Below are 49938 nucleotides of genomic sequence, written 5' to 3' on the forward strand. Positions count from 1 at the left end.
TAATACCCGCAAACAATTTATATAAACCCGCCCCCACACAACCGATAATCTAGATTAACCTTTACTGCGATCGAAATAAGGCTACAATCAGCTAGAAATTAGCTGGTTCGGGGGATAATTCTGATTCCCCAAAATCCGTTGATTTCGAGTCAGCGGGCAACTCAGTATCTGCGACAGTAATTTCTAGTTTAAATCCTAATGCTTCGAGCAATTCTACCAAACAGTAAATTTCCAAACCGCCGCTTTCAGTCAGGATATTATCGAGTTTTTCGTGATGTTCTTTTGCTGAATCAGAAAGAGCATTCATCCTGATTTTAGCCTCAATTACCTTTCTGATGGCATTTCTCAGGAGTGCGGGTTCAGGGTCTTTTTCTTCTAAGATAGCCCCGATAAAACCACCAGCGTGTTCGGCATCTTTGAGAGATTCAATTAGGGACTCGCGGTAGCTATCGCTGGTAGGCATTTTCATTGAATTTCGCTGGTTGTACTTCCATAATTTTATCGCAGTCGATCGGCAATTTCTCTCGTAAGCGCGATCGACAGTCCATTCTACAAGCAAATCATACTTAAGACAGAGGTATTCGATCGACAAAATAGTAAACCTTGTTTGAGGAAACAAACTTTAAATCAAACAGGGCATTGTGAATGAATTTTAAATCGATCGCAAAAACCAATCTACTATTCGGCAGCCTGATAATTAGCCTCGGATTGCAAGCACTTCCAGCAGCAGCGCAATCAGTCACCGACGCGCAAGTTTCCGCCCTCGTAGAAGCGCTGCGACAAGCCGCCCCGCCACAAGCCGCAAATGACGGAATGTACAGTCAGTGGCAAGTTTTACCGAACAATATTTCCCGCTGGGCAAAATTCTGTACCAAACAAGATTTAACACCGCAACAATTTGAGGCTGACGCGACAAAAGCCAAATCAATTGTTACCTGTATCGTGGGCGATTTGCTGCGCGACGAATACAAAGCTAGCAGCAACAATGAAACAGCCGCTGTACGCCGCGCCGCTTGCTGGTGGATGACTGGCGAATCCGCAGCTTGCAAAAGTGGCGCCACTGCTACTTATGCCGATAAAGTTGTCAGCGTTTACCAGCAGCAGCGGGCTAAAAAGTAAAGTTTGTGCTGGCGGAATTTAGATTTTTTTACCGCAGATGGACGCAGATGGTTTTGTGCTGATGGACAGATAAGAGCGATTTGATATCAAATTCAATTATCCTATAAGCGCCAAAGATTCTTGAGAACATTAATCAGCTCTTTCTGCCGTCGAGCGATTACTTCTGGCGTCCATTCCTGTTCCCGCAGCACTTGGGTAGTAAGCACACAGGGTGAAACGCCCGTTTTAGTAGTGAAATACTTCTGCTTTTTCACATCAAAATCATAATTTTTTGCCTGAGTGTTTTTCGCACCAGATAGTAAAACTAAGTTGCCAAGACGATGTACATATTGATCGCGCTCTTCCTGACTAGGAAACCAATTCATCCACTCACTATTAGCCCCTGGATTTTGGGGAAGTACGTGCTCGACAGTAATTTTGGAGAAGTTGTAAGATGCTTCACCTTCTGACAGGGCAGCATCTAAGCGCAGCAAAACATAAAGACGAATTTTTTGGATTAGGTAAAGGTCACTATCGAGGACTCTAAGGATATTGTTTGACTCTTCAGGAGTAAACTGGAGCGGTGAATTGGAATTGAATAAATCTTCCTCTTGTTCAATAGCAGTAAGCAATCTGCTGTAACGTTCAATCCGTTTATTAATATTGGCGCGGACAATCATTAAACCTGCCGCAAGGCGGTCTAAATCTGTAAAAAAACGCACCAAATTATCGGGGTTATTACGGTTACGCGATAGGTAGAAAATGGCAGGCGGTATCCAGTCAACATTCTCAATTTTGTTTAACCATTTAAATAGTTGATTAATTTCCTCGGCACGCCGCTCGCTTTCATAGGTTGAGTTGTGAATTTCCGAAAAAGCCTTAGCATAAGGAGCTAAAATTTCATCAATGAATTGCTGAGACCCTGCCGCAGGATTGATGTTTTCCTGAAACTCTTTAAGGATACTCTTGCTAAGTTTTTTCTTTTCTTTAATCATCCGAATATGAGAAAACAAGTCTTTGAATAACTCGCGTCCCAGCTCCTCCTCGGTATCTTCCCACTTTTTAGTATATTTTTCTTGTTGGCTTTCGGGTATTTTTCCAATAATGTCCGCTTTCAAGATATCAGTTATGGAGAGATCCAATCCCCTGTTGTTCAACACAGAAAATATCCGATAAGCAGAGTCAAAGTCAGGCGTAGAAACCACTACCAAGAAGCACTGGGTAATGATGAACTGGGCAAGACGTATACGGTGGGATTCAGCGATAGTCTGCAAACGTTGCAAGAATAAATGTGCATTTTCTTTAATAAGCTTCTGAGTATCCATCAGCTCAGCATTGTTTAATTTTTGGAGCTTGTTAATACCACCTTCATTTTGAATATATTCCTTGAAAAATTCTGCATCTCGCTCGCGCAAAGTCAGACGGTAACGATTATCTATACCCGCGATTAAGCTGCCTCTTTGGTATAGATAAGTGGTCAAGTCATTGGCGTGTTGTGTTGGCAATGATTCCCTGAGAGCAGCTAGTAGTATGGTGAGAGTTGTTAGACGTTGCTGACCATCTACAATTTCAGCCTCTGGCGGCCCAGATTTGATCAAAACAATGCTGCCTAGAAAGTACGGGTTGAGTTGATCAATCGTGTCGTTACCATCTCCCAATGATGTTAGCAGGTCTTCCAGCAGTTCCCCAGCTTGCTCATTTGTCCAAGCATAGGGACGCTGGTAGAGGGGAATGGTAAACATAAAGTCATCGCTAAAGATTTTCCTAATGGGGTGTTCCTCACCCTTGATGCTGACACGGTTCATGCTTGGTTCCTGTGTTAGGTGTGGTTGGTAATTGCTTCCCGAAAGTCAATTTTCCTTGCTGCTAGAATACCATGCTCAAGCTTGGAAAGGCGAACTCTCAACTTAGCTTGTGCAGGCTGGTTTCATTCGTCCCGCTGTAGGCTTCAATCTGCGGCTGAATTACCCATTTTCCCCCTGACTTCTTATCAACTTTTGCACGCTGGCTAAAGCCCGATTTAATTCATAACTTTTTCTTTCTGAATTCTGCAAAAAAGCCTGCTGTTCTTCTTCAATCATTAACACATCCTGCCGCACCAAACCATCTAATAACTTTTGAGCCGCGCCGAAGCAACTATCTTTGATAAACCTGCGAAACCAAACAGGCAATTTGTGCAGCCGCCAAAACGCATTTAATGAGGTAAAATGAATTAAATAAGCGCGAGTTGCTGTTTCGCTCACCGGACAAACCAAGCAGTAAATCTTAAAGTCGCTTCCCAAAGTTGAAACCCAGTGCGGGTAAACATAACTCACCTCTAGCGGTTCCGGGTGCAGTCGGCGCAAAGACTTAAAAAATAACTGAGAAATTGACCAAATTTTATCTATTTTGTAATAACTTTGTGCCTGATAGCGAGCAGTTACTTGATGCTCGTTTTCTTCTAAAGTATCTAACACTGGATTTGCCCAAGCTTGCCAATCATCGTGCAAGTGCCCGTGGTACATATCCATCAAGTTTTCAATTAAAAATGAATAGTGTGCCTGACAGTCGATGACTGAAACAGTGGCAATATAATTGAGATGTTCCCACTCTGGCAAATCCAGTAAATGAGTTTTTTCTGCTTGGGTTTCGTCGCCGGGAAACAGCCAGATAAAACCGTTTTTTTCCTTGACTAGATAGGAGCGAATTTTGCAGTTAGGTAGCTTTTGATTTTCTGCTAAATAATCGACTTCGGCACATTCTCCCCTTGCATTTAACCGCCATCCGTGGTAAGCGCATTCGATTAAATCGCCTTTAACTTTGCCGTGGCTGAGTTTAACTTGTCGGTGCGGACATCTATCTTCTAAAGCGTTGATTTTGCCTGCACTGTCGCGGAAAAGTACGATCGCCCGATTCCAGATTTTCGCAGCTAGCGGCTGAGTTTGCACCTCGCTGCTGCGGGCGATCGCATACCAGCGATCGAGATTAATGCCCAACTGGCGGATGTGAGTTTTTTCCCCTTTTCCAGCTACCGATTTTATCGCGTTGTTTTGCATTACAAATATTCCCAAATTACGCCCATAAAACAACCCAATTTTACAAAATAACAGCCCGGAAAGCAACGACCGTAAATTTTTCTAAATCTCCGTTCAGACAAATACCTATCGCTAGCTAAATGCTTCAACCACCCTGGCGACAATCTAAATTTTAATAGTCTTAAAGCATTGCGAAATCCGTAGGTGGAACAGTCGGGATTAAAATCTCTCGCTGCACCTAATATGTAGCCTATTGTAGCAGGTGTTTCGACTTCCGAAATATTATCTAAAAAGACGACTTTGCCGTGCGAATTTAACATTTTTTTAATGGCATTGAGGGCGGCGGGAAGGTTGGGCAGGTGGTGAAAAGTAGCAGAACTAACTATTAAATCAAATTGGCGATCGAGCGCTAATTGACTGGCATCCATTTGGATGTACTCGATGTTGGGTGCTGAGCGTTTTTGACGCGCTATATCTAGCATTTTTGCTGACAAATCGACGGCTACAACATTATCGTAATACTGGGCTAATTCAAAAGCAAGAATTCCCGAACCGCAGCCAATATCTAATACTGCACCTTTGCTGACAGATAGGTTGTTAGTAAAGAAATCGTTCTGGTTTTGCAACGAGGTCACGAAATCGTATTCTGTTGCAAAAGCATCAAACGTTACAGATTTATTGCGAACTTTGCAGTTACTATTTAGCATTTATTATTGCTTTATACTCATTCAATAATATTTTAACCGCATATCCACCCCGCTTAACGCAGATATTTTTTTGGTTCGCAAGCTCTGCCTTTTCCCCTCAGCGAAACCACCCCCGCAAACCGTAACTAATCTTAAAAAAAGAATGCAACTGTAGGAAACCTCTAAACCCTTATTGGATCAGTCATTCCCATTTCTTCAAATCTAAAATCTAAAATCTAAAATCTAAAATGGTAGGGCTGGGGGCGGGTTTCACCGAGGATACCAGCCGATGATTGACGATTTATAAAGCCCGCCCCACTGCAAACCTTAGATTTTTAACACGCCTTCGGGATTCACCGTCAAGAGCGCTCGCCTCTGCAAACCCTCCTGATATAAAATAGCATTAGCTGCCAACAAACCGCTGCTAACTGCCCTTTCCATTAAACCGCACGGAAACGGCATTTTTACCCAATCTCCCGCAAACAAAAGATTGGGAACAGCGCAGCAAGTTTCTGGTCTTTCTGCATAACTACCGGGCGGATATCCAGAGAAATTCTTTTGATTTACCAATTCCCGGTGCAGCATATTTGCCTCTTTTAATTCCGGTACAATTTCGTACAATTCTTGCTCAAAAGTCGCCAGCAAAACTTCCTGATTCGGAAATTCTTTCTCCTTGTAACAATAAGCGTGCAGTTCCACAACACTACCGCCAGTTTTCTGATTCCACTCTATGAACTGATCCTGAATTCGGTGGTAAAGCGTAATGCTGTCAGTCAGTTTGTAGCCGGAAAGCGAACTGAAATTGCTGTGTTCCCAGGGAAATTCGCGATCGAACCAAAAACGGCCCACCGCAAACGGATCGGCTATTTTCAAACTCTCGATCCGACTCTGCACCTGCGAATTCACCTCACCGCTAGCCAAACTAAACAAATGCTGCATCCCCGGAACATCGGCCGCCAAAACATAATAATCAGCCTTCAATGTTTCTCCCAAATTTTGCGTCTTGGAAGTGGTCGCGGCGGAGACCAACTGTACCTCATCGGCTTTTTCATCAACTACCTTAAATCGAGGCAAATCCCGCTGAGCAGGTCCGCTGACAACTCGCCCTTCGGCATCAAAAACTGCCCCGTGACAAGGACAGTGAAATTGACCGTCGTTTTGTTTCTGAACTGTGCAGCCTTGGTGAGTGCAGCTCAGAGAAATTGCCTCTTTTCCCGACGGTGCGGCGGCAAATACGCTGTCCCCAGCGCCGAAATATTCGGTAGAGTTGCTATCAGTTAATAGCCTGTTTCGCTTCACCCAAAAAGGTATTTTACTTTGCACGTCTCCTGACTGATAACTCAGAGAATCAATCTTGCCGTTTTCCCAGCGAATTTCACTGACTGCGACATCTGTCAATACTTTGCCGCCTTTGCTTTCAATTGCTCTGGCAATAGGCTGCACCAAACTCGTACCCATATCTTGTCGCGTACCGTTGAATGCTAAACCCTCTGGATTTCCGAAAAAGTAAAAGTGAAAAAATTGCATTAATTCTCCCGCGCTCAATTCGTCTGGAGCGTTGAGGCTGGATTTGGCAAAAGGCAGAAAATACAAGTCATAAAGTCCGCGCGGAAATTCACCTTTTACCCAGTCGGCTACTGATATATTGTCGAGGCGAGCAAAACTTTTTTGAGTTTGAAAACCGCCGATTTCTCGAAATACTTGCCAGTGAGCGGGTTTTGTAAGATTGATTCCCCACTTGAGCCGATTGGGAGAAGATATCCCCAAGTCAACTATATTCCAGGGAAAAGCTGAATGGTTGGGACGGAAAACTTCGGGTTTGTATTTGCCGTCTCTAAACAGAACGGCGTAGGATTCTAAAGATATAAAGTTATCGGTAATTTCTAGTTCTTCAACCACACTTTTGAGGTTGTAGTATTGCGGAAAAAAACCGTGGAAACCGTGTTCCATCATAAAAGTTTCGTTCCCGACTTGTATCGGCCAACTAGCAATTTTACCGCCGAGTTGGGGCGATTTGTCGAGCAATGTTACGGCGAAACCTCGCTGGGATAGCTCGTAAGCACAGGCGAGCCCTGCTAAGCCTGCGCCTACAACTGCAACGGTTTTGCGGTTATTCAGCATTCGCGGCAAGTCAAGAGAATCTTGCACAAAAACGGCGGGCTCTGGCTTGGAAAACCGAGAGTAGCCCAGCAGCCCGCCTGCGGCACCGACTCCGAGGAATTTGAGGGCGGTTCTTCGAGAAACTGGTTGGGATAGCGGTGAATTGGTTGATTGACTCATCAGCGGTACGCGGTAACGGGCTTTAAACACAAATACGCCATAAGGCATATATCATAGACCGAAATCAGGATATGTGAAGAAATACTAAGACACATCCCCCAATCGGATCGCGATCCTCTTCGAGGGCTGCGCTAACGCACTTGATCTGGTTCGATCGCACACAATCTATAACAAAAGCAAGAAGGCTTTACTTATTTAGGAGAAAAGAAGGAAAAAGCGATCGCCCGCCTAGCGTAAAATTCTCTAAATAATTAAGTGTTTTTATTTATGTTGCTCAATTCTTGGCAACCGCCGCCAATGATTCTAAAAAACTAGGAGATTTTCATGCAAAATCTTAGGCAAAAGGCAGTCTCGACGAATTGTACGAAATAACCTGGCAGATATCCGAGACCAAACAATTAACCAGTCGAGCTTTAAGTAAGTTGGGGCGAAAAATATAACTATTTTAAAATAAGTAAATACAGAGAATATATCTACTGAGGTAACTCAATATATCGGCGATCGATGCAGGGTATTCCTCACTTAATACCAAGACAAAACTCGATTCAACCTGAGAAGTGCGGATGTGTCGCAAAAATTCAAAGACGCCCGTATAGCTAATGCCGGTTAAACTCACATCTTGCACCATTCTTAAGAACGGGCTCTTCGGCCCGTTCCACAAAAGATGAATTTTTTGTGGAACAGGCCGGAAAGCCTGTTCATAAAAGGATTATTGAAAATGGTGCAACATCTCAGTTTTTTGCGTAAGTCCTGTTTATGCAAAACCCCTGCATAATTTACAAACTTTTACATAAATGGTCAATTTCTTGGCGTGCGGCCTCTGTTGCTGCTGGTATCCACACCCTACGGTAGATATTTGCGGTTGCTCTTGAATGCTATAATCGTGCGGCGATCGCCAGCACAGTCAATCGATTTTAGATTTTAGATTTTAGATTTTAGATTAAAGAATTGAATGAAGCATTCACCCCACGGATAAATTCGGGGGGGAAGTTTCTCGGATACAGGTTTTTTATTTCTGGACGGATGAATCAGGGGGCTTGTATCCTGGATGCGAGGGGGTCAAAATTCCCACCCACATCCCAACGTCTGCCAACTGCTGCCGCCAACGGCGCTATTAACCGCCCCAAAATCATGCAGTACCAATCCCAGCAGCAACGCCAAAAACACACGACTCAGAAAAAAATTAAAAAAGCTATTTTTTACTGTGTGATAGCAATATTTTTCTGCTGGAGCACCGCGAACCTCGCTACAATTGCCCAAAACACAGACCAGGGCGGGCCGGGCGGGCAAGAAATGAGAAATTTGCTCGATCGGGGAAACCTCACCGAAGCCGTAACCAGAATCGAAGAAAGCTGGGAAGAAGAGTATCAAACATACTTTGAACAAGACTTTGAAACCCGTGCGAAAACGGCCGAAGCAATATCAAAAACTCTCTCCCGTCTAGCAGTTCAAACCAAGAAAAAACCAGCTTTAATTTACGCTATCCCCCGCACCGACCAACTAGAATTAATCTTAATATTGCCCGATCGCCCGCCCATTCTCCGCAGCGTCCCCGAAGCCAAACAAGAGAAACTGCTCTCAGTAGTCCAAGAATTCGGTAGCGAAATCACCAACCCCGTAAAACTAAACACCACCACCTATCTAGAACCAGCCCAACAACTCTACAAATGGATAGTTGCACCCCTAGAAACAGATTTGCAAACAGCAAAAATTGAAACATTGCTGTTCTGCGTCGGCGCAGGTTTGCGAACCGTACCCCTAGCAGCAATGCACGACGGACAGCAATTTCTGATCCAAAAATACAGCCTCGCCCGCATCCCCGCCTTCAAACTCACAGACAGCAATTACACCGACATCAGAAACGTGCAAGTCCTAGCAATGGGAGCATCAGATTTCGCAGAAACGGCGAACAAAGAACCGCTGCCAGCAGTTCCATTAGAACTCGGCGCGATCGCCCGACAGTGGCCCGGTCAATCCTTTCTCAACCAAGACTTCACCCTAGTAAACTTGCAATCCCAGCGACTGCAACAAAAATACGGAATCATCCACCTTGCCACCCACGCAGAATTCCGCCCAGGAACCCCAAATAACTCCTACATTCAATTTTGGGACACCCAACTCGGTCTCGATCAAATGAGAGATTTAAAATGGAACAATCCGCCCCTCGAACTATTAGTATTAAGCGCCTGCAGAACCGCCTTGGGAGACAAAGAAGCAGAACTCGGATTTGCCGGTTTAGCGCTGCAATCGGGAGCAAAATCAGCCCTCGCCAGCCTGTGGTACGTCAGCGATGCGGGGACTCTCGCCCTGATGACAGAGTTTTACCAGCAGTTAAGAATCCGCAGGCCAAACGACCCTCCAATCATTAAAGCTGAAGCAATGCGGCAAGCACAAATCGCTGCGATCGAAGGCAAAGTGACGATCGAAGGCGGTCAACTGCGAAGTGCGCGAGGCGACATTCCATTGCCCCCGTCCATCCCCAAACTCGACAGCAAAGATTTATCCCATCCCTATTATTGGGCAGCATTCAGCATAATCGGCAGTCCTTGGTAAGTGGGCCTCTTGACCGACAGTGGTGATAGGCTATAAAACATAAGTAATTTAATATCTGTAGCTGTCGCTCAACAAACCACCACCAACCTGTGACGAATCAAGCGGGAGCCTTCAAGGGGAAAGAAAGATGAAAAAATTAGAATTTTTGCTACAGAAAGAGGGCGATCGCGCCTGGTTGCCCCTAGAAACCTCCGACGTGGAAATTCTAGAAGGTAAATACCGCGTGGTTGCTCGCATTCAGCACCCCAACACCGACATCGAAATTCGCGTTACCCATACCTCCTTCGACCAAGGGGCGCAGCGGAAAGTCCAAAGCCGATCGGCCCGCACCAACCCCGAAGGATTAGTCGTGATCATTCCCTACACCAGGCTCAAACCCGGACTGTGGGAACTATCCTGCTTGCCAGATCCCAAAGCAACACCACTAAAACCTTGGCAGTACGGCGTTCAGTTAGAAGTATTGCCCGCAGAATCGGAAACCTCCGAACCGCTACCGCCGATCGACCTCGAACCCCCAGCTTCCGCCGCAGACTCAGAAAACGTAGTACCGATCGATCGCGCAGCCCCACAAATCGCTTCCCCGGTCGATCGCCCCGCACCAACCCAAATCCCAGCAGCCGATTCAGCACCGCAGCAGACCAAAATCTACCAATTTCCTATTCCCCAAACCCCCGAACCAAAACCGGGCGTCCAACTCGAACTCCTCCTCGATCGAGAAACCTTCGTCACCCAACTCGGTCGCCCCTTAATCATTTCCGGCAAAATCGACATTCCCCAAAACCCGCAACACCCCCAACAAAGCAGAAAAACAGCAACTCTCATCCCCGACTCCGAAGCGCTAGAACTCAAACAACTCATCGGTTCAGCACAACTGCAAATTTACCTGCGCGACCCCCAAACCTCAAAAATTCTCGCAGAAATCCAGCAGCCAATGCCAGAACAAGTTCCCCCCTGCATCTTTGCCTGCGTCACCTACATCCCAACCGAGTGTAAAAGCCGCCTCATTTTAGGAGAAGCAATTCTCAGCAGCGGCGGCGTCACCCTAGCCACCAAACTATTCACAATTACAGCCCGTTTAGAGCACCTTCTAGAGGAAATTAAAGACAATTTCCTCGAAGAAAAGCATCAAGCCGAACCCTCCCCAACAGCCTCAAAACCGTCTGGAAGCGCCAAAAATATATCCTTCCTCAAGCTAGTAGAAAAATCCTTAGACCCTCCCTCCCCTGCTGAAGTCCCAACCACTGAAGCCCTACCCCCTCTACTGGCTTCGCGTCACACCCCAAGTGCAGGCGGTCTAGAATTGCCCGCATTCGGTAACAAACTCCCCGACAGCAGCCGATCGCAATTGCTGTCGGAAATCTCCGATTCGCCTCAAACTGCCCCAGAGTCGATCGACCCACAAACCAAACCCTCAGACATCTCAAATCCCACTCAAACAGCCGAAATCGGAGCGATCGACCAAAAACCCGAAAACAGCCCAGAATTAGAAACAACCGCCCCAGAAACCGCGCCAGCACCCACAAAACAGGCATTTCAAACCTTAAACGTCGAAAGTCGATTTTGGTCGCGACTGAGTTCCCTAGCCAGCAACGGTGAATCCCCCGACTGGCTGAAAGCAACCACCCTGTCACCAAATCCAACAGCCGCCACCAATAGCAGCGACGAAATTGCCGTTGTGGAAGAAAGCAGCCCAACCCAGCAGCAACCCGAAACCAGCGAAACAATTTCCGATCCCAAATCTACTAGCCCAGAAGCCAGAGAATTTGTCGTTTTTGACGAACCCCCGCAGCCGAAACAAGTTGCTCAAAAAACCAGAATAGTCGCCACAGAAGACACTCCTCCAACTCCCTACGTTTTGCCAGAAGACGAGTTAGTACCGATGCCGATTTTGGAATTGCCGCGGGCCGAAATCATCGCGGGCCAGGCTGTAAAAGTGCAAGTGCAACTCCCGGAATTAATGCCCCGGATTTATGTGAAAGTTTGGGTGTACGATCGCCAAACCTACCTGATTCTCGACGGGCCTCGCTGGATTACCGAATTTAAAGCTAACGGGTTGGGAAATGTGCGAGCAAGTGTCGAGTTAGAGATTCCCTACGGCTGCATGGAAGTCGAATTTGAGGCGATCGCCGTCGAAATGCAAACTCAGCGGGAAAGCCACAAAGTAAGCGTTCACCGCCAAGTTTTACCCCCAGCCGGGCCAACTTTACCCCTCGAAGGGTAAGCCCAAATCCGCGTGCATCCCCGTTCATCCGCTGACATCTGCGGTTAAAAAATCCTACTTACTTGCCCGCCAACTGCCGAAACTTCTTCTTAAACTTATTCTTATACACGTAGATCGATCGCTGTAAATCCTCAACTTGCAGCGACATCTCGGCAGCCAAACCCGTGCGGTTCCAAACATCCTCCTCACACTTGCGGCGGCAAAAATTCATCGGTTCCGAGTAAACTTTCCCAGTAGATAAAGTCGGCTTCGGCCCGCACCAGTGAATCACCGTCGCCTGAGTGCGATCGCCCCCAGGCCCGCTTGACTCAACCGGAAACTGCTTCCTCAGCAAATCTTGGTCAAAATCCGGCACCAACAACTGCATATCCACATTCTGCACCCGCAGTCGATTTTCCCCGGCCGCCCGGAAAATCATAAAGTTCAAAAACCCCATTTCTCCGTACTTAAATATCCCCGGATTTGCCGCCGTAAAATCTAAAATTTCTACGTATTCTTCCAAGCTAAAAACGCCGCGCTTAGCAAAGAAAGTACCCGTGCAGAAATAGTTCGATCGCGATTCCGACCAACGAAAATTCGGGAAATGCTTCTCAACGCCCGGAATGTCAAAGAAAAATTCCGAAATCTCCGCATCCGGGTAATCGTAACAAGGCTTGTCTACAATAAAATCAAACTCTTGAAAGTTAGCCAATTTGAGAACATCGCCCCAGACGATCGTATCGGCATCCAAAACCATAAAATTTGACCAAGGACTTTCCCAGAAAGCAATCATTTTAGTTTTGCCCCAACCAAAACTTCTTTTCCTGAGAACTTCTTCAGAAACAGTTGTGCGATCGATAACCCGCACCCCATAGGCTTTTTCCAAAGCACTCACAGAAAACGTACCGTCAATCAACAGACAAATCGGCACATCTCCCAGGAAATAGCGGATGCTAGCACAGCAACCCTTAGCAAACAGATAATCTTGGTCGCAGCAGGCAATAATAATACCAAAATCTTCCATAAAACCTCACTTTTTTACTAATACCAGTTACCCAAAATAATGCAAGTGTATGCCGATGTTTCCAACTTGTATGTCATCAGTTATTTCCAATTCTTTAATCGAAAATCGAAAATCGAAAATGGTATAACTTGCCCACCCACAGCGTTTCGGTTTTTTGTTCTGACAGCAGCTCTATTTTTGAGTTTGGCATTTTAGCCAGCTTAGCACTAAACTCCTGCGATCGTCCCTAGGCAAAAACATCGTTCAAACCGCTAGGAATATCGGGCATAGTCGATCGGTCAAGCAAGTGAGCTTTCCCTGCGCCAACAGCGGGTCAATCGATTTTAGATTTTAGATTTTAGATTGACTTGCGCGAGATAAATTCGGGGGTTCCTTTATCGGATACAGGTTTTTTATTTCTGGATCCTGAGTCTGCTTTCGGAATGAATCACGTGGCGGGTATCCTGGATGCGGGAATTGTCAAGCACCACCAGTTGCAGTCGCACTTAAATAACAAAAAAGTTGTGTTAAAGTAGCGGGAAATTAAATCCGCCGACGAGCCGTCTCAAAAATGGCGATCGTCCTGGCAAGTCCCGACGGCAGCGGGCCTCAAAAAACCAAAATTGGTCAAGCCTGAACTTTGGTTTGGATCGGGTCAATCTACCAGCCTTTAAGTCTCAGTTCCCCACTCATGGCGGGAAAATAGCCCCTGCCGGGTTGCGAGGTTTAAACTTAGGTTAAAAACCTTGACATTATAGGAGATAAAGCTGTATAAGGGATGCGACAAGCAGCCACAATCCTACCTATAACTGTCTGTTAAGTCGGGCGTAACCGAGGACTCTGGGCAGTTGTCAGTTACAGGCAGATTGTGGTTGAACCCGTCGAACCAGTTATCGATCGCCCGCAGAGCAATTCAAGCAAGTCGGGCGATCGAGAGATGAAATTAGCACGTGATGGTATAATCTACTGTAATGTAATGTGGGCTTGACCTGAATTGATGCCTGGGGGTACAAGGGCCCAGCCCCTACGTTCAAGCAGAAGTAGACACGCCTACTGTGAATCAACAGTTATGGATAGGTTCTATTTTGGCAGTTATTGTCAACAGGCAAGCAACCACAAAAATTAGCAGTTGGGAATTGCTGCTCGTCGAGTTGAATAGAGTGTGAAGGTGTGAGGAAAATGAACAGAACTTTTTGGAATTTACTGCTAGTATCCCCGGCAATTCTGGGGCTATCATCAGTCATGAGTGCCACTGCGATCGCCGCAGAAGCGACCGCAACCCCTGAAGCCAACCAACTAGCTAAAGCTCAGTCATCTGAGTCAAAAATTGCAGAAATAGTTGGAGAAATAGTTGCAGAACCAGTTGCAGCAGCCCCTGCTGCCCCAGAAAACCTGGCTTTAAACAGCAGCCTCGAAGCGGCCCCAACCCCGGTCGTTAAGGAAGCAGACGCTGAAAAAATCGCCTCAATCGAACCAGAAACCAGCGCCGCAGCACTGCAAACAGCACTGCAAACAACAGGGAGCGACATCGAGTTAGCAGCCCCAATCGCTCCGGCCAGCGCAGCAGCGACTGAACCCCTAGCAGCAGCAGGCACTGCCGAACCCTCGCCCCAAGCATCAGACTTGGCAGAGCAAATCAGCCAGACAGAAGTTGCTGGGAAAATTGAAGTGCCAGCAGTCGCCAGCACCCCAGCTACTACCCCAGCTACTAAGGTAGAAATTGCTCAGACAGTACCCGGAGGAATGGGCGGCCCCATCGTCCCTGTTGCTCCCCAAGCACTGCCGGCCCAACCGTCGGGAACCATGTCCCAGGTGACATCAGTCACTCAGCTCTCCGACGTGCGCCCGACAGATTGGGCATTCCAAGCCCTGCAATCCCTAGTCGAACGCTACAGTTGTATCGTAGGTTATCCCGACGGCACCTTCCGCGGCAACCGCGCCCTGACTCGCTACGAATTTGCAGCCGGCGTCAACGCTTGCTTAGACCAGATAACCCAACTAATTGGGTCAACAGGTAACTTAGTTACCCGAGACGACTTAGCCATCCTGCAACGCCTGCAAGAAGAATTTGCAGCCGAACTCGCTACCCTGCGCGGACGAGTAGACGGCCTAGAAGCTCGCACCGCAGAACTCGAAGCCAATCAATTCTCCACTACCACCAAACTGCTCGGAGAAGCCGTTTTTGCCGTCACCGACACCTTTGTCGGAGAGGGTATCCGCCTTGACGACGACGACGACAAAACAGTCACCGACTTCAGCTACCGGGTGCGCTTGAACTTATTGACCAGCTTCACCGGTCGAGACTTGCTCAGAACCCGCTTGCAAGCGGGTAACGTCCCTAACTACTCAGCAATTACGGGTACTAACATGACTCGCGTAGCCCAGGATGGGGCTGAGAACAACAATTTCACACTAGATGAAGTGTGGTATCGGTTCCCGCTAGGTAACGCTACATTCTTTGTCGGTCCTAGAGGACTTGACCTAAATGAAATTGGAGACGCGCCTGCTACTAGTACCTTTGGTGACGCTACGGGTAATGGCACTCTATCCAGATTTGGAGTTCGCAACCCGGCCGTACACCGCGGACCGCAGGGAGCTGGCGCAAGTATGAGTTACAACTTGGGCAACTTCCGAGCTACTGCGGGCTATCTGGCCTCCGAGGGCGATGCTCCCAACCCCGCAAATGGCAGGGGCGTTTTCGACGGTTCTTTCAGCGCTTTGGGTCAGATCGGCTTTTTTAGCAACCCGTTTAATTTGAGCCTGACTTACACCCACAAATACAATCGCGCAGGCGATGTTGGCCTCATGGGTGGCACCGGCAGTTCTTTGGCTAACCGGCCCTTCGGTCAAGCACCCACTCAAGCAGATAACTATGGCGTGCAAGTTAACTTCAAACCCAGCAGTCGCTTTCACATTGGCGGTTGGTACGGTTATACGAAGGCTGAGCAACTGCGGGGGGGCGGCAATGACGCGACGATCCAGAATGGTGCTATCACTTTGGCCCTGCGAGATTTTGGCCGGCAAGGCAACCTCCTCGGTTTTGTCTTCGGTGTACCGCCAAAAGTTACTGAAAGTGATGTCGCCAGAAACCGTAACACCTCTTATCACTTAGAGGGTTTCTATCGCTTCCAAGTCAATGACTTTGTATCAGTGACACCGGGCGTTTACGTGATTTTGAACCCCGAACACAACAACAGAAACGACGATATCTGGGTCGGACTCCTGCGTACAACCTTTAGTTTCTAAGGCTTCTAGACATCTAGTTACAGCTAAAAGCGGCAGGCGACTGCCGCTTTTATTTATTGGTCATCAGGCGATTTTAGATTTTAGATTTTAGATTTTAGATTGTTAACAGTCATCAGTCATCAGTCATCACTCATCAGTCATCAGTCAACAGTCATCACTCATCAGTCAACAGTTGACAAATTATGAATTTTGGCGGCAAATCCCGAATACGGAGGTGTAGCCGTGCAGAAATGTGCTGCCGCCGACGGGGCCGATTTCGCCGTTGCAGAAAAAGCCGCCCAGGGGGATGTTTTTGAGGTATCGGCCAAAAAGTCGGGAGTCAAAGTTCGATTCGCCGTAAAGCCCTTCACCGCGCCCCAGACAAGAGAACATCAAGGCGCCGACGCTGGATGTACCACTGTACTCGGCGGCCCGCTGATAGCGATCGAGCAGCATTTCTAGGTCTTCTGCGGAGGTGCGCGCGTCCCGCAGGTGAAATTGGATGCGCTGTCCGGGACGGACGCGATCGCCGATCGCAATTGCCCCCACTTTCGGATCTACTCCCAACAGATTGCGGATTAAAAAATCTCCCGGCTCTAATTTCAGCTTGAATTCATCGCTGACTAAGCCTACAAATAACGAGTGCTGGGCTAATTCTCGGTCTTCTTCGCTCAAAGTTTGAACTAACTCTCGCAAAGCCTCTAAGGGCGATCGCTCGATGCCCCCGCTGCCGATATCATCGGTTTGTTCTTCGAGTTTCAGCAAAATATTGCGATCTCCTTCCGTCACCCGATAAGGATGCCCGATCGGCCTGCAGCCTTGAGCGACGATCGTTTCCAAAACTATATTGCCGCTCAAAGCTACCCCAACCGTCCCTTCTCGGTGAAGCTGATAGTCGCAAAACAGCGCCGCGCCCCTGCCCGCACCGTCCCCCCCGGCTAGTCCCCCTACCTTCGCCGCGCCCGGATAGGCATAATCTAGCCCTTGGAGCAAATCGTTAATTTTTGCGGAAAAGGGGTCAGCCAAGATGATGAACTGCGGTTCTTCCTGGGCCGGCACGCCCAAGAGATCCACCCAAGTATCCGGGGGACTGTCTAAGTCGGGCAGTTCTTCTGAACCGACATGAAAAGTTCTGACATTCACTCCCGGCAAGCGCGCCAGACTGAGGCTGACTGCGGGAGATCCCTCGACTTCTTCGGTGAGGCCCCCCCGGTTCGTGCCGATGACTCCTCCCCCGCCACATCCCAGGATCGCGGGTACTGGCAGCATTTCTCGGAGTAAAGGCATCAGCCGAGAATACTCGCTGGCAAAGGCAGACGAGATAAATATCAGTGCTAAATCGGCCTGGCCTTCTAGGTCGCGATCGGCTTGTTCTATAACTTCTTTGAGGGCGGATTCCAAAGAGGGACGGGTTGATAAAGCGCTGACCCATTGCATTTGGTTTTGGGTGTACATAAGGCAAACTTCTCTATAAAACTATCTCTATACATTAGGCTAACCGGAACTGGCCGCTGGGGGGACGGTATTCTTGGGCGAGCGATTACCCATCGATTGCCGTTCTTGTGTTAACATAAGTTAACATGAGTACCCCATTAATCTGTTTAGCGTTAAATGCCGTATTCAGCTAAATCTTAAAAGATAAAGCTCAATACAGTTTGACACACCAACCTCGTGTAATGTTTTCATCAAAAGTAAGGTCAGCTTGACCTACATTGATGCCTGTGGACTCTTCCCCCGCCGACGGGGTAGAGTAAAGCAGGAAGTAGAGACGGCTACTGCGATCGCAGTTATGGATGGTTTCTCTCTCGGCTGCTGCAACAGCAGCGCATCTCAAGCTATTATTAGCTGGGGTCGCCAGACCGAAACAGCAAATCCCACCCAAACTAACATCCAAAAAGAAAACCTTTCTTACTTAATAAGGTCAACGATCCAGGTCTAAAGACACGCTCGCTTCGAGCATAAGACTTAAACCACAGTTGACCCGCCGTAGACTTTAGAAGTCTACGTTTTTTGAGTTATGACACCAAGCGGCTGCTTAGCTAGTCCCTTGCTCTGTCGTTAACGGTTAAACATCTTTATTTGGGTTAAGGACGTGCCGTTAGCCGAACAAGCTCACTAAACAAAGGCGCGTGCTAACATTACCTAGAAATAGGTCGGGGACAACCATATTCTCCTACACTTTCCTACCAACAAGTTTTATGACAACAACACCCTCCGTCAACATCCAAGAGAAAATTGAAGAAGAACTAGAAAGCGCTCGTACCGTCTGTGACACCAAGGGCGCAACTTCCGGGGAATGCGCGGCGGCGTGGGACGCAGTTGAAGAACTGCAAGCAGAAGCTTCCCACCAAAAGCAAGTCAAACCTAAGAATTCTTTTGAAAAATTTTGCGACGACAATCCTGACGCTGCTGAGTGCCGCATCTACGAGGAATAAACGAGCCATTTAGCTCTATGCCGAACCTCCCGCGCCGAAATCTAACTTTTGGCGCGGGAGAATTTTATTTTAGGGGTTGAGCCTTGAAATAATGGTGAGATTTGCCCTCTATCCCAATACGGTTCAAATCCGCCAGCTTCCCCCTCGCCCCCCAAGGGGGACAAGAATTTGCTCTTGCGTCCCCCAAAAGGGGCGAGGATGGGAAGGAGATATCTCAAGAATAAACAGTTTTAACTCAAGCGTATTGCCGTCTATCGTGTCTCAAGTACCTTTCAAAGCGCGCCAAGTACCTTAGAAAATGTAGCAGTAACTAAAACATTAAGACCGTGTTCTGGTTGCTGATTTTTTAGCATTTTTGTAGTAAAATTTGTGACAAATAAGTGAGTATATTTTCCCAAAGATGTTGAGTCTTTTATTGGCAGCCACCGGGCCTTGGTTTCAACCGCTAGTGTGGATGGATTACCGGTTGTCTGTGTTATTAACAATTTCGATCCCGCTGGTAGTGCTGATTTGGGCTGTTGTGGCAAAAGCTGAGGCGATCGTCCGTTTGTCGATTATTTATTGGCGGGTGGCGAGTTTGCTGGCAATTACACTTTACCTGATGATGGCTGCGCTGCCTGTGAGCTTTGTATCGTCGGTGATTGGGAGGGCATTAATTCCTGCTAGTCTGTGGTTTTGGGAGGATTTAAACGAAGAAATTGCCGATCGACCGCAGTCGCCCCTGAAACTGGCTTTTACAGCTTGGCGGTGGGCGATTACTGTTTACAGCGGTTTGGGCGCTCTAGCTCAACTTCCCTTCTTAAGCTGTGCTTTTAAATCGCAAATTGAGGTAATTGACGAACCTTTTTGCCGCATTTGGTTAGACCCACCTTGGCTCTACAAACAAATGTTTCACCCTAATACAACCCCTCAATTTTTGGGATTGTTGGGGATGATTGGTTTAGCTATCTATGTAATTTACTTGTCATACTTTGTGCTGATTAGACTAGGAAAACAGGGGAGGTCAGCTACCGGAAATTAAGTTGAGTTTTAGTTAGTATTTCCTTCCTAAATTGCAGCTAAATTATTCCACCAAAATCTCATAAATCCCAAATAAAAACAGCCGGGGCGCATCTAGGATAAAATCAAACTAACAGCCGGGTGGCTGACGTGACCCGCCCAAAAACGGATACAAGCCGTGGACTCCAGTCGTGGATATCTAACAATTTTAGACTAAGGTTCCAGCTTCCAGATTCATCTGTCGAGAAAATCTAAAATCTAAAATCTAAAATCGACTGACAGTAATGTTATTGGGAAAGACTGTGATGGATAGCAAACAAGCCTACTTACAGTGCTTAGACAGGCTGATTTGGGCGATCGATCGCCTGGAAGCAAAAGTCGAACCAAGTGAACTCGCTCGGATTGCCGAACTGATTGTTCAGCCGATGATGGGGCCATGGCGGTTTTTTCACACTCCCGAACATATTTTTGAGGTGGGGGGAGATGAAGATGCGATCGAGGTTTTGGCAGCTTTATTTCACGATACCGTCTACCTACAAGTCGATCGCAGCATTAACTTTAACGTCAGCTACTACATCACTCCTGTTGCAAAAGAGGTTAACCAACACCTACAAATTCGGGATAAATCTGAACTGCCTGCGGATGCTACCTTCGAGATGGTAATGCTGGTATTCAATTTTGTACCGGGCGAAGTCCTCAATCCTTTGGCTGGACAAAACGAATTTCTCAGCGCTGTCGTAGCAGCAAAAGCTCTAGAACCATTTCTCAAACGCGAGCAATTGCTTCAAATTGCCGGCTGCATTGAAGCAACAATTCCGTTTCGTGCCGCCGATGCGGGAGTAACGGTAAGCCAGCGTCTTTATGAGCGCTTGCAAGCAATAAATAGCCTGTTTAACCTCAGTTTAACGGACGAGGAAATGCGGGAAACGGTCAAAAAAGCTGTGCGAATCTCTAACCGGGATGTGATGAGTTTTGCTCACCATAGTTCAGCCCATTTTTTGGCAAATACCTGGAATTTACTGCCGGAAACCAATCACAATCTCATATGCTGGGGTTTTTACACGGTTCGCGACTACCGAGTTGCTTTGGTGAAGATGGAAGGTTTTCTGAATTATCTCAAGCCAGAAATAATTTTCCGACAGTTTGAGGGATATCCAGACGATCGCACCTATCAGCGCTGGGAAACTACTGCTAAGTACAATCTCGAAATTGCGAAGCTTTATTTGGGGTGCAAACTGGCTGCCCTAGCCCTGCTAGAAGCTCTTTCTTCGGATTTGGGGATTGAGGTTTCTCTGGCGATGATGATGGGAGGAATTCCGGCTCAAGTTCCTAACTGCGTGCGCCTGGAAAGCTTTTTTCCAGAAATAGAGAAACCTTATAAACCTAAAATTAGTTTAGAAGCGGAAGTATTGAATTTATTAGAAAATGGGCGGGCTAAAAGCACTTCTAATACCGATTTGGAGAGTTCGCCCCTGACAACGTTTGTGGTAAAAATTGTTGGCTTTGACGAAATGCGCTATCAGTGCGATCGAGCTAAGGAATTTTTTAGAGAAAATCTCAACGCCGACGAGTTTATTTCCGACTTTAACCCGATAGTTACAGAAATTGTTATTGATTCAATTCTCAAGTTGTTTGACAGCCGGAAGTCTACTATCTACCGATACTACGATATCACTTCTAAGTTAAAGTCGCAACCCCAAACCAATTTTCTCGATCGCCCTTTTCGATCCCATGGTTAACTAGCTTTAAATACAGTATTTTTGCCTCCTCTATAGAAAAGACCATTACTCAGCTTATATAAGAGTAGAGCGATTACACCGTGACAGGATTGATTGCCTCGCTTTCCCTACGTCAATCTGCCTATCCATCCCAACACCAACAGCCCTACAGGTATGGTGTGGGGCTTCCGGCAAAGATGCTAAAAGTTGATAAAAAATGGAAATTCGCTGCTGTTTACCTTTGACAATTATTTTATACAAAACGGATTTGATAGCGGGCTGTCACTCATTTGAGCTACCCCAAATAAGCGTCACTATAAAAAGCGACTGTTAAAGCACTTCCCCCCACAGCTACAACTGGGGAATAGCAAGTTCAAACAACTTGCAAACCACTAATCCCCAATCAAACCATGCAAACCACAAATTCAATTTACGCTCAATTGCCTCTTTGCTCTTCACTGCCCACACTGCAACGAAATAATAGTACCACTGCCAATCAAAACGTGCGCTATCTCCAACAATCCTTAGTTGAAAACGGATATCCCGTCGCAACTGATGGATTCTTCGGCCCAAAAACCGAAGAAGCAGTCATCAGATTTCAAAAGGAAAATCAGATTGCTGTTGATGGCATTGTTGGCCCTCAAACTTGGAGTCTATTAGGCGCTTGTTATACAGGTGAACCCGGATGTTAAATCCAAGTTAACTAATCCTAGGCGCACGGGTAGCAAGAAACTGGGTTGTTTCACTGCAATACTTCTTTTTCGCCCCCAGAAACGCTAAAAAACCTGGTGGTTGAGCGAAGCCGAAACCTCGTTTATGCCCGTTAAAAGTGCATCCAGGACTATTAACTAACATCTTTTCCCCACTTCTCTACTTTTAAACAACTTGCAAACAACCAATGGAGAATCAAACCATGCAAACCACAAACGCAATTCGTACTGAATTACCTTCCTGCCGTTATTTTCCCATACTAAAACGCAACGATGGTGTCACCCAAAATGAGGACGTTCGCTACCTTCAGCGACTCTTGAACACCAAGGGATTTTCTTTAAATACTGATGGAGGATTCGGCCCGAAAACCCAACAAGCCGTTATCAATTTTCAAAACCAACAACAAATCGTTGCTGATGGCATTGTCGGCCCTAAAACTTGGAATAAATTGGGTGTTTGTACAACTATATTTTAAAGTTTGTGCAACCATGTGTTAAACAGAGTAGGGCGTGCAGTGTGCGCCCTATTTTTCTGTCGAAGTTTCCACCCCACACCACCCCTCCGGGGCACCGTACATTCGATACTTGCGAGAGCGTTTGAAATACAGCATTGCTACCCGATCGTCTGGATTGATTTGTAAAATATTCTGAAATACTTTTTGGGCGGCAACAAATTTTTGCTCGTAGTAAAAATTGAGGGCTTCTTGAAAAACCTCCGCCGTTTGCTGCTTGAGTACAATGCTTTCCTCTGTTTCTGTATCGTAAATTTCAAACACCGACACAGCATTTGTCTTTCCTTTCACCGTTACTCGATCGACAAATCTGTACTTATATTTTTCTGGATCGTCTAGGCGATCGATAATTGCACCGCTAACTAGAATGCCCGCGCCGTAAACCTTAGTCAATCCTTCCAAACGAGACGCGAGATTCACCGCATCAGCAATCACCGTACTTTCCATCCGTTCTCGTTCGCCGATGGTACCCAACATCAAATTGCCCGCGTGCAAACCGACGCCGATCGCGATCGGAAACAAGCCATTTTTTTCTCGCTGCTGGTTATAGAGATTTACTTCTTTCTGCATATCAATTGCTGCTCGCACACCATCTTCAGGGGATGTAGGAAACAGTGCCATGACTGCATCCCCAATGTATTTGTCAATAAACCCGTTATTTTTCCTAATTGCAGGGCTAACCCTTCCCAAGTAAGTATTAATAAATGTAAAATTTTCATCCGGTGTCATATTTTCGGAAAGCGCAGTAAACGAGCGAATATCAGCAAACAGCACTGTCATATCTCTTTCCTGATGTTCGCCTAATTTTACTTCAATAATACTCGGCTTTTCCAGCAAGTTTAGAAAATCGTGCGGCACAAACCTGCCGTAGGCTGCATTCAGTTTTGCTAGGCGAATTTGCGTATTAATTCTCGCCAACAATTCCTTTTTTATAAAAGGTTTAGTTACATAATCATTGGCTTCTAAGTTAAAAGCTTCTACCAAGTCAGTAGTTAGATTTTTTGCCGTCAGCATCAGAATCGGCATTTCTAAAGGCGAGTATTTTTTGCGGACTTCTCGACATACTTCATAACCCGTCATCTGCGGCATCATTACATCGAGTAAAATTAAGTCCGGCTTAAATCCTGATTCAATCAGATTTAAAGCTTCTAAGCCGTTGCTCGCTTGAGTAATTTCGTAGTTGGCTAGAGAAAGACTGTTGATGATGACATGAATATTAATCGGCTCATCATCAACTACCAAAATTTTTAATTTTTCACTTTCTAGCGACTCGCTATTGTCTGATACCTGAGAATTTATTATAGAGGATTGGCGGGCTAGTTCAGGAGTGATAAAAATGGGAGAACCCTCGGTTAAACGCGGCTGTATGCTGCTAAATTCCGGTTGACTCTCAGATACGGGCAAAGTAAAGGTGAACTGGGAACCGACGCCTACAGTTGAAGATACCGAAATTTTACCTCCGTGCAATTCCACTAATTGCTTGGCAACAGTTAACCCTAAACCCGTGCCGCCATATTCTCTAGCAGTGGAACCGTCAGCTTGTTCAAAGGATTCAAAAATTCGTTCTAATTTATCTTCGGGGATGCCAATACCGGTGTCAGATACACTAATCGCTAATTGGGAATTAGGCAGTGATTGTGCGTTGCCCGTTACCAATTCTGCTGAAATTTCAACTCGGCCGCTTTCGGTAAATTTAATCGCATTGCCGATTAAGTTGTAAAGTATTTGCTGCAAGCGATTCTCGTCGGCTGCTATTGGCGGCAATTCAGGAGCGACTGAGTTAATCAACTGCAAGTTTTTTTTGCCTACTAATGGCTGAGACAAAGTGAGAATTACAGAGACTATTTCTCGAATACCGACGGACTTAATTTGCAGTTCTATCGTTTTGTGTTTTAGCTGAGAAAAGTCCAGAAGATCGTTAATTAAAGAAGACAATCTTTTGCCCGATGATGAAATTAAAGCTAAGTTAAAATTTGTTGGTTCTGGCAGTTGTCCGGTAGCACCGTCTATTAAAGATTCTGCAATACCAATAATGCCGTTGAGCGGAGTGCGGAGTTCGTGGGAAGTATTGGCTAAAAATTCGTCTTTCAGTTTGTCGAGTCGCTGCAATTCGGTATTTTTAGTTTCTAAGGCAGTAAAAGATGCTTGCAGTTGTTGTGCCATGCTGTTAAAAGCAGCGGCAAGTACGCCCAATTCGTCGGAGCGATCGAGCTTGACAGTTTGGTCAAATTGTCCTTCAGATAAAGCTATTGCTGCATTTTTTAATTTTATAAGAGGTTTGATAATCCAGCGAGAAGTGAGAATTCCTAACACACTTGCCATGCCCAAAGCTGCCAGACATAGCAACACTGTAGTTCGGTTGCCCGCATGAATTTGTTCCATAAAGTCGGCTTCGGGAACGACAACGACAATCAGCAAATCTAAACCCTTGTCGTCTTGAAATGGCAGGACTTTTAAAAATTTCTGCTGGCCGTTGATTTCAACATTTATTTGCTGCGATTTTGTAATTTGGTGCAAGTTTTGAAAGTGACTTTCTAAATATTTAGCTGTAGTTTGCGTTACTGCGTCGCTGCTTTCTGTAACTTTAAACAGTTCTTTTTGACCGTTTTGGGTGCGGAAAGGTTTTTCGGCTGTGGAAGTTGCCAGCAGCGTGCCGTTTCTTTCGATAATAAAAGTTTGACCAGATTTACCTATTTTGAGGCTGTTTAAAAATTGACCGATACTGTCGAGACGCAAAGCAGCAATTAATACTCCTTCTAGCTGTTTCTGGCTGTTGTAAACTGGTTGCAGCGCGCTGAGGAGTAAGGTGGGTTCTAGGAAGGATATATAAACTGAACTCCAAGTTGGTTTGGCTTCTAGAGCCGCATAGGCGTAGGAAGGGTGCTGTCGGATGTCGAATTTTTTAACGGAGGCGGCTACTGTCGTGCGATCGCCCGTATCATTAGTATTGTAAGAATAAAAATTAAAATTTGTAGAAGGCCCCGATGCGTTAATCAATAAAGTGCCATTAGACATCTTTTCGCCAGTGCGATATTCTCCATCTTGATTAGCGATCGACGTAAAATTGATATAAGGATATAATTGCACTTGTCGCCACAGATACTTTTCCCAAGCTGACAAGTCTTTCATGTTTACAAAACCCAGTTTCACCGCATCCAGCTTGCTTTGATTGATTTGGTGCGGAGTTTGCAGATAAGTTCTCAAATTTTGCTCAATGCGATTGCTTACCTCCCCCATCAATTGAGCCGCAAGGTCATTCACTGCTCTTTGAGAGTTCCTAAATGATAAATATCCCACAATACCCACCGCTGCAAATACTTGCAAGACAAAGGGAACTATGAGTACAGTTTGCAGCGTTGCTTTTCTTGAAAGTTTTGCCACTAAGTGCTTGAGAGAAAGAGTGGACATAACATTAGTTTAGGTTGAAAAACCCAGTTAATACTTGGAGCTAGTTCTTACCGCTGGTAAGTATTATAAACCATTTTGTACTTAAACACAACTTACACAAGGAAGACGCGATATCGGTTCTACAATCTTTCATCTTATACCAAATTATTAAAAGTCAAAGCGAACCGTAGAGACACGGCATTTCCGTGTGCTCGTCCCCGCGCCGGACAAGGCATTTCCCTGTCCCTACCGATGTTCACATACAATATATCTGTATCACTACTTTTCATCCAAAGCTTCTATCCCCGACTATCCTTGTGGCACTCCAGACATTCCATTCTTTAGAGAGCGCTGAGAGTAAATTGCTGCTAACTTATCTTGAGGCTTTCTTTCGCAAATCTTATTGAACAATTTTTGCGTCTAAGTAAAATTTTTCTCGAAATAAAGCTCCAGACATTTTTGAAATTCAGCAGCAGTTGCCTGTTTTAGTTGAATGCTTTGTTCTGTTTCTGCATCATACAGAATATTCCAGGTTTATGAATTATACCCCGCTCTCACGGGGTTTATTTACAGTTCTCGCATCTTAACTGATTCTGTCGCTCGAAACCCGGTTTATCCGTACTAAATGTACATAAAATATGCTGTAAAATATTTAACAAGTAGGTTGTGCCGACGGAAAATATTGCAACTTTTTTTTACACAATTTATATTATGTGCGCTTACTTCCGGCTGTTAAAAAAGGTTTAATTAAGAATAAAATATTGGATCGCTGCCCCTGAAATTAGCCACAAAATTAAGCTACAGCGGATTCCAGGTTTATAAAGTACACCCCAGAAACCGGGTTTCTTCTGGATTTCTCGCCAGAAACCGGTTTTATTCAAGAAACCCGGTTTCTCTGTACTTCACTTACCTGGAAAGTGCTGTATATTATAGCAGATTTCAGGAAAGTGATATTTGCTATGGCTGACTCTATTGCTCGTCGCTTGGAACAATACACGGTAAAACGATCGCACGAAGTTTTAATCGTCAAGGCCGAAATAGACGGCGAATTCGATGAAATTGCTATTTTTAAAGGCTTTTCTAGCTCCCTGACGCGATCGACCGCGAGCGATCCAGAGGTTCCTGTTTTGCCGGAGGAAGCAAAAATTGTCAGTATCGATCGCGTGGAGAGCCCCTACAATCCAAATAACCCCCGCTATCTTCAGCAGGGGTTATCTTGGGAAACAATGCAATCTCTATTGTCCGAGGCGGGAGTTTAGCTCTCGCATTAGGGACACAACGCCAGAAAAACAGCAGGGACACAACAATGTTGTGTCCCTACTACAAAAGCACTATGTCCTTACCATTAGAGCTAGAGCGTGCCGCCGGCAGCTTGGAAACGAGCTCTCGCGCGCTTGATTGCTTGCTTGGCTTGAATTTGCTCTTGCAAAGTGCCGGTAGTAGCCTTTTGCAAACGAGCTTCTGCTTCGGTGTAAGCAGTACGAGCAGCTTCTTTATCAATGGTTTCGCCTTTTTCAGCGCCGTTGACAAGAATAGTAACTTTGTTTTCTTGGATTTCTGCAAAGCCACCCATCAGAGCAATAGACACCCATTCCTTGCCGGGACGGACGCGCATCACTCCGGTATCCAAAGCTGTCAACATGGGAGCGTGACCGCTCAAGATACCCAGTTGGCCTGTGGTGCTCGGCAGAATTACTTCTTCAGCATTAGAATCCCAAACAGTTTTGTCTGGGGCCACTACGCGCACAGTTAATGTCATAAATTGTCAGTTGTCGGTTGTCAGTTGTCAGTTGTCAGTTGTCAGTTGTCAGTTGTCAGTTATCAGTTGTCAGTTGTCAGTTGTCAGTTGTCAGTTGTTACCAATAACCAATAACTAATAACAAATAACTAATAACTACTGACTCATGACTCATGACTACTGACTACTGACTCATGACTAAAATTACTTGGCGTCAGCTTTCATTTTTTCAGCTTTGGCGATCGCCTCGTTGATATCGCCCACCAAATAGAAAGCTTGTTCCGGTAATTCGTCAAGTTCGCCAGCCAAAATCATTTGGAAGCCCTTAATGGTGTCTGCCAACTTGACGTACTTGCCGGGGGAACCGGTGAACACTTCTGCTACAAAGAACGGTTGAGACAAGAACCGTTCAATTTTGCGAGCGCGAGAAACCGTCAAGCGGTCATCTTCCGACAGCTCATCCAAGCCCAAAATTGCAATAATGTCTTGCAATTCCTTATAGCGTTGCAGAGTAGACTGCACCTGACGAGCAACACCATAGTGTTCTTCGCCGACAACGCTAACTTGCAACATCGTAGACGTAGAATCCAGCGGGTCAACCGCAGGATAAATCCCCTTCGCAGCCAAACCGCGAGACAACACAGTTGTAGCGTCCAAGTGAGCAAAAGTCGTAGCCGGTGCGGGGTCAGTCAAGTCATCCGCAGGTACGTACACAGCTTGAACCGAAGTAATCGAACCTTCGGTAGTCGAGGTAATCCGTTCTTGCAAGTCGCCCATGTCTGTACCGAGAGTCGGCTGATATCCCACAGCCGAAGGCATCCGACCCAACAGAGCCGATACCTCAGAACCCGCTTGCACGAACCGGAAGATATTGTCAATGAACAGCAGCACGTCTTGCTTGCTGACATCACGGAAGTATTCGGCCATCGCCAGAGCCGACAGGCCCACGCGCATCCGAGCACCAGGCGGCTCGTTCATTTGACCGTAAACCAGAGCAATTTTTGACTTGCTGCGGTCTTCTTCGTCAATAACCCCCGACTCGATCATTTCTTTGTAGAGGTCATTGCCTTCGCGGGTGCGCTCGCCCACACCACCGAACACGGACACGCCGCCGTGAGCCTTGGCGATGTTGTTCACGAGTTCCATCATAATCACGGTTTTGCCGACGCCTGCGCCGCCGAACAAACCGATTTTGCCGCCGCGACGGTAGGGGGCCAGCAGGTCAATCACCTTGATCCCTGTTTCAAACACCGAAGGCTTGGTTTCCAGTTCGGTAAAAGCCGGCGGGTTGCGGTGGATGGGCATACTTTCGGAAGTATTGACCGGGCCTAGGTTGTCTACGGGTTGACCGATGACGTTAAAAATCCGGCCGAGAGTTGGGATGCCGACTGGAACTTGGATTGCTTCCCCGGTATCTACTACTTCCATGCCACGCACCAAGCCGTCGGTGGTACTCATGGAAACTGCACGCACTTGGCTGTCTCCGAGCAGTTGTTGAACTTCGCAGGTAACGGCAACGTCTTGACCTGCTTCGTTTTTGCCGGAAATCGTGAGAGCGTTATAGATTTGGGGCAGTTTGCCGCCTGGGAATTTTACGTCTACAACCGGCCCAATGATTTGGGTGATGTAGCCTACGTTCGTTTTTTCTGCGGTGGATACCATGAATAGTGCCTTTGTTAGGATGCTATTTTTCCCGTTATGGAAAAAGTCTTAACATTTAGAAATGCTATTCCTCAGATTACCACTGAACAGACGCACTATTTAGATTTGTATGGGTCTGGTTAAGAGTCATTTTTATGGTTACTGCCCTCGCTTTTTTTTCCTGCGAGCCGCAGCCAAAGCCCCGATCCCCAGGATAGTCCCGAATACTGTGACTGGTTCGGGGACTGGTTCGGGGGCTGGTTCTGGGACTGGTTGGGGGACTGGTTGGGGGACTGGTTGGGGGGCTAACTCAGCGGACACGGTGAATTCGTTGAAGTCTAGCTTGGTTCCTGGTTCGGCATCGTCGAAGGAGATTTTTGTGCCATTAGCCAGTTCGGCCATTGTGAGGGATGAAAATTGCTCTGGGCCTTTACCGCCGTTGATGTTTGCAAAGGAGCCGCTGGAGTTGGGGTCGAGGCTAAATTTACCAAACACAGCAAGCTGACATCCCGCCACCAGACATTCATCTCTTCGGAACTGGGTGCCAGCGGCCCGCCATTGGGAGCTGTTCATGAAGGTGCTTGACGAGACGTATTGCTCGAAAGGTCTGCCGGTGCCGGTGTCGCTCCACAGCAGCAGGGCATAAATTTGATCCTTCAAAAATCTGAAGTTTTGGGTGATGGAGCCGTTTTCGGAGGTGACTGCGTTCCCGAAGGTTCCTTTCCAGTTGTTGGCAGAGCCGTTATCTGAGGGTTTAGTCTCGTAAAACAGTCTGGCGATGTTTGTGTAGCCATTGTTTTCTGGCTCAGCAGCCAAAGCTGCTACCCACAAGCTGGACTGGTAAGAGTTGTGAGATTCTAGGAATGTGAACTCTACATTGGTATCTCGATCGAACTGGATGCCGTCGGTGCCAAACATGAAAGCTCGGACGGGCAGGCAGATGCTGAGCAACATTGTGGTTGCCAAGCTGGCGACTGTAAAAGATGTTTTTTTGACTAGCGTTAAGGTAGTCATAACCCTGATTCCTCCTGTATTGTTAGGTAGTTAGGCCCAAAATGCCCTAAATGCCATGTTGCCGTGACGCGAATAGACGATCGCGAGCCTGCGATATTTAGGACGATCGTCAAACCTGAAGAAGAGGCTCCACACCAGTGAATATACATACATATCTCACTTAAGGGTGTTTTGCAGTAAATGAGTGCTTCTTCTAAGAGTTTTCACTGACACTAGATTGGCACAGTTTAATCTGTAACAGCAAGATTTTCATCCGGCCTAGACTTCCAAGCTACTACATTTACTTGGTTTCGGTAACTGTCTAAAGTTGAGTGCAAGACTTGCCTATATTGGCTTTCATCAAAAATACATAAAAATTTTAGTCGAGCTTTATGAAGTTTTGGTAAAGTTCATCCCTAAAATATAAAGTTTTTGAGAGAAAGTCGGCTGTTCGGTTAGTTGCTCCTGAAAGCGGGCTGCAAGCTGCTCGCCCGATGCAGAAAGAAGCGGGAGCGCCGGCGAGTAGGGATTTGAGCGAGTTTTTTGCTACTTTAAGCAAGATGTATAACAGGCGAGCGATACTTACGTAGTTTTGACTAAAATCGCGAGTTTTTTAAACCCCTAAACCTCGCGTTATGTGCCATATTTTCCGCCACAGTCCCGAACAAATTAACCCGGTTGTTTAAGGTAATTGTGGTAAGGAAGCAGTGAAAGTCAAAAAAAGAAACCAAGTTTGATTTACCTCGCATGATTCCTAGTAAAAAAAAATATGTAAATCATACTAAGGATCGAGAATTAAATAACTTACAATTTTAATTGTTATGGTGGGATGGGCGTCCCGCCCATTCTTTTTGGACGGGCGGGACGCCCATCCCACTTTCAAGAGTGGAAGTTATTTAATTCTCATTCCTAATTGAAAACATACAGCATATTCCATGTATATGTGGTACACATAATCTGATGGCAAGCATCGGTGCGGATACACCAGTCAATCTGTAAGTTACAGCGGATTCCAGGTTGATAAAGTACACCCCAGAAACCGGGTTTCTTCTGGATTTCTCGCCAGAAACCGGTTTTATTCAAGAAACCAGGTTTCTCTGTACTTCACTTACCTGGAAAGTGCTGTATATCCAAGATATCGTAGCTCCGCACCCGGAGGATTAACAGCACGCAATTAAGGTTTCTACTGTACTTCATAAACGACCGAATAGGCTGTAGATTTCCTTTTTTAGTCCTAATTATTCGATCGCCCAAAATAGGATGCTCCTATTGACATGAGATTTTTTTAGGAGTAAAAATAGGAGAAATAAATACGATCGCACTTTAAGCACCATCTTTAAACACAATGACACCCAACAAACTACATTTCCTCGGATGGTTATTCATTGTTAGCTGGCTGAGTGCTGCGGCGGGTTCGGCCAAGGCGCAACCCATCGCCCCCGCACCAGATGGCACTAACACAGTTGTTACTCCCAACGGCAACCGCTACGACATTTCCGGGGGGTCTTTCAGCGGAGATGGGGCTAATCTTTTTCACAGTTTTACTCAGTTTGGCCTCAGCGAGGCTGAAACGGCTAACTTTTTGACCAATCCCAATATTCAAAATATTTTGGGAAGGATTACTGGGGGTAATCCTTCTTTAATAAATGGCTTAATTCAAGTTACGGGCGGGAATTCCAATTTATTTTTGATGAATCCTGCTGGCATGATTTTCGGGCCGAATGCCATTCTCAACGTGCCTGGATCTTTTAATGCTACTACGGCGACAGGGATTGGTTTTGGGGAAAATCAGTGGTTTAGTGCGATCGGCAATAACAATTGGGCAACATTAATCGGGACACCGAATAGTTTTGCGTTTACAAATTTGCCAGGGGGAAGCATAATTAATGCAGGCAATCTGACGGTGACACCAGGTCAAAGTTTAAGTTTGATCGGCGGTACGGTTGTCAATACTGGTCAGGTAAATGCGCCTAGCGGCAATATTATCATCAGCGCCGTACCGGGTAACAATTTGGTGCGGATTAGTCAAGCTGGAAATTTATTGAGCTTGGATATTCAGCCGACAGCAAATCACACTTCGCTGCCAAACAATTGGACGCAGCCAGTATTATCTTTGCCGGAGTTGCTGACTGGACAAGGTGTGGCACAGGCGACGGGTTTGACGGTAAATCCCAATGGGGAAGTTGTGTTAACGGGGAATGCTGCTGTGCCGGTAACTGCGGGAACTGCGATCGCATCCGGCACTCTCAATGTCTCTGGCAACACTGGCGGTACTGTAAATATTTTAGGCGACAAAGTAGGTGTTATTGCAGGCAATATCGATGCTTCTGGGATTAACGGCGGCGGTAATGTACTGATTGGCGGAGATTATCAGGGTTTGGGGACTGTGCCCAATGCTTCGCGGACTTTTGTTAGCAGCGATTCGACGATTAATGCTGATGCTGTTAGTAATGGGAATGGCGGGCGAGTTATAGTTTGGGCTGATGAAAATACTCGCTTTAATGGCAATATTACGGCCAGAGGTGGCTTGGTTTCTGGGAATGGGGGCTTTGCGGAAGTGTCTGGAAAGCAATGGCTGGATTTTCAAGGATTAGTTGATTTGCGATCGACCTTTGGGATTGCTGGTACCTTATTGTTAGATCCTACTAATATTACTATTGTCGAAGGTCCGAATAATGTTCCTGCGGGGCCAGGATTTGTTGACTCCGGCCCTCCTTCTGTGATTAATAATGGGAGGCTGCAAGCACAGCTAAATTTGGGAAATGTTACTATTTCTACGGCGTCAGGTAATACGGAGCAAGGCAATATTAACGTTGACGCACCGATCGCTTGGACTAATAATAATTCGCTGACTCTGAATGCTAATAATAATATTAATCTTAATAATACCACTATCACCACTCAGGGAGGCACTATTACTCTGAATGCTGATAGTGATAATCTAAACGGTGGTGCTCTCAGTATCGTAGGTTCGACGATCGCTACTAATGGTGGTAATTTCCTGGGTAAGGGTCAGGGGACTCTTGTGTTCGGGCCGGGAATCAATGTCCAGAACAGCAAAATTAATGCCGGAAGTGGAAAAATTGACCTGAATGGTACGGGAAGAAAATCGACAGGGGGAAACAATGTCGGTATTTCTATTTCGGGTGCTACCACATTACAAACTACTGACAGCGGCAATATTACTTTCAACGGTACTGGCGGCAACGGGACAGATGGTAATCAAGGGATATCTATTGACGGCAGTACAGTGCGGGCCGGGGGAAGTGTCAGCCTGACTGGAACAGGTGCGGGGACAGGAATCGAAAATACAGGCGTTAATCTCAACAACGCTACAGTGGAGTCAACGGCGGAGAATGGGACTGTGACTCTGATCGGTGTTGGCGGTAATGGGACTCGTGACAATCGAGGGATATTCGTTGAGAACGCTACAGTGAAAGCGCTTTCTGGAAATGTCAGTCTGACGGGTACAGGTGGTGGGACTGGGTCTTCCAACCACGGTATAGAGATATTAAATGATGCTACAATCCAAACCGCAGGCTTGGGAAAGGTGACGTTGACGGGGACGAGCAGTGCAGGCATCAGCACTACAGTCGCGAGCGGTAATTCCGGGATCAGGCTCTTCGAGGGCACGGTAAAATCGGAGAATGGAGATATTGTTTTAACCGGTACGAGTTTAGGGACTGGATTGAACACCTACGGGATTGATATGCCCCCGATTCTTACTACCATGGCACCGAGCACAATACAAGCTACGGGAACGGGTAATATTAGTCTCACGGGAAAGGCTAACAACTCCGATAATTCCATTAGACTCACCCCAGGTGTGATTGAGGCGACTTTAGGCGGCAATGTCACTTTGACGGGCGATGACATTTCATTGTCATCAATAACTCAAATTAAAGGTACTGGGATTATCCAGTTGCAGCCGCTTACTCCCAGTTTAGATATTACTGTGGGTGGTAATACTGCGGACGATCGTTTGAATCTCAGCAGTGCTGAACTCGCGCCTCCGGTTTTAAATGGGTTTTCCCAAATGATTATCGGGCGCACGGATGGGACGGGGAATATCGCAATTGACCCTGCTGGTGTTACTTTTAATTTCCCCGTCACAATGCAAGCTGGCACAATTGCAGTCGATGGAAACATTACAGGTGTAAACAACGCTTCAATTACTTTTAATGCTCTAACGACTAACTTAAACAAAAATATTCTCACCATTGTCACCAACGAACAGAAGATTGACTTTGGTGGCAAAGTCTCTCTCGCTACGGGTTCTAATGTCACCCTCGATACTGGGTTAAATAATGCCGGTGACATTAATTTTGGGGGAACGGTTGACGGCGATGGCAACCTAGTTTTGACTACGGGAACAGGCGTGATTAATGTCAACGGGCCCATTGGAAATACAGTACCTTTAGGTTCCCTGAAAACAATCAATTCTTTGGATGTTAAGAGTCCGATCGATTTTTCGATTGAAACTACAGGCAATATTACCGTTGGTAGTATGAGAAGTCCCGGAGGGGCGATCGCCCTTACCAGCACTAATGGCAATATTGATACGACAGCAGGGGCAATTGATACCACATCCACTACCGGAAATGGTGGCCCGATCGCACTCAGTGCTAACAATATTACTGCTAGTAATCTTAACTCTAGTTCCACTGCTGGCAATGGCGGCAAAATCACCCTCACAGGCCAAACAGGCGACGTTGTTGCAGTTTCAGGAGTAATTAATTCTAGCTCTACTTCCGGTGCGGCCGGAGATATCGCGATCGCCACTCCCAATCAAGTCGAGATAAATAGCATTGATGCTAATGGATTGCCCGGTACTGGATCATTAGGAAATGTCACCGTCACCAGTGCTGGCACAACTACATTTAATGCTGTCAAAGCTACCAGTTTCACCACCAATGCTGGCGGCACAACTCAAGTCAAGGGAAATGTTACTACAACTGGCGCTCAAACCTATGGAGATGCAGTGACAATTGCCAACAATCCCATTCTCGCAGGCAGCGAAATTACTTTCAATAATACTGTAGACGGCAGCAGTGATTTGACTGTGAAGGCGGTTAGCGGTGATCTTACATTCAATGGTGCGATCGGCGAAACAACTCCTCTCACAAGTTTAACTGCCAACAGCAAGATATCTTTAGGTGGCAATGTCACTACAACTGGCGCTCAAACTTATGGAGATGCAGTTACAATTGCCAATAATCCGATTCTCTCCGGCAGCCAAATTACTTTCAATACAACTGTTGACGGTAGCAGCGATTTAACTGTGAATGGCGGTACTGGTAATGTTACCTTCAATGGTGCAGTTGGTGCTGTAACTCCGATCGGCAATTTAACAGCTAACTCTACAGGCACAACCGCATTTAATCAAACAGTGAATGCCGCGAGTTTGACTGCAGATGCTGGCGGCACAACTCAAGTCAAGGGAAATGTTACTACAACTGGTGCTCAAACTTATGGAGATGCAGTTACAATTGCCAACAATCCGATTATTTCAGGTGACAGCATTACTTTCAATAATACTGTTGATGGTACCAGCAATTTGACTGTGAAGGCGACTAGCGGTAATCTTACCTTCAAAAGTGCGATCGGCGAAACAACTCCTCTCACAAGTTTAACTGCCAACAGCAAGATATCTTTAGGCGGGAATGTCACTACAACCGGCAGTCAAACTTATGCAGATGCTGTGACGGTTGCCAATAATCCGATTCTCGCAGGCAGCGACATTAGTTTCAATAATACAGTTGACGTGGCTGGCAATCTCGGTATTGCTGCGGACAATGTTAATCTTAAAGGAACTGTAACAACCACCAATGACGGCACGCTCACAATTACCAATAAGGTGAATCTCAATATTGAGAAAAACCTGAACTTGGACGGTGAATTTATTCAAAATGGCGGTGGAACAGTTGCGGCTAGCGGAAATATTACAACAACTAATGATAACATTAGTTTTAGCGCTCCGGTGACATTAAACGCTCCTGTAACTTTTACACTGGGGGATGCAACTATTGATTTCGGTTCGAGTTTGTCAGCAGGTAGTAACCCGCTGACTTTAAGGGCAGGTGAAATTGATTTTTCGGGGAATGTTTCGGGTACGGGCGTGCTAACGCTGCAACCAGCAACAGCCGGACAAAATATTGTTGTTGGCGGAACAGATAACAATACTAGCGCTTTAGATTTGACTGCTGCGGAACTTAATTTGATTCAAAATGGATTTAGCTCGATCGCGATCGGGCGATCGGATAGCAGTGCAAATGTTAGTATTTCCTCTAATCTTACATTTTTAGATCCAGTAAATATTCAAACGGGAACGGGTACGATCGCACTTGATGGCACTCTTACCGGCAATGACAACAGCAGCATTGCTCTCAAGGCTGCCACAATTAATTTGAATGATGGCATCAATACCAATAAAAATCCGATCGATCTCAACGGCACTGTCACACTCGGCAACGATATTAATCTCACTACCGGCGGCGGAGATATTAAGATAATTGGTGCGATAGGTGGTAATCATTTGTTGAACTTAGATGCCGCTACAGGCAATGTGTTAGTGCAAGGAAATATCGGAGAAACAACGCCATTATCTGTTTTGAAGGCTACTGCATCAAATGCAGAATTTATTGGAAACGTTAACAGTAATTCTGGTTTTAATATTACGGGATTAAATACTAAATTAGGCGGTAATATTACCACTAATAACGGCAACCTTAATATTAGCAATGCTGTGGTTTTGACAAAGGATGCGGTATTTAGTACGGCAGGGGGAAATATTGCTTTGGGTGCGATCGACAGTGACAGCATTAATGTCCGCAACTTAACTCTAGCCTCCGGTAGCGGCAGCATAACTTTCAACGGTGCGGTGGGTGCCACCAGCAAGTTAGGAAATCTTGCGATCGAAAATGCTGGCAATGTGACAGGAAACTCGACAATTAACGCGCAACAATTGACAGCACTAAACACAGAAAAAGTCAATTTATTGGGAGATGTCACCGCCGGTAAAGTCGATATTACTGCCAAGGGCGATATAAACGTTAAAAATATTACTGCTAATGGCGGAGAAATTCTATTTACAAGCGGTAACAATTTCACCGCAGGCAATTTGAATACATCGGCAAACAGTGGTGGCAACATAACTGTTAAGGCGATAACTTCAATTACAACCGGACAAATTAACTCTAGCGGTATAGTCGGAAATGCCGGCAATGTGTTCTTAGATCCGATCGGCGATATTCAAGTAGAGTTTATCAATGCCGAAGGCGGTACAGGCGGCACCGGTGGCGATGTCACAGCAATAACAGGCAATTATTTCCGCGCTACGGGTACTTTTTCCACCCCACTGTCGCCGACGGGATTTGCTAGCATTTCTACTGCTGGCGGCACAGGTAGCGGAAATATCGCAATTACACACGCTGGGGGAGATAGAGGGACGCCGATTCAACCGTTTGTGGTAGGGGATGCTGCTAGCAACGGTACGGCGGGTGCAATTACCACGGGACAATCTACCATTACATCGCAGTCGTTTCCGCGTTCTAGTAGTGTTGGTAATATTGTATTTTCCACTGATGACGCGATCGACCCGCCGCCAACACCAACTCCCACTCCGGTAGAAACTCCGACTCCGACTCCGAGTGAAACTCCCACTCCGGTAGTAACTCCAACTCCGACTCCGAGTGAAACTCCCACTCCGGTAGAAACTCCGACTCCGACTCCGAGTGAAACTCCAACTCCGGTAGTAACTCCAACTCCGACTGCAATTGTCACTCCAACTCCGGTAGTAACTCCAACTCCGACTGCAATTGTCACTCCAACTCCGGTAGTAACTCCCACTCCGACTGCAATTGTCACTCCAACTCCGGTAGTAACTCCCACTCCGACTGCAATTGTCACTCCAACTCCGGTAGTAACTCCCACTCCGACTGCAAGTGTGACTCCAACTCCGGTAGTAACTCCCACTCCGACTGCAGTTGTCACTCCCACTCCGACTGCAGTTGTCACTCCCACTCCGCTAGTAACTCCAACTCCGACTGCAGTTGTCACTCCAACTCCGGTAGTAACTCCAACTCCGACTGCAGTTGTCACTCCCACTCCGCTAATAACTCCAACTCCGACTGCAGTTGTCACTCCCACTCCGCTAATAACTCCAACTCCCACTCCGGTAGTAACTTCAACTCCGACTGCAGTTTTCACTCCCACTCCGCTAATAACTCCAACTCCCACTCCAAGTGTCACCCTAACTCCCACTCCAAGTGTCACTCCCGCTTCGATCGATCCTACGGAAATACAAGTGCCCACACCTGTGACAGCGCCAAACTCGCCCACAGCCGCCGATACACCCACACCCGAACCGTCAACCTCCGATGAACAAGACTTTAAACGCCCCGAAAGTCGATCGCTAGACAATCTCGGTGTTGCTGCTGCCGATCGTCGAGTTTTAACCATCGATCGAAGTATCACCAGTCAATTACCCGCTGGCATCGTAGTCTCTTCACTCGCATCCCAACAAGCACCAACAGTTAACCCTACTTCTAATTTAGTTCTGGGATATGTTCCGTCTCCCGATCGACTTTTTGAAGGTAACGACATACAGAAAACAGTCTGGGGAATCGAAGAAATGAGGAATCAAGAATTTGCAGAATACCTGGGGGTAGAAGCCAACCTCCTAGAGGAAAAAACCTTGATTTCGACATCCCAACAAACTTTACAAAATATCGAACAGCAAACTGGCAAGCGGTCTGGTATTATCTACATGGTCTCGCGAGAAGATCGACTGGAAATAATTTTAGTTCCTCCTGCCGGGTGGCCGATTCACTACAGCGTCCCCGAAGCCAACAGAGCATCTCTTTTCCCCACCGTCCAGGAGTTTCGCGCTGAAATTACCAATCCCGCAAAACGCACTACTACCACTTATCTAGCCGCCGCCCAGCAACTATATAAATGGGCGATCGCACCCCTAGAAAAAGACCTACAAAACTTAGGAATTCAAACTTTATTACTGTCAGTCGATCCGGGATTGCGGAGCCTGCCCTTTGCCGCTTTGCACGACGGTAAAGGCTTCTTGATTGAAAAATACAGTTTCAGCCTAATTCCGAGTTTTAGTTCGACTAATACCGATTATAAAGCTGTTAGAGACGCCACAGTGCTAGCAATGGGAAGGTCAGAATTTGTTGACCAACAGCCCTTGCCCAGTGTGCCGATCGAATTGCAGGCGATTTCGGCTCAGTGGCAGGGCCCATCTTTCCTCAATTCTGCTTTCACTTTAGATAATCTCACGTCGGAACACGCCAAGGGAGGATTTCGGATCGTTCATCTAGCAACTCACGCTGAATTCAAACCGGGAAAAGCGAGCAATTCCTACATTCAAATGTGGAATTCCAAATTGCAGCTCGATCGCATAGAGAGTTTGAATTGGCGCAATCCGCAGGTAGACTTGTTAGTATTAAGTGCTTGTAGAACTGCTATGGGCGATCGGGAAGCAGAGTTAGGTTTTGGAGGTTTAGCAGTAAAATCCGGCGCCAAATCTGCTTTAGGGAGTTTGTGGTATGTTGACGATGGAGGCACCTTGGCGCTGATGAGCGAATTTTACCACCAGTTGCGAGGAACCACAACTAAGGCAGAAGCTTTGCAACTGGCTCAACAAGCAATAATGTCCGGTAAAGTGCGGCTGGAAAACGGACAGCTAGTAACAACAGGCGGCCAGTTAAATTTACCTGCTAATTTACAACAACCAAACCAAAATTTTTCTCATCCTTATTATTGGAGTAGTTTCACCATGATCGGAAGCCCTTGGTAAGCTGCCATCTTTATTTTTCAGTCTCCGCTTCTGAAGGACGAAAGTTTCTACTAGGGGCAATGCCCGCTTTGGGTGGTTGGGGCGGTTCGCCCCTGGCTGCCCCAATTTCAAGCGCCGATCCAGGGGGTTTGGAACTCTATTTCTGTTTCATCACCACCAAATTAATATCATCAAAACCTTCTGATCGCCAATATACTGCCACACATCATCTATCACAGATTACCTAATGGCAATAGCAGGTAAGTAGACTTACCTGCTAATTTACAACAAGAAAAACAATAGTTTTCCCCTCTTTATTGCTGGAGTATTTTCACGGTGGGAATTTTTTTATAATTCCCATGTTTTAGTAGCAAATCTGTTCCTTCAACAATCATCTCTAACCCGCAGATGCTCTATCTAGGGTTGGTTTGTCTCGGATTTGGTGCCGCAGTTCCGTAATTGACTCGACAGCCGATATTGAACAGACTCGAACTGCACTCAAGAGGGACAATCTGCTGATCGAGGAGGGCGCTGCAACTGACATACTCGTCATTATTAGTATCTCTTACCATACATTCGATCGGATTAGCACCCGATCGCGCCGACCAACTCTTCATACCTACGACTGCAATCATATGCTGCCAGTAGAAAGCAAATAGCAAAACTCCCAAAAGTACAGCAACGGCTAATCCTGCTTTCAACTTCCAACTATTTAGGACATTTCCCACACTGTTTTTCAAGTTTTCCACCCCAGAAATTGAGCTTTCGGTAGTTGTTTCTGGAGTTGGCAAGTTTGTTTGTGCTTGTTCTGCTGGAATTTCCGACATAATGTATCTCCTATGATTGCTGGGATTTGGCTAAGCTGGCAGTTGCCATCGCTATTGCAAACTTTATCAAATTTTAGCAAAACTCGCCTGTACCGACAACAGATTTGGGCCGCACCGCTGGGGAAGTATGTATATTCACCAAGGGCGATCGGGATTTCTCTGCCTTTTGAGGTATTGCCCAATTCGCGAGGGGCTATTTTGCATCTAGGGCAATAGAATTGTTGGGGATTTTCTTTGAAAACGGCCCAAGTGAATGAGCTTTTTTTACGAACCGCAGAGGGCGCAGAGGGCGCAGAGAAAGAGCAAAGAGAGAGATATATTGACTTTTACCAATCATTTATGGTTTGGATAGCAGTTCTAATAACTCAGATTCCGAAAGTAGTTTGATTCCCAAAGATTGAGCTTTTTCCAACTTAGAACCCGCATCTTCTCCCACAACCACATAATCAGTTTTAGCACTCACAGAACTTGTGACTTTACCTCCTGCTTTTTGAATCAAATCTTTAGCTTCATCTCGTTTCAAAGTGGGCAAAGTTCCGGTCAGCACAAAAGTTTTGCCTGCAAGTTGTAAATTTGTGCTGGCTAAATTGGGATTTTTTACTTCTGACTGCAATTGTAAGCCTGCAGTTTTCAACCGTGCAATTAAACTTTGATTTGCCGGCACTCGAAACCACTGATAAACAGCTTGAGCAATTTCCGGGCCGATGCCGTAAACGCCCTCAATCGAGGCCGCCGATACTCCTGCTAACTCTTCTACATTTGCAAACCTTTCTGTCAGCAATTGAGCATTCACGCTGCCGACGTGGCGGATGCCCAAGCCGTAAAGTACGCGCGAATAAGGTTGATTTTTTGATTGGGCGATCGCACTTACCAACTTTTCTGCTAACTTCTTACCCATGCGTTCCAAACTCATCAATCTTTCCGCAGTCAAATCGTACAAATCCGCCGCAGAATGCACCAGATTGCTATCAACCATCTGCTGCACCAACTTTTCCCCAACACCGTTAATATCCAGAGCATCCCGGCTGCAAAAATGAATCAGCGAACCCCTCAAAATTGCCGGACAAGATGTATTGATGCAGCGAGTAACTGCCTCCCCCTTTTCCCGAACCACAGGCTGTTCGCATTCGGGACAGCAACTAGGCATTTGGAAAAGTTGAGCATTTTGGGGCCGAAGTTCTGGCAAAACTCGCACAACTTCTGGTATAATTTCCCCAGCTTTTCTGACAATCACAGTATCGCCAATATGGAGATTTAGGTCGGAAAGTCGATCGCTATTATGGAGAGAAGCCCGCGAAACCGTCGTCCCCGCCAACTGCACCGGTTTCAGTTCCGCTACAGGAGTCAGAGCCCCGGTTCTCCCTACTTGCACGGTGACAGCTTCTACTATTGTAGGCACTTCTGCCGCGGGATACTTCAGGGCGATCGCCCAACGCGGAAACCTCTGAGTAAAACCCAATTGTTTTTGCAGCAAAACCGAATTAATCTTAACAACAACCCCATCAGTCATGTAAGGCAAATTCCGCCGTTCAGTATCCCAATATTCGTAATACTCCCGAACCTCATCCAAAGAATAGCAAATTTTGCGATTGGGATTCACCTTAAACCCCATTCGTCGCAACAATTCCAACGAATCCCACTGCGTGTTACCCTCGTTATTCTGATCTAAATGCAGAGTATAAGCAAAGAAATCCAACCGTCGCTTATCCACAATTTTAGAATCCAACTGCCGCAGCGTACCCGCCGCAGCATTGCGAGGATTAGCAAACAATTGTTCCCCTGCTTTTTCCCGTTCCCGATTAATTTCCTCAAACACAGCTAAAGACAAAAAAGCTTCTCCCCGCACTTCCACAACAGGCGGCGGATTATCTAAATTGAGCTTTAAAGGAATCGAGCGAATAGTCTTGACATTTTGAGTGATTTCCTCTCCGGCAATGCCGTCTCCCCGCGTTGCACCGCGAACTAAAATTCCATTTTCATAGGTTAACGCTAAAGCAGAACCGTCAATTTTTAATTCGCAAACATAGGAAACCCCCCCCAACCCCCCCTTGCTAAGGGGGGGAGTAATTTCCCTGTTTTCCTGATTGCGAATGGAAGATGCTATTCCCTCTTGTCCCCCCCCTTGATAAGGGGGGGTTAGGGGGGGTACATTTCCCTCTTGTCCCCCCCCTTGATAGGGGGGGGTTAGGGGGGGTGCATTTCCTTCTTGAACGGGGGTTAGGGAAGGTGCTACCCTTTGCCAGCGTTCCTGCCATTTAGCAAATTCCTCAAAATTAAAAGCATTTTCCAAACTGTAGAGAGGAATATTGTGTTTGACGCTAAAAAATTGAGTAGCAGGCTGTTCTCCCACGCGCTGAGTCGGACTTTCCGCAGTAATTAATTCAGGATAATCTGATTCTAATTCTTGCAACTGGCGATAAAGTCGATCGTACACTTCATCTGGCATAATCGGCGCATCGAGAACATAATAAGCATAGCTAGCTTCCTGTAGCTGCTGCCTCAACTGTTGAATTTGCTGCTGAATCTCTGCTGCCATATCGATTTAAGGTTTTAGATTTTAGATGTTAAATTTTTGATTATAACTTTCCATTTTAGCTCAAAAAAAAGGATCGAGCAACCTCTCTGCTGCCAGACAGATTTTAGATTTGAGATGAGCAATGTCAATTTGAGCTAAAAACCAAGATATAGCAACTAGAAAATCAAAACTTATCCTAATTGTCACCCTGTCCAAAAACGGATATACTTTCCGACCAAAGTTGCCAGTCGGCCAAAACTTTCGACTCTTGTTCAACCTTCCAGATTCATCTATGAAGTAAATTTCAAATCCTTCGACTGATTGAACGCCGAACGTTGCGCCAAACCTGTCAGGCCACATTCTCAATTTTAAAATCCACTGATTCGCCTTTATAGCTGCCGAATTATGGGCGTAAATCATTACAAATTTAAGTCGGGAAACTCCGTAAATTTCTTGTTTTCCCCGGACATTGAAGGTTGAAGATTATCACCATCTTTTTCGATGTTCAAGTTGCTATTGGCGCGGTATTTGGTAAATTCTTGAGCGTTTGGCTTTGTGAAAGCGAGCGGTTCAGCGTGTTCTACCTGAAATACATTGGCGTAGAGGTTGGCAATAATTTGTTTTCCTCCCTGCGTCAATTCCAAGTAGTTCAAAGCTGCAGGAATGTAGGGAAAAACTCCATTCCAATAAAACTTGGCGTAATTTTGCCGCAAATCTCCCGGAGACTTGTAGCCCAAGATTTTATTAGTGCCAACTTCCTCAAACTCGTAGAACAGGGCACTTATTTTTCGCAGGTAATTTGGATCGCTCAACTGACCGATCAAATCGGCAGCCCTAGCGAGTCCAGAATAATTATTTCTGTCTTGATGAGTTTCGCTAGCCGGAACTGGGAAGCGCGTCAATTCAATATTGCGCTTGATTTGTTCGGCATCAATTAATGTGTGCCCGCCGAAGCGTTCGTCAATTACGAGTTTGCCTCGATCGACATGATAAGGAGTTAAACTGGCAGAAGTTGCCCCGATCGGCACAGAAACCATGCCCCCGTCAATACCCGTAGCATATAGTCCCACAGCTTCTTGGTCTTGGCGGCAAACACCTTTGACGTAGCCGATATCGTGACACAGCAGCGAGATTAGGTAGTGCAGCCAATCTTCCGGCGACACTCCGCCTTCGCGAATATGCTTGCCCCGGAGAATCTCTTGTCCCACCAAAGCCACGAGCATTGTGTGTTCCACATTGTGGTAGAGAGCATCGCAGTTAGCGATATTTTCCAGAGCCATAGTCCCTGCCCAGGCGATAATTTCAGGGTAGTCAGGCTTGTACTTGCCGTAGGTGCGACGGTAGCCGGCCTGCAACTCTTGCACAAAAGCGTCAATCAGGATAGCAGTTGCATTGAACATCATAAATTCTCTCACTCAGGCTGTAGTTACAAACTCGATCGAAAATATCTTGGCCTTGCTGAAAAAATAATTAATGGGCATTCCAGTAGGTTTGACCCCTCGGCGTTGAATTTTAAATTTCAGCTAGTCTTGTCAGGTCAGAAAATTGCTCTTTTGGCTATGCTTCCCAAGATAACCTAATTTCGGAAGCATCCGAAGCAACAGATCGATTTTTTGGTATTAAATGTTAGTGAAACAATTTACATCGTTTCACTGACTAATTATTAGAAGTCCTAGGTTTGAAACTTATGAACTGTCTGTTTCGGAGTCTCTCCACTGCTGCCCTGGGTACTCGGCGCTCGATCGCCCAAAAATACCTAGGATTGTGTGCATTCACTGCTGTTTGCACCGCCGCACCGGCAATGGGTGCCGAGCGAATTTACGTAACTTACGGGCCACTAGAAGAATCAGTTCCCATTGAATCCCTGGCACTTTTCGCCAAAGAAGGCAAAATAGACTCAAACTTGGACGGCTTCGCTCAGTACGTCAAAGCATCTCAGCTAGCTGAGATTCGCAGCGCCCTGCAAGCGAAGGCTGAAATCAGCCACGTGACGATCGCCCAATTTCTCTACACGCCTCAAGGAGAAGTGCTGCTGAAACGCTTGGGCCGAGTAATTCAAACCAAAGCTCGGCAGCCCGGATTTTATGCCATCCGAGCCGCCCTGATTTTAGCAGCCTCAGATCCAGAAGGCCTGACAATTCTCAACGTGCTGCGGAAATTCCCCACCTATGGCATCAGGATTGACATCGCCCGCGCCTTGGGTATCGCCAACGAGCTGACATCGCTGATCAACCGTTCCAATCAGACGATCGCCGGAGTCGCCCAGTTGTCGGAAGCACAAGCAGCCTTAGAACCCACCATACCGCCCGCCCAAATGCAGCAGCCCCAGCTACCTGGCCCCTATACTTGGAAAAAATCATCGGTAACTCTGACGAGTCCAAATCGCAATCGCACATTTGATATGGACATTTACCTACCACAGGGCAGCCCCCAACCGGCCCCAGTAGTAGTAATTTCCCACGGTTTAGGTTCCGATCGCATTTCCTTTCAATATTTAGCCAAACACCTAGCCTCCTACGGCTTTGCCGTCGCTGTCCCCGAACACCCCGGCAGCAACGCCCAACAAATCCAAGACTTAGTAACAGGCAGAGCCAATCAAGTAGCAGAACCAGCAGAATTTGTCAACCGCCCCCTCGACATCAAAGACCTGCTCGATTATTTAACCAAACTTTCTACAACCGATCCGGCCTACCAAGGGCAGTTCGACTTGCAGCGAGTCGGCGTCATCGGCCAGTCTTTCGGTGGCTATACGGCTTTAGCATTAGCCGGGGCAGGGATTAATTTTGCACAGCTAGACAAAGATTGCGGACTCGAGAACGATAGTTGGAACCTCTCCCTACTGTTGCAGTGCCGCGCCCGCGGCCTAGAGCGCAACCAGTACAATTTCGGCGACCCGCGCATCAAAGCTGCGATCGCCGTTAACCCGATCGCCAGCAGCATTCTCGGAGAAACAAACCTCAGCAAAATCCAAATCCCCGTCATGCTAATCGCAGGCAGCGCCGATACAGTCGCCCCCGCTTTGCTCGAACAAATTCAACCGTTCACATGGCTGACATCGCCCAACAAATATCTCGTACTGATGAACAACGGGACTCACTTCTCAACGATCGAGGAATCCCCTCAAAGCCTCTTTCTGCCACCACCACAGGCGATCGGGCCCGAACCAGCTTTAGCCCGCCGCTACCTCAGCGGACTCAGCCTAGCGTTCATGGAAAGCTATTTGAACAATAAATCCAATTTCCGCCCGTATTTGGAGCCATCCTACGCTTTAAGCATCTCCAGAGACACTCTCGGACTGAGAATTTTGCGATCGCTCACCCCCCAGCAACTCCTGCAGTTCAGGATTTCTCGACCTCCTCGCATCCCTGCCTCTCCACCTGCGATCGCTCCTGTTCCTTTACCTTCTCCACCTCCCATAGATCCTGTTCGTTAGGGTTGAGGTGCGCCGCGCGTGAACGCTGTCATCTCTTTTCGTGCGGGGGCGATGGGCCATCTCTTTCCTCTCATCAGCTTTCCTAATCACACTCATCAGTTTAACTGTCGTCAAACCCCTTTACAAACCTTAACGATAGGCGTAATAATATAAACATCATCCGAACATTGACAACCAAATACAGCAATCATAAAACCATGACAACAACCTTACAGCAGCGCGAAAGCGCCAACGTCTGGGAACGCTTCTGCGAGTGGGTCACAAGCACCGACAACCGCATTTATGTAGGTTGGTTCGGAGTCTTGATGATTCCTACCTTGCTCAGCGCCACCATTTGCTACATCATCGCCTTCATCGCTGCTCCTCCAGTGGACATCGACGGCATTCGCGAACCAGTAGCAGGTTCCTTAATGTACGGAAACAACATCATCACAGGTGCTGTTGTTCCTTCATCTAACGCAATTGGTCTTCACTTCTACCCAATCTGGGAAGCAGCTTCCCTCGATGAGTGGTTGTACAACGGCGGCCCTTACCAACTGGTAATTTTCCACTTCCTGATCGGTGTATTTTGCTACATGGGTCGCGAATGGGAACTGTCCTACCGCTTAGGTATGCGTCCTTGGATCTGCGTAGCATACTCTGCACCAGTTGCAGCAGCCACCGCAGTATTCTTGATCTACCCAATTGGACAAGGTTCGTTCTCCGACGGTATGCCCTTGGGTATCTCCGGCACATTCAACTTCATGATCGTGTTCCAAGCCGAGCACAACATCCTGATGCACCCCTTCCACATGTTGGGAGTAGCTGGTGTCTTCGGTGGTTCTTTGTTCTCCGCAATGCACGGTTCTCTCGTTACCTCTTCCTTGGTTCGTGAAACAACCGAAACCGAATCACAAAACTACGGTTACAAATTCGGTCAAGAAGAAGAAACCTACAACATCGTTGCAGCCCACGGCTACTTCGGTCGTTTGATTTTCCAATACGCTTCCTTCAACAACAGCCGTTCTTTGCACTTCTTGTTAGGTGCATGGCCAGTAGTAGGCATCTGGTTTACCGCTTTGGGTATCTCCACGATGGCTTTCAACTTGAACGGTTTCAACTTCAACCAATCGATTATCGACTCTCAAGGTCGTGTCATCAATACTTGGGCTGATGTCATCAACCGCGCTAACTTGGGTATGGAAGTAATGCACGAGCGCAACGCTCACAACTTCCCGCTTGATTTGGCTGCTAGTGAAGTCACTCCAGTAGCTTTGGTTGCTCCTTCTATCAATGGCTAATTTTTAGTTTTTGATTAACAAAAAGCGCTCCTAGAAATAGGGGCGCTTTTTGTTTGGGGAAAAATATTTTTACTGCGGGGAGGCGAAGTATCGCAGCCGCCAAGGAAGTTATATCGAGTCCCTCGCTTCTGGTAATTCCTGTTAGGCTGGATTGATGTCGGCTTCTCGTGGGAGACTCACTCATGATAAATTCAAGTTTCTTTAAACATCACAATACATTCATAATTTTCTAAATCTAGAAATCGGTCAATTTGCAAAGTTCCTATTTGTTCAAATCCCTGTTTTTGGTGAAACATTAGGGAACGAGTATTAGCTATTGGCTGGGTAACAATAAACAGCGAAATCAATGAAGTTGGAAAAACTTGATAAATTTCGTTATACATAAATTGAGCCACACCTCTACCCATCCAATCTAACTTGGTTGCTACTCTTTCGAGATAAAAATGCCTATCGCTGGTGACTCTTTTCTTAAAAACCTCATCTTTCCAGATAATTTTATCCAAGATTTCATCTGATATTTTGGGTTGTGATATAGCCACAAATCCCACAATTTCCCCATCGGTTTTAGCTGACACAAAATATTTGCATGAATTATTTAAGCTTTGGACAATCTCATCTTCAGTAATTTGTGTTAGCAAAAAGCCGCGCTCGATCGACGTATTTTGACCGCGCGCATGAGAATTGTGAATATTGGCGATCGCCTGTATGTCCTCTCCATCGGCTTCCCTAAAAGTTAGATATTCCATAGCATAGTGTGTAGGAACGCTGTCATACATTTGCGATTTTAACGCTCAGGTTTGTCTATTCTAACAGCTAGATATAGATCGCATACCAGATTTAGTTTTGTAAATATTTTAGGGGCGAGATCCTTGGGACAATATCATGACTGTAGGTATGTCTGCACTTGTGGGCGATCGCATCAAATCCCTGATTCAGTAAAAGCTAGGTTCAAATCATCAATCAACCCCAATTGTTGGGCCCACCCTGTTAAGTAACCCCGATCTAAATTCTCAGATTGGACTTTCAGAATTCCCAAAACATCATTCCATTGTTTTTGAGACTGAGACTGTTGCCGCCAGAGCAGTTTGGCCAACACAATATCTTCAGGAGAAGCCACCCAAAATTGTTCTACACCAGCTTCGTCAAGCGCTTCTAATCGTCGTCTTGCCATTTTTGAGCGATCGAATGCAGTATTAGAATTCAGCACAATATCAGCGTTCAATACTAAAGTCATGTGAGTGACGCTCAACACCATGCCTCTACCCTCTTGAATATCTTTGACCGAACCCGGAGGGCAGTAAAAACCAGCCGTTTCTAGTGCTTCAACTAATTGAAAAATATTGTCCCGGAGCAATTCAATTACTAAATCTAAATCGCGTGTTGTTCTAGGGTCGCCATAGACAGAAGCGGCAACGCCTCGTGTAATATAATAAGAGACACCTAATGTTTCAAAAATTGGGTGCAACAGTCTAGCAATTTCGCTGGGGTCTTGCGTCCACATAGAGGGCTCACTGGTGGGGGTTAAAATTGGCAACCACTTGCTACCTAATATCGATCGAGCAAATCGCTCTTTGTAGGTTGAGGGACAAGCTTTTTTCATCCCGCGCAAGCTAACAGTTTTTGCCCAACGATTTAATTTTGCCCCCATTTGCCACCGTTGGGAATTGGTGAGTTGTCGCAGTAGGTAAAAATCAATTGCATCAGCTTCAGGAGTTTTATCATCTGACTGGGGACGGTATCCAGGTTTGATGGATATTTTCGGTATGGATTGAATCATTTTGCTTGTTGATTTCCCTAATTTTATATCAATTCCACAGTTGGGACGTAAGGATTCAGGTCAAAAAAACTTCAGTGTCAAAAGCTGGTAAAATAAACGAATGAAAAAGCCCGCAGCCACCAGA

General features: G+C 46.3%; 32 protein-coding genes. 14 read left to right on the forward strand and 18 right to left on the reverse strand.

Going from position 1 to position 49938, the window contains the following annotated elements; all coding sequences use genetic code 11:
• Positions 1-91: 91 nt before the first annotated feature.
• On the reverse strand, positions 92-619 hold the full coding sequence (locus tag QUB51_RS07165; RefSeq protein ID WP_333057918.1) for a transcriptional regulator: 528 nt from the start codon (positions 617-619) through the stop codon (positions 92-94).
• A gap of 26 nt (positions 620-645) precedes the next feature.
• Between QUB51_RS07165 and QUB51_RS07170 the strand changes: the two genes are divergently transcribed.
• Positions 646-1119 (forward strand): hypothetical protein, encoded by a 474-nt coding sequence (locus QUB51_RS07170; protein ID WP_333057919.1) that lies wholly within the window; start codon positions 646-648, stop codon positions 1117-1119.
• A 101-nt stretch (positions 1120-1220) separates the two neighbouring features.
• Here the strand turns inward: QUB51_RS07170 and QUB51_RS07175 are convergent, their stop codons facing one another.
• The 5 genes from QUB51_RS07175 to QUB51_RS07195 all read right to left on the reverse strand — a co-directional run bounded on the left by QUB51_RS07175 (position 1221) and on the right by QUB51_RS07195 (position 7706).
• Positions 1221-2903: a DUF262 domain-containing HNH endonuclease family protein gene (locus QUB51_RS07175; protein ID WP_333057920.1), complete on the reverse strand. Its 1683-nt coding sequence runs from the start codon at positions 2901-2903 to the stop codon at positions 1221-1223.
• Positions 2904-3062: 159 nt separating this feature from the next.
• Positions 3063-4133, reverse strand: a complete 1071-nt coding sequence (locus tag QUB51_RS07180; RefSeq protein WP_333057921.1) for an aromatic ring-hydroxylating dioxygenase subunit alpha — start codon at positions 4131-4133, stop codon at positions 3063-3065.
• The gene (locus QUB51_RS07185) at positions 4133-4819 is read right to left on the reverse strand and encodes a class I SAM-dependent methyltransferase (protein ID WP_333259450.1); all 687 of its coding nucleotides are present in this window, start codon (positions 4817-4819) and stop codon (positions 4133-4135) included. Before QUB51_RS07185 ends, QUB51_RS07180 begins: the two co-directional genes overlap by 1 nt.
• A gap of 306 nt (positions 4820-5125) precedes the next feature.
• Positions 5126-7126, reverse strand: a complete 2001-nt coding sequence (locus tag QUB51_RS07190) for an FAD-dependent oxidoreductase (protein ID WP_445243040.1) — start codon at positions 7124-7126, stop codon at positions 5126-5128.
• A 397-nt stretch (positions 7127-7523) separates the two neighbouring features.
• Positions 7524-7706 carry a hypothetical protein gene (locus QUB51_RS07195; protein WP_333057923.1) on the reverse strand — a complete coding sequence of 61 codons (183 nt, stop codon included), beginning with the start codon at positions 7704-7706 and terminating at the stop codon, positions 7524-7526.
• Between the two features lie 395 nt (positions 7707-8101).
• Between QUB51_RS07195 and QUB51_RS07200 the strand changes: the two genes are divergently transcribed.
• Entirely contained in the window at positions 8102-9631 is a 1530-nt protein-coding gene (locus QUB51_RS07200) for a CHAT domain-containing protein (RefSeq protein ID WP_333057924.1), read from the forward strand.
• A 127-nt stretch (positions 9632-9758) separates the two neighbouring features.
• Positions 9759-11852, forward strand: a complete 2094-nt coding sequence (locus QUB51_RS07205; RefSeq protein WP_333210272.1) for a hypothetical protein — start codon at positions 9759-9761, stop codon at positions 11850-11852.
• A 58-nt stretch (positions 11853-11910) separates the two neighbouring features.
• Here the strand turns inward: QUB51_RS07205 and QUB51_RS07210 are convergent, their stop codons facing one another.
• Positions 11911-12855, reverse strand: coding sequence for a hypothetical protein (locus QUB51_RS07210; RefSeq protein WP_333057926.1), 945 nt, complete (start codon positions 12853-12855; stop codon positions 11911-11913).
• 1158 nt (positions 12856-14013) lie between these two features.
• Here QUB51_RS07210 and QUB51_RS07215 point away from each other — a divergent pair.
• Complete coding sequence (locus QUB51_RS07215; protein ID WP_333057927.1) at positions 14014-16080, forward strand: iron uptake porin; 2067 nt, start codon at positions 14014-14016, stop codon at positions 16078-16080.
• Positions 16081-16260: 180 nt separating this feature from the next.
• Here the strand turns inward: QUB51_RS07215 and QUB51_RS07220 are convergent, their stop codons facing one another.
• A complete protein-coding gene (locus QUB51_RS07220) occupies positions 16261-17514 on the reverse strand; it encodes an FIST N-terminal domain-containing protein (protein ID WP_333259454.1) in 1254 nt (417 codons plus the stop codon).
• Positions 17515-17704: 190 nt separating this feature from the next.
• On the reverse strand, positions 17705-17953 hold the full coding sequence (locus QUB51_RS07225) for a hypothetical protein (RefSeq protein WP_333259456.1): 249 nt from the start codon (positions 17951-17953) through the stop codon (positions 17705-17707).
• A 304-nt stretch (positions 17954-18257) separates the two neighbouring features.
• On the opposite strand from QUB51_RS07225, the gene QUB51_RS07230 reads away from it, so the two are divergent.
• From QUB51_RS07230 to QUB51_RS07250, 5 genes are all read left to right on the forward strand, one after another.
• Complete coding sequence (locus QUB51_RS07230; protein ID WP_333259459.1) at positions 18258-18494, forward strand: Calvin cycle protein CP12; 237 nt, start codon at positions 18258-18260, stop codon at positions 18492-18494.
• A gap of 400 nt (positions 18495-18894) precedes the next feature.
• Complete coding sequence (locus QUB51_RS07235) at positions 18895-19515, forward strand: DUF3177 family protein (RefSeq protein WP_333057931.1); 621 nt, start codon at positions 18895-18897, stop codon at positions 19513-19515.
• 262 nt (positions 19516-19777) lie between these two features.
• Complete coding sequence (locus QUB51_RS07240) at positions 19778-21232, forward strand: hypothetical protein (protein ID WP_333057932.1); 1455 nt, start codon at positions 19778-19780, stop codon at positions 21230-21232.
• Between the two features lie 389 nt (positions 21233-21621).
• Positions 21622-21903: a peptidoglycan-binding domain-containing protein gene (locus tag QUB51_RS07245; RefSeq protein WP_333057933.1), complete on the forward strand. Its 282-nt coding sequence runs from the start codon at positions 21622-21624 to the stop codon at positions 21901-21903.
• 221 nt (positions 21904-22124) lie between these two features.
• Entirely contained in the window at positions 22125-22397 is a 273-nt protein-coding gene (locus tag QUB51_RS07250; protein WP_333057934.1) for a peptidoglycan-binding domain-containing protein, read from the forward strand.
• Positions 22398-22445: 48 nt separating this feature from the next.
• Here QUB51_RS07250 and QUB51_RS07255 read toward each other — a convergent pair whose 3' ends face one another.
• A complete protein-coding gene (locus QUB51_RS07255) occupies positions 22446-25841 on the reverse strand; it encodes an ATP-binding protein (RefSeq protein ID WP_333057935.1) in 3396 nt (1131 codons plus the stop codon).
• A gap of 938 nt (positions 25842-26779) precedes the next feature.
• On the opposite strand from QUB51_RS07255, the gene QUB51_RS07260 reads away from it, so the two are divergent.
• Complete coding sequence (locus QUB51_RS07260; protein ID WP_333058305.1) at positions 26780-27079, forward strand: DUF7734 family protein; 300 nt, start codon at positions 26780-26782, stop codon at positions 27077-27079.
• A 92-nt stretch (positions 27080-27171) separates the two neighbouring features.
• Here the strand turns inward: QUB51_RS07260 and atpC are convergent, their stop codons facing one another.
• The 3 genes from atpC to QUB51_RS07275 all read right to left on the reverse strand — a co-directional run bounded on the left by atpC (position 27172) and on the right by QUB51_RS07275 (position 30213).
• A complete protein-coding gene (gene atpC / locus QUB51_RS07265) occupies positions 27172-27579 on the reverse strand; it encodes an ATP synthase F1 subunit epsilon (protein WP_333058306.1) in 408 nt (135 codons plus the stop codon).
• 183 nt (positions 27580-27762) lie between these two features.
• Positions 27763-29220 carry a F0F1 ATP synthase subunit beta gene (gene atpD / locus QUB51_RS07270; protein WP_006635884.1) on the reverse strand — a complete coding sequence of 486 codons (1458 nt, stop codon included), beginning with the start codon at positions 29218-29220 and terminating at the stop codon, positions 27763-27765.
• Positions 29221-29358: 138 nt separating this feature from the next.
• Positions 29359-30213 carry a PEP-CTERM sorting domain-containing protein gene (locus QUB51_RS07275; protein ID WP_333058307.1) on the reverse strand — a complete coding sequence of 285 codons (855 nt, stop codon included), beginning with the start codon at positions 30211-30213 and terminating at the stop codon, positions 29359-29361.
• A gap of 1324 nt (positions 30214-31537) precedes the next feature.
• Between QUB51_RS07275 and QUB51_RS07280 the strand changes: the two genes are divergently transcribed.
• Complete coding sequence (locus QUB51_RS07280; RefSeq protein WP_333392996.1) at positions 31538-40003, forward strand: CHAT domain-containing protein; 8466 nt, start codon at positions 31538-31540, stop codon at positions 40001-40003.
• A gap of 392 nt (positions 40004-40395) precedes the next feature.
• Here QUB51_RS07280 and QUB51_RS07285 read toward each other — a convergent pair whose 3' ends face one another.
• Complete coding sequence (locus QUB51_RS07285; RefSeq protein ID WP_333058311.1) at positions 40396-40809, reverse strand: hypothetical protein; 414 nt, start codon at positions 40807-40809, stop codon at positions 40396-40398.
• A 12-nt stretch (positions 40810-40821) separates the two neighbouring features.
• Here QUB51_RS07285 and QUB51_RS07290 point away from each other — a divergent pair, with 12 nt between their 5' ends.
• Complete coding sequence (locus QUB51_RS07290) at positions 40822-41025, forward strand: hypothetical protein (protein ID WP_333058312.1); 204 nt, start codon at positions 40822-40824, stop codon at positions 41023-41025.
• 121 nt (positions 41026-41146) lie between these two features.
• Here QUB51_RS07290 and ligA read toward each other — a convergent pair whose 3' ends face one another.
• Together ligA and QUB51_RS07300 are read right to left on the reverse strand one after the other, a co-directional pair.
• A complete protein-coding gene (ligA, locus tag QUB51_RS07295) occupies positions 41147-43345 on the reverse strand; it encodes an NAD-dependent DNA ligase LigA (protein WP_333234138.1) in 2199 nt (732 codons plus the stop codon).
• A 398-nt stretch (positions 43346-43743) separates the two neighbouring features.
• Complete coding sequence (locus QUB51_RS07300; RefSeq protein WP_333058314.1) at positions 43744-44724, reverse strand: Npun_R2479 family HD domain-containing metalloprotein; 981 nt, start codon at positions 44722-44724, stop codon at positions 43744-43746.
• A gap of 287 nt (positions 44725-45011) precedes the next feature.
• Between QUB51_RS07300 and QUB51_RS07305 the strand changes: the two genes are divergently transcribed.
• Both QUB51_RS07305 and psbA read left to right on the forward strand, forming a co-directional pair.
• Positions 45012-46757, forward strand: a complete 1746-nt coding sequence (locus QUB51_RS07305; RefSeq protein ID WP_333259477.1) for an alpha/beta hydrolase — start codon at positions 45012-45014, stop codon at positions 46755-46757.
• Positions 46758-46954: 197 nt separating this feature from the next.
• Positions 46955-48037 carry a photosystem II q(b) protein gene (psbA, locus tag QUB51_RS07310; protein WP_333070606.1) on the forward strand — a complete coding sequence of 361 codons (1083 nt, stop codon included), beginning with the start codon at positions 46955-46957 and terminating at the stop codon, positions 48035-48037.
• A 191-nt stretch (positions 48038-48228) separates the two neighbouring features.
• Here the strand turns inward: psbA and QUB51_RS07315 are convergent, their stop codons facing one another.
• Both QUB51_RS07315 and QUB51_RS07320 read right to left on the reverse strand, forming a co-directional pair.
• The gene (locus tag QUB51_RS07315) at positions 48229-48813 is read right to left on the reverse strand and encodes a GNAT family N-acetyltransferase (RefSeq protein WP_333055101.1); all 585 of its coding nucleotides are present in this window, start codon (positions 48811-48813) and stop codon (positions 48229-48231) included.
• 143 nt (positions 48814-48956) lie between these two features.
• On the reverse strand, positions 48957-49814 hold the full coding sequence (locus tag QUB51_RS07320) for a hypothetical protein (RefSeq protein WP_333055103.1): 858 nt from the start codon (positions 49812-49814) through the stop codon (positions 48957-48959).
• Between the last annotated feature and the right edge of the window lie 124 nt (positions 49815-49938).

Origin of the sequence: Microcoleus sp. AT8-A3 (genome assembly GCF_036705675.1) — a bacterium.
Lineage (GTDB): Bacteria > Cyanobacteriota > Cyanobacteriia > Cyanobacteriales > Microcoleaceae > Microcoleus.

Bases quoted from the DNA above. Each gene is read 5' to 3' on its own strand.
- QUB51_RS07170 (WP_333057919.1), top strand. From the start codon at position 646: ATGAATTTTAAATCGATCGCAAAAACCAATCTACTATTCGGCAGCCTG.
- QUB51_RS07175 (WP_333057920.1), bottom strand. From the start codon at position 2,903: ATGAACCGTGTCAGCATCAAGGGTGAGGAACACCCCATTAGGAAAATC.
- QUB51_RS07180 (WP_333057921.1), bottom strand. From the start codon at position 4,133: ATGCAAAACAACGCGATAAAATCGGTAGCTGGAAAAGGGGAAAAAACT.
- QUB51_RS07185 (WP_333259450.1), bottom strand. From the start codon at position 4,819: ATGCTAAATAGTAACTGCAAAGTTCGCAATAAATCTGTAACGTTTGAT.
- QUB51_RS07190 (WP_445243040.1), bottom strand. From the start codon at position 7,126: ATGCCTTATGGCGTATTTGTGTTTAAAGCCCGTTACCGCGTACCGCTG.
- QUB51_RS07195 (WP_333057923.1), bottom strand. From the start codon at position 7,706: ATGGTGCAAGATGTGAGTTTAACCGGCATTAGCTATACGGGCGTCTTT.
- QUB51_RS07200 (WP_333057924.1), top strand. From the start codon at position 8,102: ATGAATCAGGGGGCTTGTATCCTGGATGCGAGGGGGTCAAAATTCCCA.
- QUB51_RS07205 (WP_333210272.1), top strand. From the start codon at position 9,759: ATGAAAAAATTAGAATTTTTGCTACAGAAAGAGGGCGATCGCGCCTGG.
- QUB51_RS07210 (WP_333057926.1), bottom strand. From the start codon at position 12,855: ATGGAAGATTTTGGTATTATTATTGCCTGCTGCGACCAAGATTATCTG.
- QUB51_RS07215 (WP_333057927.1), top strand. From the start codon at position 14,014: ATGAACAGAACTTTTTGGAATTTACTGCTAGTATCCCCGGCAATTCTG.
- QUB51_RS07220 (WP_333259454.1), bottom strand. From the start codon at position 17,514: ATGTACACCCAAAACCAAATGCAATGGGTCAGCGCTTTATCAACCCGT.
- QUB51_RS07230 (WP_333259459.1), top strand. From the start codon at position 18,258: ATGACAACAACACCCTCCGTCAACATCCAAGAGAAAATTGAAGAAGAA.
- QUB51_RS07235 (WP_333057931.1), top strand. From the start codon at position 18,895: ATGTTGAGTCTTTTATTGGCAGCCACCGGGCCTTGGTTTCAACCGCTA.
- QUB51_RS07240 (WP_333057932.1), top strand. From the start codon at position 19,778: ATGTTATTGGGAAAGACTGTGATGGATAGCAAACAAGCCTACTTACAG.
- QUB51_RS07245 (WP_333057933.1), top strand. From the start codon at position 21,622: ATGCAAACCACAAATTCAATTTACGCTCAATTGCCTCTTTGCTCTTCA.
- QUB51_RS07250 (WP_333057934.1), top strand. From the start codon at position 22,125: ATGCAAACCACAAACGCAATTCGTACTGAATTACCTTCCTGCCGTTAT.
- QUB51_RS07255 (WP_333057935.1), bottom strand. From the start codon at position 25,841: ATGTCCACTCTTTCTCTCAAGCACTTAGTGGCAAAACTTTCAAGAAAA.
- QUB51_RS07260 (WP_333058305.1), top strand. From the start codon at position 26,780: ATGGCTGACTCTATTGCTCGTCGCTTGGAACAATACACGGTAAAACGA.
- atpC (WP_333058306.1), bottom strand. From the start codon at position 27,579: ATGACATTAACTGTGCGCGTAGTGGCCCCAGACAAAACTGTTTGGGAT.
- atpD (WP_006635884.1), bottom strand. From the start codon at position 29,220: ATGGTATCCACCGCAGAAAAAACGAACGTAGGCTACATCACCCAAATC.
- QUB51_RS07275 (WP_333058307.1), bottom strand. From the start codon at position 30,213: ATGACTACCTTAACGCTAGTCAAAAAAACATCTTTTACAGTCGCCAGC.
- QUB51_RS07280 (WP_333392996.1), top strand. From the start codon at position 31,538: ATGACACCCAACAAACTACATTTCCTCGGATGGTTATTCATTGTTAGC.
- QUB51_RS07285 (WP_333058311.1), bottom strand. From the start codon at position 40,809: ATGTCGGAAATTCCAGCAGAACAAGCACAAACAAACTTGCCAACTCCA.
- QUB51_RS07290 (WP_333058312.1), top strand. From the start codon at position 40,822: ATGATTGCTGGGATTTGGCTAAGCTGGCAGTTGCCATCGCTATTGCAA.
- ligA (WP_333234138.1), bottom strand. From the start codon at position 43,345: ATGGCAGCAGAGATTCAGCAGCAAATTCAACAGTTGAGGCAGCAGCTA.
- QUB51_RS07300 (WP_333058314.1), bottom strand. From the start codon at position 44,724: ATGTTCAATGCAACTGCTATCCTGATTGACGCTTTTGTGCAAGAGTTG.
- QUB51_RS07305 (WP_333259477.1), top strand. From the start codon at position 45,012: ATGAACTGTCTGTTTCGGAGTCTCTCCACTGCTGCCCTGGGTACTCGG.
- psbA (WP_333070606.1), top strand. From the start codon at position 46,955: ATGACAACAACCTTACAGCAGCGCGAAAGCGCCAACGTCTGGGAACGC.
- QUB51_RS07315 (WP_333055101.1), bottom strand. From the start codon at position 48,813: ATGTATGACAGCGTTCCTACACACTATGCTATGGAATATCTAACTTTT.
- QUB51_RS07320 (WP_333055103.1), bottom strand. From the start codon at position 49,814: ATGATTCAATCCATACCGAAAATATCCATCAAACCTGGATACCGTCCC.